Below are 41,093 nucleotides of genomic sequence, written 5' to 3' on the forward strand. Positions count from 1 at the left end.
CCTGACGCACCTTGCCTACCCGGACGGATCCGGAAGACCCGCTGCATCACCCTTCCGAGCGATCGGAACTATTCCCTTCGGGAGCCGGGCTGCCACCGAGCAGCCGGAACCACACCCGTATAGCACCTGTCGATCGGCAGTCGTTTCCGCCCTGGATCGCGTGTACTGCGCGGCACCACCGGGAGCAGCGGCTCGATCCGCTGCCACAGATCGTCCGAGACGATCCACGGCGGCAACTAGGTTCCCGCCTCACCTGGCAAATCGCTCTTGTACCATGATCTGTCTCAAGTCTGCGCCACGGCCTGTCCCGGCAGGAGTGTCATTTCTTCCGGTACTGCCGCACCATGTGCTCGTGAACGAGCAACTCGTGGCGGCGCTCGCTGAGGCCGAGGAACCGTTCCGGACGCTCGTGGACGACTCAGGCTGGGTGCACGCGTCTGTGGAGGGGCTGGTGCTCGATCTCGGTCGGTGGTGGGACGCCGGCTCCGATCTTCGGCTGGATCAGCAGAGCGCGTACAGCGTCGCCGCGAGCGAGGCCGCCCGGACCGAGGGCGGCGTGTACGTCGAGGGGTACCTCTGGCGCGACGGCCAGGCGGCGCCCGCGGCGTGGTGCGGGGTCGGCGAGAAGGTCGTGTACGGGCCACGCGCCGACGCCTATCTCGGCGTGCCGCTCTCACCCCGTTTCTGCCGGCGGGTGCAGCAGCGCAACGGCACGGCGCCGGTGCTGATGAGTCGGCACCCGAACCTGTTGCCGCTGCTCACCCGCGGGCTGCCGCCGGGCGCGGTGCTGGCCGGCGGCCGCCTGGGACCGCGCCACCGGTGAAGACGACCGGCCGGCAGTCCGGCACGCAGGCCTCGGCCGCGGCCCGTTGCCGGGCAGGGTCGTAACGCTGGAGCCGCCGCGCCCGAAGGTACGAATGCCGGTCCGGGACCCCTCGTCCCAACGAACTCTTCCCGGACCGGCACTCACCAGCGGCGGCCGCGCCGAACTGCGTCACGCACCTCGGCCCGCACTTCTCGCCGACCTGCGCGATCAGCCCGCCGCCAGGACCATGACGGCCATGACAGATCGGATTCTGGGCGCGCTCGCAGACTTCCACGACATGGACGGCCAGGCCCGCAACCTCGCGGACCTGGTGCTGGAGCACCTCGGCCCGACGGCCGTCGACCACGACGTCGAGGCGATCTCCCGCGACTACCTGGACGCGGTGAACACCCGCCTGAGCGACACCGGCCTGAGCGTCGACGAGAACGGCGACGTGCTCGCGGACGGGTTCGTCGACGACGATCCGCGCGAGCTCATCGACGACGCGCTGTTCAGGGCGGACCTCCAGTCGATCTGCGAGCGGCACCGGCGCTGATCACGACGTCGGCGGCGAGGCCTTCGCTGCGGGCGGCGGGTCGGCGTGTTGCACACCGCGACGTTCCGGCAACGTACAGGCATGACCACTGCTGAACCCGCGCCTCCGTCTCGCCGGCGCCCCACCCTGGACAAGCCGCGCCCGGCCAGCCCGCAGCCGGGACCCGACGAGCAGCTGCCGTGGGCCGTGCCGGTGCTCGGCCTGGTGGCTCTGGTGATCATCGCCGGCGGGGCGTTGTGGGCGACGCTGGACTGGCTTGAGCGCATCGCCGCGGTGAAGGTGGATCCGAGCACAGCGATCAACGGCAAGGACTATGTCACCGCCAAGCTCGACGCCGTGAAAATCGCGTTGAGCGTCGTGGCCGGCGGCGGCGCGCTGTTCGCGCTGTACCTCGCGGTGCGCCGCCAGCGCACCGCGGAGCGGGACCTGCGCGCGCGGCTGGACGCCCAGACTCATACCGAAGACGACGCACGGGCCCGTCGCGTGACCGAGCTCTTCACCAAAGCCGCCGACCAGCTCGGTTCCGACAAGGCACCGGTGCGGCTGGCCGCCCTGTACGCCTTGGAACGGCTCGGTCAGGACAACCGCGACCAACGCGCCACGATCGCCAGCCTGTGGTGCGCCTACCTGCGCATGCCGTACGCCCCAGCACCGGCGGCCCTCACCCCACAGCCTGCGGTCACTCACCCGGCGGGAGGAGTGCCCCGGCCGCTGCTGCGTGGCCCGCGTCGACGCGCCGGAATTCACCGCCCCGACCCCTCGGCACAGCCCGACCCGATGGCCGTGGACGTCGAGGCGCTGCTGGAACGCGACGTGCGCCTGTCCGTGCAACGCCTGCTCGCGAAACACCTCCTCACACGCCCGGATGGCCAGCACGTCCTCGACTATTGGCCAGAGATCCCCGGCCTCGACCTCACCGAAGCAACCCTGATCAACTTTGACCTGAGCCACTGTTCCGTGCCCTCCATCAGCATGGATGGTGCCACCTTCACCGGCACCACCCTGTTCGCCGGAACGACCTTTACCCACAACGCCTCGTTCGTCGGCGCGACCTTCACCCGCGGCGCCTTGTTCGCGGACGCGACCTTCACCCGCGACGCCACGTTCACCGGCGCGACCTTCGCCCACGACACCTCGTTCGGCTCCGCGACCTTCGCCCGCGACGCCTTGTTCGGCTCCGCGACCTTCGCCCAGGACGCGTTGTTCGGCGGCGCGACCTTCGCCGGTAGTGCCCGGTTCAGCCGCGTGACCTTCACCGGCGGCGCCGAGTTCAGCACCGCGACTTTTACCAGGACCGCCTGGTTCAGCCACACGACCTTCGCCCGCGACGCCCGGTTCTCTGGCGCCATCTTCACTGGGGACGTCGAATTCGGCGGCGCGATGTTTACCGGCGTCGCCGCGTTCGCAGGAGCGACGTTTACCGGCACCACCCGGTTCAGCCGCGTGACTTTCACCCGCGTCACCTCGTTCATCGGCGCGACCTTCAGCGGCACCACGTGGTTCGCCAAAGCGACCTTCACCGGCGACACCACGTTCGCCAGTGCGACCTTCGCCATCGACACCTGGTTCAACCACGCCGTGTTCGCCTCAACAGCCAGATGTCTATCGGCTCGGGTCCGGCTGCCTATGGAGCGCCCGCCCCAACAACTTCCGCCCCAAGGCGGCGCCTGGCCACAAGGCTGGGCATGTGTCGCTGCCGAACCGGCGGATGAGGACGCCCAGTGGGGGTGGCTGCTTCCGGTGCCGGTGGTCTTGAGCCAGGTCACGGACCTGTCGTGAGTCCAAGCGGCTCTATCCGGTCGGCGAGCACGCTGACCGCACCGCCGGCGCGCTCGACGACGCCACGCGCGAGCAGCGCGGAGCTACGTTTGGCGATCTGGCCGTAGCGGTTCCAGGCGCCGGCGCTGACGATGACGTTGAGCATGCCGGTCTCGTCCTCGAGGTTGAGGAACGTGGTGCCGCCCGCACTCGGCGGGCGTTGGCGGTGGGTGAGCGCGCCGCCGACGAGGACGCGGGTGCCGTGCGCAACGTGGGCCAGCGCCGAGATCGGCAGGGCGTCGAGGGTGGCAAGGTGGTGGCGGACGAGTTCGATGGGGTGGGTGTTGGGGCTGATGCCGGTGGCCCACAGGTCCGCGCACACCAGGTCCCAGGTGCTCATGCCCGGCAGCGCCGGCGCCGTGTCGCCGATGGTGGTGGTGTTGGGGAGCTGGTTGGCGTGTTCGCGGGCGGGCAGGGCGACGTTCCACAGCGCGGTGCGCCGGTCGCCACCGGCGAGCTCGGCGAGCGCGCCGGCGGTCGCAAGGGCTTCCAGTTGGGGTTCGGTGAGGCGGGTGCGGCGGCCGAGGTCGGCGAGGTCGCGGAAGGGGCCGTGGGCGAGCCGGTCGTCGACGACCTGCTGGGCGACGTCGGCGCCGAGACCGCGGACGCCGGCGAGGCCGAGCCGGACCGCGCGGCCGCCGGCGCTGCCGGCGTGGGGTTCGAGGATGGGGTGGGCGAGGCTGCGGGTGATGTCGGGGCCGAGGGTGATGACGCCGTGGCGGCGGCCGTCGGCGACCAGCGACTCCGGGCTGTAGAAGCCCATCGGCTGTGCCCGTAGCAAGCCGGCGAGGAACGCGGCGGGGTAGTAGAACTTCAAGTACGCGCTGCTGAACACGTGGTGCGCGAACGACAGTGAGTGGCTCATATGCGACATCACTTGAGTTCGTGGGTCTTCGTGCGGAAGCGGAGGGGCCGTTTCCGTCTGGACCAGGGCGTACAGCGAGTTCCACGATGGAGCACCCCGCTGTGATCGTTTTTCAGGATCTCTGAAAAGATCACTTTCAATCTGAGGTTCCTCGGGCTGGGTGAAGGTGAGGTGTCGGTTGGTGCTGGCTGTGGTGCGCAATCTGCGTGAGCGTCGTACCGCGCTGTCGGCGGAGGAGCTGCTCGACTTCGAGACCGACGTGATGGCCGGGTTCGTGCTGGCACGGGCGTCGGCGGGGCTGGCGGACGGCACGATCCGCAACGACGTGTCGAACCTGGAGCAGGTACGCGCCTGGTTCGACCAGCCGTTGTGGGAGATGCAGCCGACCGACGCCGACAAGTACTTCGGCCAGGTCATCCGCCATGCCGCCAAGGGCACACGGCTGGCCCGCGCACAGTCGATGCTCACCTACTTCGCGTTCCTCGAGCTACGGCACAAGGCGGAGATCCACCAGCTCACCGGCCGGGTGGTCGAGTGCCCGGTCGACGAGATGAACCGGCCGCGCGGCAACAAGCAAGCCGCGCTGCGCATCCCGCCGACCGCGGCCGAACTGGGTGTGTTGTTCAGCGGGTGGCGCGGCGAGCTGATCACCTGCCGCAAGTACGCGCCGATGGCACGTAACTACACCGCGGCGAAGCTGATGTCGCTGGTCGGCTTGCGGGTCAACGAGGTCCGCTGCCTAGACCTGGATGACGTGAAGTGGCACCTGGGCCGGTTCGGCAAGCTGCACGTGCGGCTGGGCAAGGGAACTCGTGGCAGCGGCCCGCGCGAGCGGATGGTGCCGCTGATCAACGGCGCCGACGTGCTGCTGCGCTGGTTCATCGAGGACGTGTGGGGCCTGTTCGACGACGACCACACCCGGCCCGGCGCCCCGTTGTTCCCCTCGGAGCGGCACAACCGCGACGGCACCGCCTGCCGCGTCGGCGACGACGCGCTGCGCGCCGGCCTGGCCGCTGCGACGGCGGCGCACCTGCCGGGCTGGGCGGACAAGCTCACGCCGCACGTGCTGCGGCACTTCTGCGCCAGCGATCTGTACTTGTCCGGTGTGGACCTGTTATCGATCCAGGAGATTCTCGGGCATGCCTGGGTGGCTACGACGATGAAGTACATCCATATCCACCGCACTCGCATCGAGGACGCCGTGCTCGCTGGGCAGCAGCGCGCTGCCCAGCGGCTGGAAGGACTAGTGCCATGAAGTGGAACCTGCGGCTGGCCGCCGCTCAGCGCGGCATCTGGAAGGCCAGCGAGTTGCAGCGGATGCTGGCCGAACGCGGTCTGGTGATCTCGGTGGGCAAGATGTCGGGCCTGTGGTCGGGCAACCCGGTCAGCATCAAACTGTCCGATCTGGACGCGCTGTGCGCGGTGCTCGACTGCGGGATCGAGGACATCATGAGTCCTGAGCCGGGGACGTTCGCCTTGCCCGGCACGCAAGCCGAATCGCAGGCGGCCACCGGCGGAGTACGCCCGGAGGTCACGCCCAAGCGCCGAGACGGTCGATCGCTGCCCCCGGCATGAGCACCTGGTCCGACGATCGCCCGGTCGGCACGTGCAACGGATGCCTGGCCTGGGGACATCTCTTCGCGCGGCGATTCTGCGTCGCCTGTTACCTGCATGACAGCAAGTCCCCGCGTGGACGCTGCCGCGGCTGCCGTCGTATGTCCGCGCTCAAGCAGCGACGCTGCCGGCTGTGCTGGGACCACGCGCGCACTCAGGCGCATCTGTCCGGCAACCGGAACATCACCGCAGTGCACCTGATCGCCGAAGTTCATGCCCCGCAACTGTTTCTCGCCAACTTCATCTCGATGATGCGGCGGCCAGGCTGCTCAAGCCGCTCGCGCACCAGCACACACGGACGCGCCGTGCGGGATGCGTTGCCACCGGCCGAGCAGTCACCCGACGCGCCACCCTCACCAGCGGATGGGCAACTCTGCCTGTTCCGGATCTGCGAGCTCGGCGCGGTCGTCTACGACGATGACCGGCACCAACCCACTGCCAGTCATCAAGCGCTGACCACGGCCCTGGACCTTCTCCCGCACCTGAGCGAGATCAACGGCTGGAGCACGACCTCTGCTGCCAACACCCGCCGCGCCTTGGCGATCATGCTCGCCGGCTACGCCGAGGGCGACCGTCTCACCCACACACGACTGCTCGCCGCGCTGCGCAGGCCAGACCGGCGCCTGTCCACCGAACGAACTGTCCAGGTCCTCGAGCGGATGGGCATCTACGTCGATGACCGGCGTCATCGCGTTGACGCGAACCTGGAGGCCAAGCTGCGCGGCCTCACACCGGAATCGCTGCCGAGACCACACGCTGGATTCGCGAGCTCGTTGACGGCGGGCCGCGTCGGGCTCCGCGCAGCAAACAGACCGCTCTGCGCTACCTGCATGCGGTTCGCCCCGCACTGCTGGAATGGTCACAACGCTACGACAGCCTGCGCGAAGTCACCCGTGACGATGCCCTGTCCCACATCGAGCTCTACTCCGGCAACTCGCGCCAGCAACTGACAGTCGCACTGCGCTCCGTGTTCAGCATGGCCAAGAAAGCCGGTGCTATCTTCCGTGATCCCACCAGCCGCATCCGTGTCGGCGCAGCCGTCGCCGGCACCCTGCAACCGCTGCCCGACGCGGAGATCCGGCAAACCGTCGCAGCGGCAGTCCGACCAGCCGACCCGCTGATCATTGCGCTGGCCACCATTCACGCCGCCCGCGGCCACACCATCCGCACGGCCCTGCTGGACGATGTCGACCTGGGGAACCGAAGAATCACCCTCGGCGGCCGGGTCCAACCTCTCGATGAGTTGACCCATCGAGCGCTGCTCAGCTGGCTCGACTATCGCCGCACCACCTGGACCACGACGCCCAACCCGCACCTGCTCATCAACATCCGCACTGCCTCCACCACCGCGCAGGTCAGCCACTCCTGGCTCAGCGACGCCATCCGCGGGCTGCCCGCCAACCTGGAGCGACTACGCATGGAACGACACCTCGAAGAGGCGATCACCCACCGCGCCGACCCTCTCCACCTCGCAGCGGTGTTTGGCGTCGACGAGAAAACCGCGCTGCGCTACGCCAGGCACCGCACCCAATCAGCCGGCTGCCCAGCGGCCGCTCACGCCGGTGAACCGCACGTCATCGCCCGACCTGGGCATCGTGACGGCCGGCATCCAGTCAGCCGATAGGAGAAGTCCTCGAGATCAGCGGGACGTGCGGATGGATTCGGTGTCGAATTGGTTCCACCGCCAAGCGATGCTGGGGATGGGCGGCGGTGTGAGGTTCAAGCCGGGCAGGGGCCGGTCGGTCACGGCGAGTGCTTGGGCGATCATGGCGTAGCAGGGATTGTTGTCGTGCCAGGTGAGGACGTTGCGATGCCGTTGCCGGCGTCGCCGAGGACCCGCGCCAGTGCCGGACTGGCGTGACGCAGGAGTTGCTGGCGCAAAGCGACGACGAGCAGCATCGTGCGGTTCCACAACTCGATCGCCTCGACGGCCGCCTGTTGCGGTGCGCACAGTGCAGGTGCTGCATCAGCACAGTGATCAGGTTGGTGTGCTGGGCGCCGGTCCCGTCAAGTGTCTGCAACGGGTTCAAGGATTTGTCGTATTACTTCAGGTATTCTTTGGGGAAGTGGTGCCGGATCCACTTTTCGGCCCACTGAAATTCTTTGTCGTTATTGATATGCATGGAGTAGGCCAGGGTTTCATCGGGCATATAGGCAGCGAGTGTACGACTGCCCGGTGTCCAATCCTGGGGTATTCTCCCGCCTGGAAATTGTGCCTTCCAGTGTTCTTCTACGCTGGAGCGGCTGCTCCCGTCGAGATGAGATAATTTTTCCAGATTGCAGTAGTACTGCTGACACCAGGTGTCACGGGCGACTTCGTACCTGCTGCGTTCAAGCGTGGTAAAGGCCGGATCCTTCATCAGTCCACCCAGTCGTCGACCCCATTCCGGGCGAGTGTGGGGGGAGCTTTCGGGAAAAAGCGTGGTGAAGGTGATGCGACTGTCACTGGGCAAGCACAGGGCACCTTCAAAACGCTCCTGATAGGCCTTGCGCGTGTACGCGGTGAAGTCCGCGTTCTTGTAGTTCAACAGACGTTCCCGGTCATGTTGCAGACGTGAGACGTCCAGGATCTGGTGGGCCCTATTGGGAGCGAGCATCAGTGCGAGCCCTCCGAGGGTACGGCCCACGTCGGCGACGAAACGCTGCTGGCTGCCCGCATCCGGCGGCAGCGTCCACCTGAAGGCTCCGAGGTGGTAGTCGGAAACGGCAGAGTTTGCGAGTAGCTCGTCCACGAGGACTTTGCGCACCTCGTCGAGAAGCTTTTTCGTGTCGACCAGGCGCAGCGTTCGATCGAGGTGTTGGCGGTCCGGCTCGGTCAACGAGATTTTTTCGCAGTAGTGGTCTACGACCTGTTTCAGTTCCCGGTCGTCCGCCCAGGTCATGTCGAGGACCCCGTCACCGCGGCGGTCAGCAACAACGCCAGTTGCTGGGCGATGTTCCGGTTCTCCTGCGCGACCTCACCCTCCCATCGGTACGGGATGGTTCCTTCGCGGTCGTTGCACAGGGCCGACAGGGTGCCGCTGAAGGTGTGCATGGTGCGGTCGAACCTCGCCTGACCCCACAGGTAGAAGCCGGTGTTCCGGCACGCTGCCGTGGCGACCGAGCGCAGGTCGAAGTCCAGCACCAGAGTGCCGCGCTCGTCGTGGAACTCGGACCAGGCGGTGATCTCCTCTGTCTCCAGCCGGACCTCGGTTTGCGCGCCGTCGGGGCCGTTGGTGAAGCTGATCGCAAGCAGGAGTCCAGGGACGAGTTCGTCACTTCCCCTATGGCCGGCGCGGCTGGTTGTGTACCGGACCGCCTCCGGTTGCGGCGGTGTCACGAGCCCGCCGTCCCCAACAGCGTCTTGGTGTCGGATTTGTGTGCGTCCTGCTTCGGATCGGGCAGTGCATCCACGAAAGGCTTTCCGTGGTTCTTCATGAAGTCGTCCATCGGATTCCGCGGCGTGGTGGTGAACCACTGAATAATCGCCATGACGATACCGGCGATGGCCAGGACGAACCCGATGATCGGCAGCGCCAATCCTGCCACGAACAGTGAGGCGATCGCCACGACGGCACCGAGGAAGGCGACGGCGAAGTTGAGCGAAGCCCAAAGCGTGTCTATCGGACGGCCGTTCTTGATGGCGTCCAGGAGGTCGACGAACGCCACGACGGTGAGAGCCACGGCCACTGCGGCGCCGAGGATCTTCATCACGCCCGACAGCACACTCTTGGCGAAGAGCACCTCGAACATCGTACCCTTGCCGACCTGCTTCAGCAGCGGCTCAAGGGCCTTGGCCGCAGGAGTGATCCAGTCCTTGGCTTTGGTGATCTGAGCCGCCAGCGCTCCGATTCCTTCCAGCGCCTCGATTTTACCGAACCACCCGGAAAGCTTGCTGAGCACCCCGAGTTTGCGTGCGATGTGCGCGGTACCCTTGTAGGCGTCCTTGACGGCCTTGAAAGCTTGGAGCCCCAATTCGGTGGCACTGATCACCGCTTTGGCGCGTTCCTGGGTAGTCATGGACTTCCAGTCAGCCTTGGTGAGCGCTGTCACCGTCTGGTAGACGCTTCCTACCCACAGCAGCGGGAAACTCAGTTTGCCGGCCATGGCCAGCTTCGGGTACTTCTTGCCGATCGTGTTCGCCCAGCTGCCCTCGACCGCCTTGGCCTGGTCGAACCTGTTGGCGACGTTGCCGTGGGAGACGATGAGCTGCGCGATGTCGCCGACGACAGCCATCTCGTTCTTGGCCAAGAACTCGAGTGCCGCTTTCGCTTCGATGGCGGACATCGTGTCGAGTTGGATGGTACCGTCCTTGATCTTTTCCAGGTACACTTTGAGCGCGTTCGGCAACCAGTCCTTCACCAGGTTGATGTCACCACTGCGCGCATCGGCACTGGTCTTTCCCACCAGCACGGCGGTGACACGCTCGTAGTAAGTCTTGGCCGTTGCGCCCGTCGGATCCAGCGTCGCGAGCAGCAGTCCGTTCTTCTTGATCACCCGCAAAGCGGCATCCCTGGCGGTTTGGATGTGGTAGCTGTTGAACAGCTGGGTAAAATTCGTGCCGGTCGTCAACCGCTGCAACGCCTTCTGCGCCCAGGCATTGCCGTCATCGGCGATGTAGTCTTGCAGCTTTGGCCTGACGGCGAGATACGCCTCCCGGTACAGACCTTGGTGCTGGATGTTGAACTCCGGCTTCTGCGCGATACCCGCGCTGAAGTAGTTGTCCAGCTTCAACGCCTGCTGCTGCGAAAGTTTCACCGTGCAGCCGGAGTGCTGGTTGAACGATTTCGTGAGATAAGCGCAGCCGAACTCGCGGTAGAAGGCTTCACCTTTCTTGGCGAGCGCCTCCTGCTCCGTGTTCAAGGTCGGCGCCGAGGTCAGCAGGAAGTCCTTGAGCCACCCCTTTTCGGGTTCCTGCCGGCCCATCGCCCACTTCATGTTGCGCATCAACTTGTCGTTGATCAGTTCGCTGACGACGTCCTTGCCGCCGTCGATGGCGTCGGGCGGCGTGAGGGTCACCAGGTTCTCGACCGCCAGCCCTGAGTAGACGCCCATTTGCACGTCGTCGTCCACTTGCGTGGTCAGGGCGGACAGGACGACCTGCGGAACGCCGCGGATCGGCAGGTTGTCGGCGCGCTGCTCGGGCACTCGGCGTGGTGTGGCCTCCCACAGCCACACCTTGTCCGTTGCGGCAGCAGTGCCACAGGTGGCCCGCACTGCTCCGACACCCTTGCCGTACTGCTCCGCGATCGGGAACTTCAACTCGGCCTCGCGGTAGAAGCCCGGGTCGCTCTCGATCAGCGCTGAGCACTCCTCGGAGCTGGTCGAGATCGTCACGACGAAATTGTTGCCTTCGATCGACTGTGTCGAGTTCGACAGCTCCTGGAACTCCCCCTTGGCGTCGGTCAACTCGATCTTGGCGTAGATCGTGCCGGAATCGTCGTAGTCACTGCTCAGGCGCAGGACCCTGCCCGTGGTCCACTGGTCGGCCGGCACGGTCTTGGGGTCGGTGCCCTTGGCGTGTGGCGAGACGGTGATCCTGGTGTCGTACACGGCCGGCGGCGGCAGCGTGCCGTGCACGCTGAGCCGCACGGCGTCGTCCGCGCTCGTACCGATGCTGATGTCGCCGCTCACGGTCAACCCGTCGTCCAGGAACCGCAGGACACCCGCGCTGAAATGCCCCTCGAACTCCTGCGTCCAGGTCACGAAGTCCTTGTCCCAGCAGGCGGTGCTGATCGGCACCTCGCCGAGGTACAGCTCGCTGCCGCGCAGCGCGAGCTGCTCCATGCCGGGAATCCTGCGGTAGTCATCGCCGTTGTCGGTGTCGGCGAGCAGGTGGTAGACGGTATCGATTCCGCCGATCGGGCGCAGCGCGGCGGTGTCGCCCGCAGACTGGGTGGTGGTGGTGGTCATGTCGGACCTCTGTCTCCCCGGTCGGCGTCGACCGGTATGGGCTGGACTGGTGCGTGTGGGGGATTATCAGCAGGTGCTGCTGTTCCAAGTCAGTTCGCGGTAACCGTCGCCAACCCAGTAGCTACCCGACCACCGGTAGCACTTGATGAAGTCCTGCGAGCCCGGTGACCGGGCGACCTTGAGGGAAATGTCGACGACTTGCCACTTGTCGTTCCAGAAACCGGCGTCGTAGTGGATCCGCACGCGGTCCCAGGCGGCGTCCTCGGTGGCGTCACATGATCCCTGGCGGTAGGAACTCTCTCCCGATCGCCCGTTCTGGATCTCGGATCCCGACCACTGCCCGGTTTTGAAGGTCTCGTCGTTGCCGGCCTTGCCCAGTCCCACCCAGTCCACGAGGTTGCCTCCGGCGCCAGAGTCCGTGCCGGTTCGGATCCACCACTTCCCGTAGCAAATGTCGGCCTGATCCATCGATGGAACATCGACGGCAGCGGAGGCGGAAGCAGGGACCGCCGGCACGCACCCGAAGACGGCGGCGACCATGAGAGCACTGATTCTTCGCATGAAATCCACTTTCTCCGGGCCAGCGCCCATCCGCTAGAGCCATCACACGACCGCACGACGAGATACCGCTTACGCGTGATTGCCATCGCTGCCGAGGTCACGCGGATCACGCGTTGTCGATCACCGCCGATACCGAAGAAGATTCACTAACCAGCCGCTACCACCGCAATTCCCGTGCAAGTGCCAGGATGTGTAGAATTATTCGCAATCCGAAACCTTTACCCCTGGTCGATACCCTGTTTCACCCCGTTAGTGAACATGGGACCAACCGCACACGGACCGCTAGATCAATCGGGTTCTTCGGCTCTTCAGCGGGGGATCACGAGCGCGACGATGTGTCGTCGCTGCAGACGGTCACCGTGCGGGCGACACGGACATGCCCTGCCATTGGATCTGTCCGGATCGCGGCCTGTCCTTCGCGGCGAAGGCCAACGACATGGCCACCACGCCGCCCTGCCCGATTGCTCCGCCCAGCGGCGATCGCAGTGGCAGGTGGAACACAACAGGTTCACTGTCACCCCCGTCGCTGACGTGCCCGCGCAAGGTTCGCCAGGACGGGACACACTCCTCGCCACCGCGATCGAAGACGGTAATGTGAGTTGCCATCGAACCCACGGGTCGAGCCCTTGTCCTCACTGGAACGGCCCCTCGGGTTCCCTGCAAAGAACCTTCACTCTCGCTGAACTCACGGGAGTCGCGGGAAGCCGTAGCCGGAGAAGGCCTTGACCTGGGTGTAGATCTTGTCGGCGACCGGGCCGCGGATTCCGTTGCGTGCCATGCCTTCGTAGAACCGGGCGCGTAGTTGCTCCATTTTGGACTCGCTGCGTTTGGAGCCCATCGCGCGGCGCAGTTCGTCGGCTTCGGCGGGGGTGAACCCGGCGACGTCGATGGCGATCTGCATGACCTGTTCCTGGAACAGCGGCACGCCGAGCGTGCGGTCCAGGGCGTTCGCGAGCAGCGGGTGGTCGTGCTTCCAGGCGGCGCCGTTGCGGCGGGCGATGTAGGGGTGCACGGAGCCGCCCTGGATCGGGCCCGGCCGGATCAGCCCGACCTGCACGGCCAGGTCCCAGAAGGTGCGGGGCCGCACGCGGGGTAGCGCGCCCATCTGCGCGCGGCTCTCCACCTGGAACACCCCGACGGTGCCGCCGGCGCAGAGCATGTCGTAGACGGCCGGGTCGTCGAGGTCGAGGTGGGCCAGGTCGACCTGCACGCCGTGGTGCTCGGCGACCAGGTCGACGGTGTAGTGGATGGCGGAGAGCATGCCCAGGCCGAGCAGGTCGAACTTGACCAGGCCGATCGTGGAGCAGTCGTCCTTGTCCCATTGCAGCACGGTCCGGCCCGGCATGCGGGCCTGCTCGACCGGCACGATCTGCGAGACCGGCCGGTCGGCGATGACCATGCCGCCGGAGTGGATGCCCAGGTGCCGCGGGAAGCCTTCGATCTGCCCGGCGAGCTCGAGCACGGCCTGCGGGATGTCGGGGTGGGACTCGGCGCCGAGCGGGGTCCAGGCGTCGATCTGCTTGGACCAGGCGTTCTGCTGGCCGGGGGAGTGCCCGAGGGCGCGGGCCATGTCACGCACCGCGGAGCGGGCGCGGTAGGTGATGACGTTGGCGACCTGCGCGGCGTGGTGGCGGCCGTGCTTGTCGTAGACGTACTGGATGACCTCCTCGCGGCGGTCGGACTCGATGTCGATGTCGATGTCAGGAGGCCCGTCGCCCCGCGCCGGGCTGAGGAACCGCTCGAACAGCAGGGCCCAGCGCACGGGGTCGACGTTGGTGATGGCGAGGGCGTAGCAGACCGCGGAGTTCGCGGCCGAGCCGCGGCCCTGGCAGTGGATGCCGCGCTCGTGGCAGAGCCGGACGAGGTCGTGCACCACGAGGAAGTAGCCGGAGAACCCGAGCTGCTCGATGATCGCCAGCTCGTGGTCGATCTGCGCCCAGGCCGCCGGGTTGGTCTCGCGCGGCCCGTAGCGGTCTTCGGCGCCGCGGTAGGTGAGCTCGCGCAGCCAGCTGGCTTCGGTGTGGCCGGGCGGCACGTCGAACGGCGGCAGCGACGGCGCCACCAGCGCCAGGTCGAACGTGCACTCCATGCCGAGCGCGGCGGCGTTGGGGACCGCGGCCGGGTACCGGCGGAACCGGTGGCGCATCTCCGCGCCGCTGCGCAGAAACGCCGCCGGCGCCGGAGGCAGCCAGCCGGCCATCTCATCCAACGACGACCGCGCCCGCACCGCCGCCATCGCCGCGGCCAGCCGCCCCCGCGCTGGAGTGGCGTAGTGCACCTGGTTGCTCGCCACCACCGGAACGCGGGCGCGTTCGGCCATCGCGACCAGCACGTCGTTGCGGCGGCTCTCACCGGGCAGGCCGTGGTCGACGAGCTCCACCGCGACGTGTGCGCGGCCGTAGACGTCGATCAGGCCGAGCAGCGCCTCCCACTCGCCGGCCGTGTCGCCGGCGTCGAGCGCGCGGCGGACCGCGCCCTTGCGGCAGCCGGTCAGCACCAGCACCTGGCCGGCGAGCTCGTCGGCGACCCCGGCCAGGTCGTAGACCGGCCGGCCCTTCTCGGCCCCGTCGCGCAGGCAGGCTGCGCTGATCACCCGGCACAGCGCCCGGTAGCCGTCCAGGCCGCGGGCCAGCGCCAGCAGGTGCGTGCCCGCCGGATCCGGCACCCCGGCCTGCGGCGCGGCCAGCCCGAGGCTGAGCTCGGCGCCGTAGAGGGTGTGCACGCCCAGCTCGCGCGCGGTCTCGGCCAAGCGCACCACGCCGTACATGCCGTCGTGGTCGGTCAGCGCGATCGCGTCCAGCTCCAGCCGTACTGCCTGCTCGACCAGCTCCTCCGGCGAGGACGCCCCGTCCAGCCACGAGTAGCTTGAGTGCACGTGCAGCTCGGCGTACGGCACGCGCCGCGAGGGCAGCTCACGGGCGATCGGGCGGTCACGCAGATCCTGCGGCGGCACGTAGCCGCCGCGCGTGCGCGACCACGCGGCCGTGCCCTCGGCCAGCTCGGTATGCCGGCGCATCGCGTCGGACGAGTCCGGGGTGGACGTCATGCGGGCAGGCCTCCCACGAAGCAGCACGAAGCGCTGAGGGGAAGTCAGCCGCGACTCGACCAAACGGTCGAACGCGTGTGCGATTCTGCGTGAGCAGCGGCGGCGCGTCAAACGCACGGCTGCTTGCGGCGAGGCGCCCTCTCCGTCACATGAGCGAGCTAGTCGTCACCGTTCAGGTCATGGCGCCGCGTAGAGGAGAGCGTCCCGGTGCTCTTCGAGGTACGACATGCGGTGATACAACTGGGATTTCGAAGTGTGTGCGAGCTCTACACTCGGTCCTCGTCACTTCAACGTGTGGTGGTTGTCCGATGAAGGAAGGCTTCAGTCAGGCCGCGTACAATGCGGCTTACCGCCAGCTCGCCGACGCGTTCTACAACGGTGACATCAGCCAGACAGCAGAAGCGATCGTCGATGAGCTCCAGGATCGACAACGACAACATGGAATGAGCTACCTTCTGCGGCTGGCTCAGTCGTTCGACGGTCGAAGCGACCTTGTTCGTGCGATCGTGCTCGCTGGACTCGATGGGTCGGCAGCGGCGTTCGGCGCGGTTGACCCAGCGGTGGCCGCAGCGGCGAAGGAGCTGCTGCGATGTGAGGTGCAGCAGGCGGAAGCATAGCTAGCCTCCAGCCGCTGATCCTCAGAGCTGATGGTGCAGTCGGCGCTGTCGCCGCTGCCGAGGCGGTCTTCACCGGCGCCACAGTGATGACGGGAGCTGCGGCGGAATCCGCCGAGCCGTGTGGCCGACAGGATGGACGGTGGACAATCAGCGCCAGGGGGCTGCGGTACCTCGCTCGATCCAGCTCGTGAGGGCTGCAACCCTGCGTGTGCAGGAAGACGCTTCACTGTTCGCGTTACTCCTCGAAACTTCAGGCCTCGGTGTAGGCGTTCTGGCGGACGGTGCCTTCGGTGGGCCGGTCGGGGTGGCCTTCGGGCAGCCAGCGCAGCCGTTCGTTGTGCTGGGCGCGCAGCGGGTCGGGCGGGAGGAAACCGGCCGGGAACGGCACGCCGTGGTGCCCTGCGGTGATCACGGCCCGGTAGACCCGTTTGCCCTGGTGGTGTGGCGACTGCTCGGTGTACCCGACGATCTGCTCGCCGTGGCGGACCGTGACCTCGCCGGTCGCCTCGGGGGCGGCCGGGGTGCCGCGCACCACGGTCAGCCCCATGCCCGGCCAGTCGGCGGCGGACCCGCCGAGAAGCGCGTCGAGCTCGGCCGCGCTGAGGATGGTGTTCGTCATGGGGGCAGCCTGCCAGGCGGTACCGACAATTCCAGCCGGTGCCGCCGCGGGTAGATCGATCACGGGCGGCCGCCGCCGAACTCCACGTCTTCGGGCTGGATCAGCGGGTAGCCGTGCTGCCGCAGCGCGGCCAGGACGGCCTCGACCTCTTTCTCCCGCCGCTCGAGGATGTCGTCTTCGCGGTTCCACTCGACTCGCGCTTCGATGACAGCGCGTTCGGCGGGGATGTTGACCCACCCGTTCCACCGTTCGGTGTCCAGCCCGGCATCCTGGGCCTCCCGCACGGCCACCACCACGTTGACCTGGGCTTCGAAAAAGCGCGCGGCGGCGGCCTTCGTCTCGGTGTAGGCCTCGTTCGCCCGGCGGTTGGCGTCTTGGAGATCGGAGAGGCGGCGCGTGAGTGCCGGTTCTTCGGTGAGGTGGGTCCAGCTGCTCAGTCCGAGGGCCTTGCCCAGCGCGACCGCCTCGCTGATCTTGACCGGCCGTTGGCCACGCTCGATCTTCCAGATGGTGGCCTGGGTGAACCCGAAGCCGCGCTCGCTCATGCGCTGGGCCAGCTCGTCCTGGCTCACCCCGCGCTGCTCGCGGAACTGCCGCAGGTTGACCGCGACGTTGCGATCGATGTCCGGCCCTTCCGGGGGCACGTCGCTCATGGCTTCACTCCAAAACAGTGTTAGTCGGCAATCCAAATCGTAGTCTACTCTCTAAAGGAGTCGCCCCCCACGTCATTTTGGAGTCGGAAGCATGGAGACCGCCACGAACGCCCAGTGCGCACTCGAGAAGACCGTGCAGGATCTGCGTGAACAGCTCGACCACAACACCCGGACTCTGGCCTTCCTTCCCCCCGGCTCGGTCACCTACGACCGGCTCGTCGACCGCGTCGAGCACCAGACCGCCCAGCTCCTCGCCTACGAGGATCGGCTCGACAGGCAGCGGCGCGCCGCCGAGCGCGCGGCGCTGCAACGCCACCGGCGCCAGCAGCAGAACGAGACCCTGCTCGGCGGTGGCCTGTTCATCGCCATCGGCGCCGTCATCACCTACACGGGCTGGGGAACCTGGTGGCTCGTCCTGGCCGTCCTCTTCATCGCAGCCGGGCTGCTCGCCCTGGTCGCCGACGACGTCTGACCACATGTGGGACACGTCGAGCCGGGCCGGCGGCGACCACATGCACATCCGGTCCACAAGCTTGTGCCGCGGCGACCGGATACCGACCACCGAAGCAGCCGCGGCGCGATGATCAAGTCTGCGGCCCAGCGGTATCGTTGTCGCGTTGTGTTCCCCGCTGGCGCGGGGGTGTTGCTGCAGCGCCGGTCCTCGCGGACTGGCGAGGATCGCTTTCCGCTGCCGGCCCAGTCGGCTCGCAGGGTGGCTGCGGCACGCCCTGACCTGCTGAGCGAAGAGGACACCATGCCCGACACACCCGCCACCGACGTGATCGGCCGCGTTGACGCGCTGCTCAAGGAAAGCCGCCGCCGCTACCCCGACGCACTCGCCACCGCCGGCCGCTTGCGCGAATCCCAGCACGGGCGGCAGCTGTCGTGGCCGTCGTGGTGCTGGCCGCCGATGGCCGGCTTCCACGCCTACCTCACCGGCAAGGGCGTGTTCCCGGCGCTCGAGCTCGGCCGGGTCACCGCGCTCACGCTGTGGCGGCTCGGCCGCGGCGTGTACGTGCCCGACACAGAGGTCGCCGACAACGCCGCCGGCACCCTGCACGCCACGACCTCCGGCGGTGCCGCGGCGTGGGATCGCGCTGTGCTGCTGCGAGTGCAGGACTGGGCGCGGCTTCCCGAGTGGTGCTGCTATCTGAGCTTTCCCAGCGGATTCGAGCGCCGCGAGGACGTCGACGCGGTGCTCGCGCCGGCCGGGGTGTTCGTACACCTGGAGCACGACCACAACACCGGCAGGCCCGAACTGCGCCTGCTGCTCGACATCGACGGCACCTGGGACAACCTGATTCCCATCCCGGTCTACCTCGACCGGCCGACTCTCGGCGCGGCGCTCGCCGACGCCGGAGCCGTCACCCAGGCAGTCCAAGCCGGGCACATCGGCGCCGACGTCCGTTCCCTGGCCGGACCGACGCGCACCGACGCCGTGAGTGGCTTGATCGCCTGGAACGTCCTGCCGCTGGCCTTGAGCCTGATCGACCCCGACGCCCGGTTTGCCGGCCCCACCTCACCCGGAACCGTGCCGGCACCGGCCCAGCGCCACGCGGGCGGATTGTGGAAGCCCGCGCCGGCGACAACGCAGTGGAACATCACCTACCGCTCGCCCGGCCCGCATCTGAAGCTGGTCCCCACGATGTAGCTGCCCGCACGACGAGGATCGCGGTCACGCGGCATGTCCCGACGCTGCCCGCGGCGGCCTCGCAACGCGCCGAGCTCGGGGCACCTCCGCATCAGCAACACGGACGGCGTCGAGCACCCATCCGGTGGCGGCCGCTGCTCGCTATCGCGGTGCCCGCGCACCGGGCGGTACGGTGTGCCCATGTCCGAGCAGGATCCCGAACCGTCGACGGTGGTGTGGCGCGAACTGCCGAACTGGCATGCGCGCAGCATGGCCGCGGGCTTTCAGGCCCTGCGGGATCTCTTCGGCGGCGAGCCTTCCGAGCGCGCCCGCGCGGTCGTGCAACGAGAGTTGTACCGCGAGCAGGTCGAGATCCCCCCACGCGCGGCGGGCTGACAAGGTTGGACGGAGTCGAAGGCTGGGTGCTCGACACCTCGGCCGTGGAATGGTTCGCGGCCGGCAAGGATTACGCGCACGCCGTGGTTTTCGAGTCGATGCGGCACATCACGCCCCTGCTCGTCCCCTCCACCGTTCTGGCCCTGGCCTACGCGCGGATTCCCGAGCCCGCCCACCACGCGATCGACGTCCTCATGGGCTTGCCGATCGTCGACCTCCACGACATCGACAAAACCACGGCCAAGAGCATCGGCGCCCTGCTGGCCGCGCCCATCGACAAGGACGAGGCCCACGGGCTCGCCGCGATGGCGGCCGCGCACACCGTCGTCGCCGCCCGCGTGCGGGACTGGGCGGTCATCAGCGACAGCACCGCGCACCTGCACGCGTTCGAGGGCACGAAGGTCGACGTCAAGCTGCTCCGCGACGACTTCTGATCCCGCAGTTCCCCCGATCCGGCAGCTACGGCGTGACAAGCCAGGCCTCGGTCAGGTCATCTCACCGGCGTGAGCAGACAGCGCAACACCCGGCACGGCGATCCTTGTTTCGGTCACACGGCGCGGGCGACGAGAAGGCCGCGCTGCACCACCTCGCCAAGGGCGCGCCCATCGCGGTGAGCACCGGCGATGACCGTCGCCTCGGCAGCCGGACGGGGTTGAGCCGGAACTGGTGGTGCAGCGGCGGATCACAGGCGTCGTCCGACGCCGGCGTACAGGCCGTCCTGCCCGGTGTCGTGCACGTCGGCCAGCCCGCCGCCGGGCCGCCAGCTTGAGGTCGTCACCAGGCCCGGCTCGACGAGCTCGTAGCCGGTGAACAGCTGCAGCACCTCCTCGCGCGTGCGCGGGAAAACGTTGTCGCGGGAGGACTTCATCGTGCGGATGATCTGCTCGCCGCGGATGGCGGTGAAGTCGTCGGTGAGGTGGGTGAGAGCGAGGTAGCTGCCGGGTGCCAGCGCGTCGCGGTAGCGGGCGAACAGGCCCGCGGGGTCGGCGCCGGGAGGGATGTAGTGGCCGATGGTGATGGCCAGCAGTCCGACCGGCTGGCCGAAGTCGAGCAGCCGGCGGGTCGGCTCGGCGTCGAGCACGTCGTCGGGGCGGGTGATGTCGGCGTCGACGATGTCGGCGTTGTCGTTGTCGGCCAACAGCAGCTCGCTGTGCGCGACGGCGACCGGTTCGTAGTCGACGTAGACCACCCGTGCATCCGGCACGGCGTCCTGGGCGATCTCGTGGACGTTGCCCACGGTCGGGATGCCCGAGCCCAGGTCGAGGAACTGGCGCACCCCCGCGTCGAGCATGAACAGCACCGCCCGGCGCAGGAACGCCCGATTCTGCTGGGCGATGCGTTGCACCCCCGGCTGCACGGCTTTGATCCTTTCCGCCAGCTCACGGTCGGCGGCGAAGTTGTGGCCCCCGCCGAGCAGGAAGTCGTAGGCCCTGGCGGCGCTGGCGATGTTCGGATCCACCCCAGCGAGCAGCAGCTTCTCCGCTGCCTCGTCCCGGGAGGTCACCGGCCCTCTCCGGAAGTGAAGACGCCGGGCCGGGTGAGGTGATCGAACTCCGATGAGGTGTGCACGCGACTGACCTAGCCCCTCGACGCCAGCCGGTCAACTGGGCCTCGATGGTGTCACCCGATCGCGCCAGTGCCAGGGGGCACCGGGGGACCGGTACATGACGGCGCCGGCCCCTGCGCGGCAGCACCGCACGTCGGTGTCCCGGGCAGCTCGAAGCCCTCGCCCCTGCCGGCGCGCTGATCTGCTTCGGCCGTCCCCGTCGCGGCGTCGTCGTGCGCAGGTGCTGGTTGACGATGCGCTGATCGGGCGGGCGCGCGACTACGAGATGGCGCGCCATCTCACCGAGCGGTCGCCACTGCGCAGTGACCGGATGCGGACCCGTAGCTGGTCTGCGGCCGCGGGTTTGCCGGGTGCGAGCCGCAGGTAGGACGACAGTGAGTGCAGTTCGGTGATGTCGCGCAGTACCGTCCACCCCGGCCAGGCGGTGAGGTCGTAGCCGTGGGCGGTGAGAAGGCGTTCACGCTCGGCTTGTGGGGTGTGGAAGTGGTCGGGCAGCGCGCCGACGAGGTCGAGCTCTCGAGGGCCCAGGCACACCTCGTCGAAGTCGATCAGGCGCCACCCGTCGTCGAAGGCCACGTTTTCGGTGTGCGCGTCGGCGTGGACGAGCCCGGTGCCCAGCGGGAAGTCCATGCCGTCGAATCGTGAGGTCAGCTCGTCCGCCCGGTGTGTAAGCCAGGCGCGGTCGTCGTGGGAGAGCACCGGCGCTGTGCGTTGCGCGTCCGTGTCGATCGCGTCCCGCAGGCGGGTCAGCGGCTGATACCGGCGCACGGGGACCGGGGGTGCCGGTAGTGCGTGCAGCGCGCGCAGCAGGTTGGCGAGGTCGGCGATCGCGGGGTCTCTCGGCGGTGGCCGGAACGGCCAGAACGTGGCCACCGCGGTGTCGAGCAGGACCGGCTGCGCCCCCGGCGGCAGGGGCGAGCGCGACGGAGCCCGGCTGGTCGGCGAGCCATCGGGTCACCGCGATGACGGTGTGCGCCCGGTCCTGGCGCAGTGGCGTGGCCGGCGCGAGCCGGGCCACGAGGTTTTCGTGCGGCAGCAGGTACACGGCGTTGGACCGGGCGTGCAGCAGACGGGCGTCGACGCCGAACTCGGCGCACGCCCGGCGCAGGTCCGCAACGCCGGGCAGCGTCGTGTCCGCCCCGGCCGGGGTCATGCGGCCACCGTCACGTTGTCGATGCGGCGGCACAGGTCGGCGACCTCGGGTGTGTGCGCGAAGGCCGCCGCGGTCCGGCAGAGGTCCTTGAGCCTGGCGTAGGCGCGCTGCGATGACAGTCTGGTGATGGCGGTGATCGCCTTGTCGCCGGTGGCGACGGCGGCGTCGAGGTCGCCGGCGAGGAGGTACGAGCCGGCCAGGCCGGGCAGGTTGACGGGGCTGGACCGGGCGTAGTCGGATCCGTAGCCGTCGATGGCCGCGCGCAGGTGCTCGATCGCGTGCTCGGCGAAGCGCTGGTGCGGCCGGGCCTGCCGGAACTGGCTGCGGGACAGCAGGAACAGGCCGTGTCCCTGCTGGGCTGCGATCTCGGCGGGGGACGACGTGCGCTGCCCAGGGGGAGCGGTCGCGGCGTCGATGTCGGGATAGCTCTGCTATGCCTGATCCAGAGCTCGGCCGCGCCGAGGACGGTGTACGTCATGGGGGCAGCCTGCCAGGCAGTATCGACAATTCCAGCCGGTGCCGCCGCGGGCAGGCCGATCACGGGCGGCCGCCGCCGAACTCCACGTCTTCGGGCTGGATCAGCGGGTAGCGTGCCGCCGCAGCCTGTCGGGTTCGAGGATGAGCACGCTCTTGTGATCCACCCGTAGCCAACCGCGCCGGGTGAACACCGACAGCGCCTTGTTCACCGCATCGAGGGTGGCGCCGATGTGATCGGCCAGTTCCTCCGGGGTCAAATCGTGCTGGACCCGCAGCACCCCGTCTTCTGTGTGGCCGAACTGGGCCGCCAGCTGGAGCAGCGACTTGGCCACACGGCTGGGCACATCAGTGAGGACCAGGTCTGTCAGCGTGGAGTACGTCCGCCGTACCTGCCGGGCCAGCGAACTCAGCATGTGCTCAGCGAACTCGGGGCGGGTGCTGATCCGCTCGCGCACTGCGGCGCGGTGGATGCTGACGGCCCGTACCTCGGTCAGCGCGGTCGCGGTCGCTGCCTGCGGGCCGGGATCGAACAGCGACAGCTCGCCGAACATGTCGGACGGCCCGAGGATCGTCAGCAGGATCTCCCTGTCGTGTGCGCGTGCGTACAGATCGAGCTTCACCTTGCCGGATCGGATGATGTAGAGCCGGTCGCCCCACCTGTCGTGCCCGAAGATCACGTGGCGGCGCGGAAAACTGACCTCCTGTCCGTGGGAGGCAGCGAGGTCGGCAAGGCCCAGGATGTTCTCCCAAGCAGGGTGAGCATGGTCATCCGGTTCCACGTGAGGCACTCGCAATTGCAGGCTTGATCACCAGGTCATTGAGCCGATCACTTGATCGGCGCCGGGTTTTCGATGCGGGATCAGGGCCGGGGAGTCGTGTTCGCCACCTGTGCTCGTGGCGGTTTCCACGGCCTGCCGCCGCAGCCCCGAGCCGCTGCCAGCTGACGTGCCTGCTCAAGAGCACGCTCGGTCACGACGGGGTCCATGCCGAGTGCGCCGGCCAGTTTGCCTACCTCGTCTTCCGTGGGTGGTCGCCGTGTGCCGTTCTCGATGTACTCGATCCTCTTGCGGCCGATGCCCGTGCGGCGTCCTGCCTCGACCCGGGTCATCCCGGCCTTGTCGCGGTGTTGCCGGATTACGGCGCAGAGCTCCTCAAGGGCCTGCTGAGTCTCCGGGTCACGCCTGACACGGGACGCCGGGGTCTCGATCGTGTCGCTGGCGTCCTGCAACTGGCTCATCAAGGTCCGGAGCCGTTCGGTCGCGGTGCGATCCATGCGCAGCGCATCAGCGAGGTGGTACAGGTCGGCTTGCTGGGCCCACAGTGTGCCGTTTTCGATCTTGGCAACCTTGGACTGGCTGATCCCCGCGCGGCGTCCTGCCTCGGCGCCGCTGATCTTGGCTTTCAGGCGGCACTCGCGGAGGTGACCGCCGAGCTCGTCGAGGATGCGTTGGATGTCAGGTGGACGGGCCATTGGTTCGTCTGGTCCATGTCGACTCGAAAACTCGTGCTGATCACGCCGCATCCGTGGTGGCGGCAGAACATGTGTGCGTATCCGAGTGCCCCGTAGGTGGTTCGGCGCGCCGCCGAGCGAGCGTCGACGACGCGCCGAACCATGACCACCCTGAACTCAGGGTGGTCATGGGCGCGTGACGTGGCTTCGCCGCGTGCCGGGTACTTCTAGCCGACGCGCGTCAGTTCCCGCTGCATCGGCGCGGTGGTGGTGATCTTGATGCTCGGGTGCGGGATCGGGCCACCCTGTGCGGCGGTGAGCGGAAGGTCGTGAGCGATCTCGCCCCTGCGCACCGCGTTGATCCACGAGGAGATCGGGGCGATGCTGGTGCTCACGTCGGGGCTTTCACCGCAGTCGACGTTGGCACCGCGGCTGATCACCCCCACGACCAGGTCCCGGCCAGGCTTCTCCTCGACGACCGGTCCGCCGGAGTCGCCGTTGCACGCGCCCTTGCCGGGACCGTTGCTGCGGCGAGGGTTGTTGGTGCACATGTCGGTGCTGGAGATCTCCGCGCTGGCACAGGCCTGCTGCTGCAGGACCGTGGTGCGCAACTGGTACGCCGTCGTGGGTGAGGCCGCCGACGAGTTGGAGGTCCGGCCGAATCCGACGAGCGAGACTTTCGAGCCCGGCCGCGGCTCGGTGGTGGCCACGGTGGCGCCCCGGACCTGGACCGGGGTGGCCAGCCGGATCATCGCGGCGTCGCCGGCGCCCTTCTTCTCGACCGGGGCCTCGCCGCCGGGAATCCACTCCCAGCCGGGGAAGACGACGATCTCCGTGACCGGCACCGGGGCCACCTGCGTGCGGTCGAGCGAGCCCGCCCGCACCTGGTAGGCCTTGGCCTGCACCGGAATCCAGACCGGCGAGCCGTTGATCCGCTCGCTGAACAACGCGGCTTTCGCCTGCGCGATGCCCGTCGGCAGGTTCGTAACGCAGTGCGCGGCCAGCAGGCCCCACTGCACCCAGCCCGGCCGCTTCTCGTCCTCGAGCATGGTCGCGGTGCAGGTCAGGTGGTCGTCACGGTAGTAGTCCTGCGCGTCGTACTCGACAGCCACGAGCCCGTCGGTGAGCCGGGTCGCCTGCCCACCGCCGACGACCTGGGTATCGACATCACCCGAGGGCGCCGGCGTCGTGACCGAGACCTCACCGGTGGGCGAGGTCGCGGCGACCTGACCAGTAGCCGCCGGGGCGACTCCGATCATGAGCATGATCGCTGCGAACACCGCGATGAAACCACGCCGAATGTTGGTTTCCAAGACGGAACTTTCCTCCTATCGGTTGCGCTGTAAACAATCCGGAGTCCCATGCGGTCATCCGGAGCTTCATGAGCGAGCGCGTGCCGCTGTCGCGCAGACACGTTCTCGCTGACCTGTAACGGGTTCTCGGCTGACCACCAGCGGTCCTGTGTAGCCGGTCGACTGCGGTGCGGGCGTCGGCGCGGCGCGCTTGCCTGCCAGTCGCACCCTGCGCCAGGACCGGTCTTTCCGGTCCGGATCCCATCCGCCGCAACGCCAACCTGACGCGAACTCGCAGACGACGCAGTGCGGGTCGGTGTCGTGTCTGGTGACGCAGGGAAGGGAGGTCTGCGCCACCACACATCACCACCGCAGGCGCCCGCAACGGTGACCGCCGGCTCCAGCGCGACGTCGCATCGCGCCGGGCAGCAGCACAGGATTCGTCACGGGCGGGTCCATTCATGACTGAGGATGAGGTGGGGGTCTGGTCACGTGGGTCGCGGTATTCCCAGGCCGCCGCGCGTTCGGCGAGTGCCTCGTCCAAAGGCTCAGGTCTCCTTGTTGGTGGGACCTAGCCCGCTACGACCTCGTCAACGGCACACGCGTTCGAGGTGTCCAGCGGAGGTGAGCGAGTTCGTCGCACAGGCTGGCGTGGCGAGCCGGCGGTGCGAGGAAGTCTGAGAACGAGCGTCTGCGACGCCGGTCGTTGCGGCGGGGACGATCAAGACCAGTGGTGTCACGGTCGGACGGGTGACCGGCGCAATGTCGGATGCCGCGGTAGCGAGGATGGGCAGCACGGCGACCGGTGTGGCCAGCGCGAGGCCTGCGGCGGCAGCAAGTCCTCTGGTGAGGGCGTTCATGCGGTGGGGGTCCTTCGTTGATGCCCACCCTGCGGGGGTGGGAGGGTGTGATGCTCGAGCTGAGTCGGCGCGCGCTGTCGATCACCTGGCATCCGCCACACGTGGCCGCTGAGTGCGAGCGCGCCGGCGGGGCGTCAGGTGCCGGATCGACGTGGCGGCCGGAGCGACTTGACGTGGCCATGCGTGCATTCGACGTAGCCGCAGCGGATCCGGTAGACGGCGCACCAGTGCTCGCCGGGGTGGTTGTGGGAGAACTGGACGGGTGGTCGTGGCTGGGCGTGTGGGTGTGGGGCCGCGATTGTGGCGGTGGTCATAGGGCGCCGCCTGAGGCCGTGTTCGTTGCGGCCGGGCCGGTGTGGGTGTGTTTCCAGCCGCGGTGACGCCACCACCGGTTGTCCAGCAGCGAGCCGACGACGACGAACGCCACAAGCGCCAGCAACGCGTTGACGTTAAGGTCTGCCATCAGGTTGTAGGCGATGTGGCCCAGGACGATGCCGGGCAGGCTTCGGGTGTGGCGCCAGCACAGCACGGTCAGGTAGACGGGGATGACCAGGACGAGTGCCCGCAATCCGTAGTGCAGGTGGTAGGAGAGATGGACCGCGACCACCAAGACAGCGCCGATACCGGACCCGACCCACGTCCGGCCGCCGCGACGGCGGACGTGCTCGAGGATGACGCATATCAGGACGGTCGCGATGACCTCCTCGCAGAACCCTGAGCCGATCGACCTCAGTGTTTCCAGCCAGCCTGGCCATACCGCTTGGGCACCGGTCCACGGCTGCAGCGACGGCCAGGCCAGTTCCGCAGCCCGAACCACGATGAACCCGATGATGGCGGCCGGGCAGACGAGCCGGAGGTAGTAGCCGAAGGCGGCGATGTGGTCGCGTGGTGTCGTGCGCTCGTCCAGGCCCATCGCCTGTCGCCCGCCGATGCTGTGCAGGCAGACGAGCACGAGCACGGCGAGCAGCATGAGGAACACCACGCGCTTGGCTTCGCCGATCGGGGTCACGTCAAAACGCAGCAGCGTCGGCGGTAGCGGCAGATGCAGACCGGTGCTGTCGTTGAAGAGGCTGAAGGACCGGTTCCACACTTCGCTGAAGAACAGCGTGGCGGGGATCCCCGCCATCATGACCCAGGCGCTGCGCTGCCGGGTCCATGTGATCGGTGCGGGGTGGGCCGGCGTGGCGGTGCCGGGGTAGAGCAGGCCGGTGACGCCGCGCTTCCAGGGCGGCTCAGCGGTGGCGGGCGGTGTGCGGGAGTCGCTGCTCACGTGGATATCTCGTCTCGCATGGGTGTGGTGGTGATGGTGGGTGAGTGGACCGGGTGGCGGCGCGATGCGGCACGAGGGGGATCGCGCCGCCACCCGGCTGCCGCGACCGCTGCCGCACCAAGCGCGGGTGCGCTGGTGTGTCGTCGGTGCACGGCGACCGCCTCGACTTACCGGGGGTGTCGGGCGGTCCGATCGGGTGGCTAGGTCGAGCCCTTGGCGGGCGCCTGGGCCATGCCGACCGCAGCAGCGGGGGCGGCGGCGAGCATGACCGCGGCGGCGACGGCCACGACGATGGCCGTCCGGTACCAGGACGTGACTGTCACAGCGGCTGAATCCAGTTCGTTTTTCGGTGCCGCGCCGAGGACGGGGGGGTGGGCGGCGCGTGTGGTCAGGTCGGTGAGGTGGTCGTCTCGGGGCACCGGCACCGGCACCGGCACCGGCACCGGCACCGGCACCGGCGCCGGCACCGCGCGGGGCCCGTGACGTGTCCGGTCCTGTGTGGCCGGTGGCGGGTGGTGGCGCAGCAAGGAGGCGTGCGGTGCTGCGCCACCACCCAGGCCACCGCGCAGACCTCGCGGATCGAAAACGCGTGGTCGCGCGGTGGCACCCCCAGACTCGGCTCCGATTGCCGCCGGGCCGAGGTCGGTGGCCGCGGTGTCGCACACGGCGGCGGGTCGCTCGAGTCATCGCCTGGCTTCGGTTGCGCTGGTGATGGCGTGCGACGCCACAGCGGATGGCCGTTCTCATCCGCCTGCTCCAGCTGCGAACGGGGTGGTGCGCACGTCCGGCGTGAGGTGCTCTCCGAACAAGCCCACCAGTTTCGTGACTTCGTAGCCGACCACACCGAGGTCGGCGTCCGGGCCGGCGAGTACACCGATGCTGCTGCCGTCTGCGACGGAGTTGACCAGCAGGAAGCCTCGTTCCATCTCCACGACGCATTGGCGGGTGGTGCCTGCGTCGAAGCACTTCGCCGCGCCTTGGGCCAGGCTCACCAGACCGGAGATCACCGCGGCCAGCTGGTCAGCACGATCCTTCGGCAGGCGCCGTGATCGCGCCACGAGCAGGCCGTCCGCGCTCAGGACGATGGCGTGCGAGACCCGCGCTGTGCGGGTGACGAAGTCGTCCAGTGGCCAGTTCCAGCCTGCGGCTGCCGTGGTCATGTCTGCTGTGGTCATCGGTCGGTCACCTCGGTGGTGGCGATGGGGGGCGTCGGCGTGCCGGCTTCGTCGCGCGCTCGCTGCACGCCGCGCTGAAGGCTCCCCAGGTGCCGCCGTGTCCGCTCGGGGTCGGCCGTAGGCGTGACTGCGGAGTCCGGCGCGGCTGGTGAACCAGGTACGAGGCGGGCTTTGGGAGTGCGTTTGGGCAAGCCGCTGCCCGGCTGCTCGTCGAGCGTGGCGCCGGCCAGAATGGCGTTCGCCGCATCCCATCCGGGGTCTCCCGGCGCGCTCCAGCTGGTGACAGTCGCGGCACGGAGTCCCCTGCGTAGCTCGTAGAGCGCAGCAGGCCCGGCGCCACTACCGCGGGAACGCGTGGAGGCGGCATCGGCCGCTGTCGTCCTCATACCATCGGGACCGGCCGGTTTCGGAACAGCGCCCTGGTCGGGGGTGAACCACTCGGACAACTCCGCAATCGGCTCGAGCCGCTCGGTGGTGGCGTCAGAGTCGGCTGCATGGCCGTCGACTGGTGAGGCTGGGCTGTCGGTGACGTGTCCTGACACGCTCCGCCGAGCCGGTGGAGTCGGCCTGGGCAGCTGTGTGGTGTGTGCTTCGTCCCCGGGCTGGGCGTGCCCCTCGTGGTCAGAGGGCTGGACGAGCTCTGCCTCGCCGGCAGCCGCGACGAGCTGTGGCTGTGGATTGGCGGTTGCGTGCAGGGCGGGTAGTACGGGCGGCTGTGCGTCGGCGAGCAAGGTGACCGGCACGGCGACTCGCGCGGTGATGCCTCCGTCGAGGGTGCCGCCGGCCCGCAGTGAGACGGGGATGCCGTGTCGCTGCGCAAGGCGGGCGACCACGTGCAGTCCCATGCGTTCGGCTGCCTTGACGTCCAGGTCGGGAGGCGCGGCCAGAAACTGGTTGTATTGCCGGATAAGGTCCTCGGGCATGCCCATACCGGTGTCGTGAACCTCGATGACGAGGTGGCGTCGGCGGCGGTCGAGGTCACCGCGCAGGGTGACCTTCGTCGGCGGCTCGGACATGACGGTGGCGTTGTCGAGCAGTTCCGCCAGCAGGTGCACGAGGTCCTTGGCGACGTGTCCGAGGACCGCCACCTCGGCCTTCGCCTCGGTGTCCACGCGGGTGTACTGCTCGATCTCGGAGACCGCGGCGTAGAGCACCTCGTGTAGCGCGACCGGGCGAGCCAGCCGTGTGCCCAGTCCTGCGCCGGAGAGCACCAGGAGATTCTCCGAGTTGCGGCGCATGCGGGTCGCCAGATGATCCAGCTCGAACAGCCGCGCGAGCCGGTCGGGATCCTGTTCGTCGCGCTCCAGCACGTCGATCCCGGCGAGCAGATGTTCGAGGAGGGTCTGCGAACGCCGGGCAAGGCTGACGAGCACCGCGTTGACGTTGTCACGCAGGTGAGCGCGCTGGGCGGCGAGGTGCACGGCCGCGAAGAGGACCGTCTCGAAAGCGCGCGCCAGCTGACCGGTCTCTTCGCGGGAGTGGATCGGTACCGTCAGGATCTCGTCGTCGACCACATCAAAGGGATCCCGGTGGTCAAGGATGCGTTCGATCGCTTCGGGCAGGTCGTGCTTGGCCACGCGCAGAGCGGTGTGCCGCAGGACCCTCAGCGGCCGAAGAATGGTGCGGGCCATCAGCACGGCCACCGCGAACGCGATCAGCAGCACCGCGACGATTCCCGCGCTGACTTCCCACGTCGTCTGCCGAGCTGAGGTGGCCAGAGCATTGGTTGTGGCTCCCGCGCCGGCAGCGACCTCGTTGCGGACTGCGGTGATGCGGCCGGCCGTGGCCGCCCCGGTGCGCGCAGCAGCGGCGGCATCCACGCTGATCGGCCGGTTCGCGCCGGACTGGACGAGCGCCAGCTGAACCAGCCGGCTGCGTTCGTCCACCTCGGCACCACTGACCACGTCCTGGTACCGCTGCCGCAACTGCGGTCCCGCGGCAGCGGTGAACTCGCCGATCGCGGCGTCGAACCGGGACTGAGCCGCCCGCAGCAGGTTGGCTTGCTGCGGCGGAAGATCACGGCTGTAGGCGGCGGCGACCAGGATCGCGTTCTGCGTGCTCAGGTGTTCCTGCGCGGCGCCAAGAGCCTGCAGCGCCGCCACATCGGAGCCGACCGGCAGTGTGCTGACGCTGTCGGCCGTGCTGCGGCCCATCCACACGAGCCCGTCCAGGATCTGGCCGTAGCGCGCAAGCGCGGAGACATCCGGATACCGCGTCTGCTGCACCGTCCGACGCAGCCCGTCCAGCCCGTCCAACTCGGTCAACGCCTTGTCCGCGCTGGCCGCCACGGCCGTGTTCAGCTGCTCCGGCGCACGAACGGCTGCACGCAAGGCGGCATGCGCAGCATCAACCCGCTGCACCGCCTCGACCAGCGAGGCGCTGTCCTTGCGGCCACTGTGAATAAAGCCCATGACGGCACTGCGCTCGGCCTGCAGCGCGTCGGTCACTTCCCAGCCACGGGCGCACACCTCAAGAGCGTGTTGTGCTCTGACGAGATCGCCGTAGGTGCTCTCCTGCGCCACGATCCGGTTGCCGGCCAGCCAGAACACGGCGAGGGCCAGCGGCACCATCACCACAACGAGCTTGGTGCGTACGCGCCAGTTCGCCATCGTCGGCGGCCGCCAGGGAAACACCATGGTCAGCGGACCTCGTCGCGGGCTGGCACAGCCTGAATGTGCGCGAACTGGTCACGCCAGCCGTGCCGACGTGATTCCAGCCAGCCGCCTGACCTCACCTGGTGCTCCACAGAGCCGGACGGTGCACCTTCGTACGCTGAGATTGTTTCTTTCATGCCGCAGTGTGATCCCTACTGGCTCGACGCCATACGAGCGGCACATTCCACGCTCGTAATCCCTGTCGTTGATGGCACGAAGGATCTTGGGCCGACACAGGCAAAAAAGAAAGGCTTTGAATGGGGACACTTTATGGGGGCATTTATGGATGCCCCCTCGCCAGAGGCATCGTCATTGACGGTGGCGTGCCGTAATGGGACAGCATGACTCGAGGAGCTGTATGCACCCTGGTACAGGGACCTGACCCGCGCAGCTACGGAGGTCGGGTGTGGTGCCGGGCTCGAAGCGTCACCGTTGCCGCTGGGCCACCCAAACAAGGACGACCGCTCCTATCGGAGGGGGCACTGCCAACGGACGCAACACCGCTATTCGGCGCAGACTCGTGCCCAGCGACGGCATCGATGACGTCATCGTTTATCCAGCACGAGGCACGATGGACGGCGGCTTGCGCACGACGCCCAGGCCGACGTCCGCATACAACTCTGTAGCCCGGCGAGGCCGGTCCGTTTCGTTCGATCGCGATGAGGGGCCAGATGTGACTCGGTCCGAGGGCCGGTCAGGGGATATTGGTCCAGCCGGACCATGGGCGGGGACCGAGATCGCCGCGAAGGCAGGCGAGCCGGTGCCTGGCCTGATGCTGCTGGCGGGGATCTTCGGCGGCTATCTGGACAGCGAACAGGGCCAGACGGAGCTCACGGATATCGCGTAGCACCGGATAGCCCTGCCAGCCGGTCACGTCGAGCCCGTACGTGCAGCAGAATTCCTGGTATTGCCGTTCGGGCAGGGTGCCGGTGGTCGCGTGACTGATGGCGGTGTGCAGCAGATCCCACTCGGGTGGTCCGACGGCGACCTGCTCGAGGTCCAGCACGAGCAGGGAGCCGTCCTGGGTTCGTGCGATGTTCCCCGGCCAGGCGTCGCCGTGCACCACGCACTGCGGCCGGCCGGCGGGCAGAGCCGTGTACCGGGCCATCAGCTCGGCCAGGTGGCTGCGGAGGAAATCGCGGTCGCCGTCAGCTGTGCCGCTCGCGTTCTCGATGACGTCCGCGAGTCCTTCGAACGGGTCGAGCCTCGGCAGCTCGAATTCGGGAACGGGCAGCGTGTGCAGCGCGCGCAGGACGGTGGCGAGTTCGACACGGTTGGCGTTGTCGTGCGGCGGCAGCTCGTGCCAGAAGGTCACCGCATGTCCCCGGACCATGATCGGCTGGTCGATGTCGTCGATCGGCCGTACCGCAGGCACCCCCATGCTGGCCAGCCAGTGGGCGACGTCGATCTCCTTACGGGCGACCGCGTACCGGTCGACGCGGGCGATGCGGGCGATCACCGCCCTGTCTAGCCGGTAGATCGCGTTGTGGCCCAACCGGATGAGATGCGCATCGTTGCCGCTGGCTCCCGCATGGGCGGCCGCGGCCAGCACGACAGGGCGCAAGGTGTCCGCATTCACTGGGCCAAGACTAGTGCGCCGTTTTCTAGCGCGCCGATCATCTAACGCGCCAATCCATTCGCGGCGACGGGCACCAGCGTACGGATCCGTCCGTGCAGTTCGGCCACGTCAGGGTTACCGGTGCGACGCCCCGCGAGCCTGCCCAGATCCAGCATGGTGCCATCGATACGGGCCGACCGGATGGATGCAGCGTCCTTAACGGCCGAGATGCCCATAGCGGCGCCCTCCTGGAGCTCGCCGGTGGCCAGTAACATGCCCGCCAGCCGCAGCCGACAGAAGGTGCGCGCCCTGACGTACTGCTCCGGATGAAGAGTGATGGCGGTGGTCAACCGCTTCGCGGCCTCGACGCCGCCGACACCGTGCCCAGCCAGGTCCGACAAGGCGTGTCCGGTTTCGCCGTGGTGCTCGGCCTCGTCGTAGTATGCGGCGTAGCCGACGGCACCCGTGGCAGCACCGAAAGCATCATCAGCTTTGGCTACCGCCTCGACGGTTTCCCGGACCAGACCCAACTTGGCCAGCGCCCGCGCGTAGACGGCGAACACCACCGCCCGCTCAGTCGGCGTGAGCCGATCCAAGCGCACCATGGCGAACTCGATGTGAGTGCGGGCCGTCTCGGCGTCCCCCTGCCAGAACGCCTGACGCGCCATCAAGGTGTAGATGCTGGCGCGCAGGCTCCAGTCCTCAACCTCCTGCGCGCAGTCCTTGCTGAACATGAACAGCTTCGTGGCGTCGTCGTACTCCTTGGCGTCAAATTTCATGAACGCCGCTATCTGCGCCAGACGTCCCACCGCTGAGTACAAGTCCCTGCGGTACTTGCTCGGGCAGGGGACATCGAGCAAACGCGCGGCAAAGTGGACCCGGTCGAGCGCAACCTGGCGCAGCACACCGCCGCCGTGGCTGGCGTCCCAGAGCCGGAACAAGTCGGTGGCCTCACGAATCTCCCTGATGTCACCAGGGCTGACCACAGCGGGCAGATCCACCGTCGGCAGACGTTGTGCCGTGGCCGGGACATGCAGCGTGTCACCAACATAGGTTGGGGTGTGACGGACACCGCTCACCATGACGACACTGTCTGCGGCGGCGTCGGGAGCTCTGCGCTGACTGCGGGGAGCGAACCCAAGGTCGGCGTCACGCTCGACCCGCAGAACGGCACGCAGCGCCTCACGGCGCACGGCGTGCGGCCATCGTACGGCCTGACGCTCCAACCGGGCCAGATCCCTCGGCCCGAGCAGATGGGCGCGGCCGCCTTCCGGGTGGTGCTCTTGGATGTACTGGTTGACGAGTGCGGTGACCTCGGCTGCACTCATCACCTCGCCAGGCTTCACCTCCGAGGGCAGCCGCATGCGTGCGGCCCGAAGGGGCAACTCGGGCATTGTCCGGCTCTTTCGTATGCGTGTATTCAAGCGGTTACATAAGGTAGCGCGTTAGGGGGCACGCGCAAGGGGGCAGATAAAAATGCCCCCGAAAAATGCCCCTCCGCTCGGGCTTCCGCAGCTGCCTTTGACTTCGGGATGATCACGGCCTGTCATTCGCCGTTGTTTCGAGGGGTTGGTTCGCCGTGCCCGGTTCACTGCGTTTTCGTGGCCATCGTCGCAGGCTGGCCGGGGCGCTAGCCGCGGCGTTCATGATGCTGAGCGTGAGCTCCTGCGGCCTGCTGAACGGGACGCCCGGCTCGGACTCGCATTCCGCGTCGCAGGGTGATCTGGAGAAGAGCCGGATCACGATCGGCATTCTGGCCACAGTGGACAACGCGCCGGTCCGGCTGGCCGAGAAGCGGGGCTTCTTCGCGCAGGAGGGGCTCGGCGTCGAGGTGAAGGTGTACGGGTCGGGTCCGGAGGCGTTGACCGCGGTCGGTGGCGGCTCGCTGGACATCTGCCTGATCAATTACGTCAGCTTCTTCCACGCGGCGGCGAACCGGTCGGTGGACGGCCGGATCGTGTTCGACGCCTACCAGGGCACGCAGGACTCGCTGGTGCTCGTGGCCAAGCCCGAATCGAACATCCGCGAGCCCAAGGACTTGGCGGGCAAGAAGGTCTCCGTGCACGCCAGCGGCAACATCAACGAGCTGTTGGTGCGGGAGTTGCTGCGCAACAATGGCCTGGAGCCCGGTGCGGCGGCGTACGTGCCGGTGAAGTTTCCCGACATCCAGGCCGCGCTGGGCAGTGGCCAGATCCAGGCCGGCGTGCTCGTGGAGCCTTACATTTCGCGCGCCGCGCAGGAGCTCGGTGCCAAACCGGTTCTGCCGCTGATCACCGGGCCGACCGCGGACATGCCGCTGAGCGGCTACGTCGCACAGACGCAGTTCACCCAGGACAACCCGAAGACGGTCGCGGCGTTCCAGCGCGCGATGAAGAAGGCGAACCAGCTCGCCGACACCGATCGGCGTGCGCTCGCCGAGGTGCTGCCGGATCTGACGAAGGTGCCCGCGGAGTCGGTGCCGTCGCTGTCGCTGGGCCGGTTCCCGACCTCGCTCGACCCGGCCCGGCTGCAGCGCGTCATCGCCCTCATGCGCGCGAACGGAGCGATGCCGGGCAAGGACTTGAGTGCCGACCAGCTCATCGTGCCGACCGCAGGCTAGGACCCGATGACCGCTGCTACCGCGCTGCGCGCCGTGACCGGCCTGGCCGGTGTGCTGGCCGCGTGGGAGGCCTTGAGCAGGTCAGGCCTGGTCGACCGTGCCTTCGTTCCCCCGCCCAGCACGGTGACGCTCGCGCTGGGCGATCTGGTGACCGACCGGGAGTTCCTGCGCCACGCGGTGTCCACCGGCCTGTCCTGGATGATCGCCGTCTTGGCCGCGGCGGTGCTCGGCGTGACGCTCGGCCTGCTGCTGGGGTACCTGCCGGTGCTGCGGTGGGTGCTGCAGCCGCTGGTGGAGGTGCTGCGGCCGCTGCCCAGCGTCGCGCTGATCCCGCTGGTGATCGTGCTGCTGGGCAGTGACGCCCAGACCAAGATCAGCCTGGCGGTGTTCGCGGCGACCTGGCCGATCCTGATCAGCACGCTGCACGCACTCGACGAGATCGAACCGCGCCTGGTGGACATCACCCGGATCTTCCACATCCCGCGCCGGCAGCGGCTGCTGTGGCACGTGCTGCCCAGCATCGCGCCGGTCGTGCTGACCGGGATCCGGCTGTCGGCTGCGATCGCGCTGATCGTGCTGGTCGGAACCGAGTTCCTGGCCGGCGGCGGCGTCGGGATCGGCCAGGCCGCCTACCTGTGGGGCTCCTCGGCCGGGCGCATGGACCTCGTGCTCGCCGTGACCGTCCTGGCCGCCACCGCGAACTGCGCGGTCGACCTCGCGCTGAGCGCCGCGCAGCAGCGGTGGATGCCCTGGGCGTCGCGAGGTGCCACCGCATGAGGCTTCCCGACCGCGCGCGGTGGCTCTCCGCGTTGCGCCCGGTGGCCCTGGCCGCGGGCTGGATCGCGGTGTGGCAGCTCGTCACCACCGCCGCCGGACACCCCTACTTTCCCGGCCCGGTGCGCATCGCCGAGGCGGCCGGGCAGCTGTGGCTGTCCGGCCCGCCCTCGCGGCTGTGGCTGGGCGACACGGTCACCGCCGACATCGTGCCGAGCCTGGCCCGGATGCTCGGCGGCTGGGCCGGCGCGGGACTGCTCGGCGTGGCCTTGGGGTTGTGGCTGGGCCGCTGCCCGAGGGCGTTCGCCTACGCGCGTGTGCCGATCGCTCTCGCCCGCGCGGTGCCGCAGCCGCTGCTCGTGCCCGTCTTCCTGGTCATCCTCGGCCTGACCACCACCATGGAGGTGGTCACGATCATCACCGGAGTGATCTGGCCGGTGCTGCTCAACACCCTCGACGGCGCCCGCGCCATCACCCCCGAGCTCACCGACACCATGCGCGCCTTCCGGCTGAGCCGGGCGCGGTGGGTGCTCTGGATCGTCATCCCCGCCGCCGCACCACGGATCTTCGCCGGCCTGAGGATCAGCCTGGCCATCGCGCTGATCCTCATGGTCATCTCCGAGCTCGTGGGCAGCACCAGCGGCATCGGCTACCAGCTCAACCTCTCCCGCAGCACCTTCGCGCTGCCGCAGATGTGGGCGTGGATCTGCCTGATCGGCGCGCTGGGCTACACCCTGCACCTGCTGCTGCAGCGCACCCAGCGCCACCTGCTCGCCTGGCAGCACCACGACACCGAGCGCCGAGGACCGGCACGATGACCATCCCTGCGCTGACCGTGACCGACGTCGGCCACACCTACGACGCCCAGCCGACGCTGGAGGATGTCTCCTTCACCGTCGCCGAGGGGGAGATGCTGTGCGTGGTCGGCCCGTCCGGCTGCGGCAAGACCACCCTGCTGCGCATCCTCGCCGGTCTGCAGCCCCCGACCCGCGGCCGCGTCGAGGTCGCCGGCCAGCCGGTCACCGACCTCGACCGCGGCATCGCCGTCGTGCTGCAGGACTACCACCGCTCACTGCCGCCCTGGCTACGCGTCGCCGACACCGTCGCCCTGCCCCTGCTCGACACCGGACTGGACAAAACCGAACGCACGCAACGGGTCCGCGACGCACTCACCTCGGTAGGCCTGTCCGATGTGGACCGCAAGCGGCCGGCGCAGCTCTCCGGCGGCATGCAGCAGCGGGTGGCGCTGGCCCGCGCGCTCGCGACCCGGCCCGCCATCCTGCTGCTGGACGAGCCGTTCGCCTCCGTCGACGCCCAGACCCGCTTCGAACTCGAAGACCTGCTGCTGCGCGTCCGCCACCAGCACGCCGTCACCACCGTACTGGTCACCCACGACCTCGACGAAGCCGCATACCTCGGCGACCGCGTACTGACCCTCTCCCGCGGCCCCGCCACCACCGTCCACAGCACCCTCACCGTGGACCTGCCCGCACCACGCCACCAAATCCGCACCCGCGAGTCCGCCGCCTTCGTCGCCCTGCGCGCCGAGCTCGCCGCCGATCTCACCGCGACGCTGGCACCCGCAGGCGCCTCGGCTGACCCCCACGAATCCAGGAGTACACCCGTGCCGACCGTCCGCGACGCCGTCCACGACTTCCTGCGCGCCCAGGACATGACCACCGTGTTCGGCAATCCCGGCTCGACCGAACTCGGCTTCCTCGCACCGTGGCCGATCGACTTCCGGTACGTGCTCGCCCTCGAGGAAGGCGCCGCCACGGCGATGGCGGACGGCTACGCGCAGATCACCAGCGGCCCGGTGCTGGTCAACCTGCACTCCGCCGCCGGCATCGGCAACGCCATGGGTGCCATCATCACCGCCCACCACAACCGGACGCCGCTCGTCGTGCTCGCGGGCCAGCAAGCCCGCGCGATGCTGCCGCACGACCCGTTCCTGGCCAACCTCGACCCCACCGGCCTCGGCGGCACCTACTTCAAGCAGGCCTGCCAGCCTGCTCGCGCGCAGGACGTGCCCGAGACCCTCGCGCGCGCCGTGCAGATCGCGACCCAGCCACCCTGCGGGCCGGTGCTGCTGTCCGTGCCGGCCGATGACTGGGCCGCGCCCGCCTCACCGGTAGGCGACCGGCCACGGCCAGCGCCCTGCGGCCCGGACCCGACAGCGGTGCGGGAACTCGTCGACGTGCTCGGGCGCAGCTCGCGCACCGCGTTCGTCGTCGGCGCGGCCGCGGACCAGGAGGGCGCCGTCCCGGCACTGGTCACGCTCGTCGACCGGCTGGGCCCCGACGTGTGGGCAGCACCGCTGTCGCACCGCTGCAGCTTCCCCGAGAATCACCCACGCTTCGCCGGACACCTCGCCGCATCCGAAGGGCCGCTGACCGCCGCGCTGACCGGCTACGACGCGATCGTCGTGCTCGGCGCGCCCGCGTTCACCTACCACGTGCCCACGCAGGCACAACACGCGCTGTCGAGGCTCTTCGTGGTCAGCGACGACCCCCAAATCCTGGCCCGCACCCCTGCTGACGCCATCGGCATCCACACCAGCCTCGCGCTCGGTATCGACAGCCTGATCACCGCGACCGCGTCCTGGACACCCGTGCCGCCACCGCCCCAGCGCACACCCACGCCAGCACCACCGCAAAGCGAGACGATCACCGCCGCACAGGTACTCGCCACGCTCGCCGAACTCCTGCCCGCCGACGCCGTGGTGGTCGAGGAAATCCCCAGCCACCGCACCGAGCTGCACCGGCATCTGCCGATCACGCACACCGACGCCGGATTCCTGACCACCGGCGGCGGCGTACTGGGCTACAGCGTCCCGGCCGCCGTCGGCGCCGCGCTGGCCGCACCCACCCGCCGCATCGTGGCCCTGGTCGGCGACGGCTCCCTGATGTACCGGCCCCAAGCGCTGTGGACCGCAGCCCAGCAGCACACACCGATCACCATCATCGTGCTGGACAACAGCGGGTACGGCGCCCTGCACGCCATGGCGGCCGACGCAGGCGCACACGGCGTTCCCGGCCTCGACATCAACGGCCTCGACTTCGTCGGGCTCGCGCAGAGCATGGGCTGCCACGCCTTCAGCGTGACGGCCCCGGCCGCGCTGCGTGACGCGTTGACGGACGCGCTTCACGCCACCGCGCCCACACTGGTCCACATCTACGTGGAACCCAGTCACCAGCCACTCCGCAACCCACCGCCACGACCGGCATCGCCTGCGCAGCCCGGTGCAGCGCGCGGCGGGGAGACGAGCTGTTGACCGATCACCACGGACGAACCTCGCAGAATCCGAACGCACGCCCGGCCACCGCGTCACGTTTCGCGATCCCCGTCAGACAGGCGGCGAACCTTGCCTACGAGTTTGACCACCGGCTGACCGTGCGCCACGCGCCACTGCTGTCCGGGCAATGGCTCGTGCTGGCCCAGTGCACGTGCCGAGCTGTCACATCCGACACGGTGCAGGGCCTTGTCGACGACGAACGCGTCCTGCGCCGGCTCGCGTGCCGGAACCAGGCTGTACGAGTCGAGCGCAGCTTCTTCAACGCGCAAAGGCCAGACACCGCCCTCATCGAGCGGTTGAGCGGCGAGCCGCAGGTCATTCGGCCGCACGGCCGGGCGTGGACAGATTTCCACGAACAAACCGACCCGCGCATGGTCACCTTCGATGCACGGCTGCACCGGCTGCCCAGCACTCACCAGATGCTGGCGGCGGGGGTGGCGCTCACCAGCGGTGGGTGGGTCCGCGTAAGCCGTGTCAGGGGCGCCGACCACCATGAAAGAGTTGCGCAAGTTCAGGCTGTGGTCGCGGCGCTGGCGATGTTCCCACACAGCTCCGGCGTCACCCTGCTGTGCCCATCAGGGACCGTGGCCAGCGTCGTGCGCGCTGCACAGCAGCGCTACAAAGCCAGCCAGTACAGGTGGATGCCCGCGCCGCTCTCCACCTCACTCGCGTCCTATGTGGACAGACGCGAGGTGCGCGTCGTGGAACGGCCGCGAGCGTCGACCGCGCTGATGCGCACCGCGACCACGCTGGTCGACGACTGCGGTGAGGAGAACTGGGACGCCGCTACGTCACCACTGCTGGATTGGGTGCAAACCGCGGGAATACCGGTGACAAACCGCGAATGCACCGTACCGCGCCCTGTCGAAAAACGCAGGCCACGCCGCGGACGCTTCCGTTAGCGCCGATTGGAAGTGAAGTACTCAACCCGATGTTGGCCGCCGCTGGCCGATGTCTAGCTGATCAGTCGCAATGACCCCGCCACCTCATGACCCGAAGAGAGCTACATGAGTATGCAAGCCCGTGACTGCTGACCGTGTCGATGGTCGCCCCACCCGCGCGACGGGCACCTGCGTCCTCACCTGTCGCGTCCAAGACACGGGCACCGTCGGGGGACGGCTGCCCGGTGGTGCACGACGGCAAGCGGCGTCGAGGATCGGGAACCTCGGCTAAGCCCTGCCGTCGTGTGGCGTCGACCTGACGCCGGCGGGACGTGCCCAGTCCGCTCCTGCTGGGCACGTCCCGCTCACCGAAATTTCGGCCGGTGAGGGCGCCGTGCGGAAGGCGGGCGTGAGCCACACACCGCGAACAACAGAGCTGCCGAAGCACTCGCGCGAAGCGCTATAGACGACCTCGGATGAAGGATTATCGCCCGCGCAGGCACACCGCAGGAGGCAGCCACGCTGACAACCTCCACCAATCCGCCGAACTGCACGAACAACCAAGGCCACCATGTGTAAGTCCGGTCGTCTTCCTCACCTGAGAGCAGCAGAGAACCACGCCATGGGGTTTCTCCAGGGGCCGACCAGCGTTCGGATTGTTCCAGGTTTGGGTCTGCTGCACGAGTAGGTGACAGTTGTAGTCACGCAGCCTGGCTGGCTGGCGTGGTCATGATTGCTTCGTATTCGACGGGGGTCAACCGGCCGAGGCCGGTTTGGCGTCGTCGGCGGTGGTAGGTGCGCTCGATCCAGGTGACGATCGCGATCCGCAGTTCCTCGCGAGTGTTCCAGGTACGCCGGTCGAGAACGTTGTTCTGCAGCAACGCGAAGAAGCTCTCCATCGCGGCGTTGTCGCCCGCCGCGCCGACCCGGCCCATCGACCCGGTCAAGCCGTGACGAGCGAGCGCGCGGACGAACTTTCTTGATCGGAATTGCGATCCGCGGTCGGTGTGGACCAC

37 protein-coding genes and 1 pseudogene are annotated in these 41,093 nt (G+C 68.4%); 18 read left to right on the top strand and 20 right to left on the bottom strand.

Annotation, left to right across the window (positions count from 1 at the left end; translation table 11 throughout):
• The first annotated feature begins 352 nt into the window (after positions 1–352).
• The 3 genes from BMW88_RS37820 to BMW88_RS37830 all read left to right on the top strand — a co-directional run bounded on the left by BMW88_RS37820 (position 353) and on the right by BMW88_RS37830 (position 3,140).
• Positions 353–823, top strand: coding sequence for a hypothetical protein (locus BMW88_RS37820; RefSeq protein ID WP_143116448.1), 471 nt, complete (start codon positions 353–355; stop codon positions 821–823).
• A gap of 238 nt (positions 824–1,061) precedes the next feature.
• A complete protein-coding gene (locus tag BMW88_RS37825; protein ID WP_089961013.1) occupies positions 1,062–1,361 on the top strand; it encodes a hypothetical protein in 300 nt (99 codons plus the stop codon).
• 81 nt (positions 1,362–1,442) lie between these two features.
• Positions 1,443–3,140, top strand: a complete 1,698-nt coding sequence (locus tag BMW88_RS37830) for a pentapeptide repeat-containing protein (RefSeq protein ID WP_143116449.1) — start codon at positions 1,443–1,445, stop codon at positions 3,138–3,140.
• On the opposite strand, the gene BMW88_RS37835 is transcribed toward BMW88_RS37830, so the two are convergent.
• On the bottom strand, positions 3,124–4,044 hold the full coding sequence (locus tag BMW88_RS37835) for a helix-hairpin-helix domain-containing protein (RefSeq protein WP_245778333.1): 921 nt from the start codon (positions 4,042–4,044) through the stop codon (positions 3,124–3,126). The two genes, BMW88_RS37830 and BMW88_RS37835, sit on opposite strands and share 17 nt — an antisense overlap.
• 181 nt (positions 4,045–4,225) lie before the next feature.
• Here BMW88_RS37835 and BMW88_RS37840 point away from each other — a divergent pair, with 181 nt between their 5' ends.
• Genes BMW88_RS37840 through BMW88_RS41450 form a run of 4 tightly spaced genes read left to right on the top strand, consistent with a single transcriptional unit; the run spans position 4,226 to position 7,282 of the window.
• Positions 4,226–5,299: a tyrosine-type recombinase/integrase gene (locus BMW88_RS37840; protein WP_245778334.1), complete on the top strand. Its 1,074-nt coding sequence runs from the start codon at positions 4,226–4,228 to the stop codon at positions 5,297–5,299.
• On the top strand, positions 5,296–5,619 hold the full coding sequence (locus BMW88_RS37845; RefSeq protein WP_089961025.1) for a helix-turn-helix domain-containing protein: 324 nt from the start codon (positions 5,296–5,298) through the stop codon (positions 5,617–5,619). The genes BMW88_RS37840 and BMW88_RS37845 overlap by 4 nt, the downstream gene beginning before the upstream one ends.
• On the top strand, positions 5,616–6,608 hold the full coding sequence (locus tag BMW88_RS41445; protein ID WP_143116450.1) for a hypothetical protein: 993 nt from the start codon (positions 5,616–5,618) through the stop codon (positions 6,606–6,608). Before BMW88_RS37845 ends, BMW88_RS41445 begins: the two co-directional genes overlap by 4 nt.
• A gap of 26 nt (positions 6,609–6,634) precedes the next feature.
• Entirely contained in the window at positions 6,635–7,282 is a 648-nt protein-coding gene (locus BMW88_RS41450) for a hypothetical protein (RefSeq protein ID WP_143116451.1), read from the top strand.
• A gap of 418 nt (positions 7,283–7,700) precedes the next feature.
• On the opposite strand, the gene BMW88_RS37860 is transcribed toward BMW88_RS41450, so the two are convergent.
• The 5 genes and pseudogenes from BMW88_RS37860 to BMW88_RS37880 form a co-directional block, all read right to left on the bottom strand.
• Entirely contained in the window at positions 7,701–8,540 is an 840-nt protein-coding gene (locus BMW88_RS37860; RefSeq protein WP_089961034.1) for a hypothetical protein, read from the bottom strand.
• A complete protein-coding gene (locus BMW88_RS37865) occupies positions 8,537–8,977 on the bottom strand; it encodes a hypothetical protein (protein ID WP_089961039.1) in 441 nt (146 codons plus the stop codon). The genes BMW88_RS37860 and BMW88_RS37865 overlap by 4 nt, the downstream gene beginning before the upstream one ends.
• On the bottom strand, positions 8,974–11,550 hold the full coding sequence (locus BMW88_RS37870) for a hypothetical protein (RefSeq protein ID WP_089961043.1): 2,577 nt from the start codon (positions 11,548–11,550) through the stop codon (positions 8,974–8,976). The genes BMW88_RS37865 and BMW88_RS37870 overlap by 4 nt, the downstream gene beginning before the upstream one ends.
• Before the next feature lie 66 nt (positions 11,551–11,616).
• Positions 11,617–12,090, bottom strand: a complete 474-nt coding sequence (locus tag BMW88_RS37875) for a hypothetical protein (RefSeq protein WP_143116452.1) — start codon at positions 12,088–12,090, stop codon at positions 11,617–11,619.
• Positions 12,091–12,808: 718 nt separating this feature from the next.
• Positions 12,809–15,127, bottom strand: a pseudogene (locus BMW88_RS37880) (error-prone DNA polymerase); the annotation flags it as partial.
• 338 nt (positions 15,128–15,465) lie between these two features.
• Here BMW88_RS37880 and BMW88_RS37885 point away from each other — a divergent pair.
• Positions 15,466–15,774 carry a hypothetical protein gene (locus BMW88_RS37885; RefSeq protein WP_089961055.1) on the top strand — a complete coding sequence of 103 codons (309 nt, stop codon included), beginning with the start codon at positions 15,466–15,468 and terminating at the stop codon, positions 15,772–15,774.
• A gap of 250 nt (positions 15,775–16,024) precedes the next feature.
• On the opposite strand, the gene BMW88_RS37890 is transcribed toward BMW88_RS37885, so the two are convergent.
• Together BMW88_RS37890 and BMW88_RS37895 are read right to left on the bottom strand one after the other, a co-directional pair.
• Positions 16,025–16,393, bottom strand: coding sequence for a hypothetical protein (locus tag BMW88_RS37890; protein WP_089961058.1), 369 nt, complete (start codon positions 16,391–16,393; stop codon positions 16,025–16,027).
• Positions 16,394–16,452: 59 nt separating this feature from the next.
• The gene (locus BMW88_RS37895) at positions 16,453–17,046 is read right to left on the bottom strand and encodes a helix-turn-helix domain-containing protein (protein ID WP_089961061.1); all 594 of its coding nucleotides are present in this window, start codon (positions 17,044–17,046) and stop codon (positions 16,453–16,455) included.
• A 91-nt stretch (positions 17,047–17,137) separates the two neighbouring features.
• On the opposite strand from BMW88_RS37895, the gene BMW88_RS37900 reads away from it, so the two are divergent.
• From BMW88_RS37900 to BMW88_RS37915, 4 genes are all read left to right on the top strand, one after another.
• The gene (locus tag BMW88_RS37900) at positions 17,138–17,518 is read left to right on the top strand and encodes a hypothetical protein (RefSeq protein WP_089961066.1); all 381 of its coding nucleotides are present in this window, start codon (positions 17,138–17,140) and stop codon (positions 17,516–17,518) included.
• A 168-nt stretch (positions 17,519–17,686) separates the two neighbouring features.
• Complete coding sequence (locus BMW88_RS37905; RefSeq protein WP_143116453.1) at positions 17,687–18,697, top strand: AcrVA2 family anti-CRISPR protein; 1,011 nt, start codon at positions 17,687–17,689, stop codon at positions 18,695–18,697.
• A gap of 180 nt (positions 18,698–18,877) precedes the next feature.
• On the top strand, positions 18,878–19,072 hold the full coding sequence (locus tag BMW88_RS37910) for a hypothetical protein (protein WP_089961072.1): 195 nt from the start codon (positions 18,878–18,880) through the stop codon (positions 19,070–19,072).
• Between the two features lie 5 nt (positions 19,073–19,077).
• Complete coding sequence (locus BMW88_RS37915) at positions 19,078–19,506, top strand: hypothetical protein (protein WP_089961073.1); 429 nt, start codon at positions 19,078–19,080, stop codon at positions 19,504–19,506.
• A 248-nt stretch (positions 19,507–19,754) separates the two neighbouring features.
• On the opposite strand, the gene BMW88_RS37920 is transcribed toward BMW88_RS37915, so the two are convergent.
• Together BMW88_RS37920 and BMW88_RS37925 are read right to left on the bottom strand one after the other, a co-directional pair.
• Positions 19,755–20,576 (bottom strand): SAM-dependent methyltransferase, encoded by an 822-nt coding sequence (locus BMW88_RS37920; protein WP_245778335.1) that lies wholly within the window; start codon positions 20,574–20,576, stop codon positions 19,755–19,757.
• A 321-nt stretch (positions 20,577–20,897) separates the two neighbouring features.
• Positions 20,898–21,512, bottom strand: a complete 615-nt coding sequence (locus BMW88_RS37925; RefSeq protein ID WP_218148375.1) for an aminoglycoside phosphotransferase family protein — start codon at positions 21,510–21,512, stop codon at positions 20,898–20,900.
• A 4-nt stretch (positions 21,513–21,516) separates the two neighbouring features.
• Between BMW88_RS37925 and BMW88_RS43025 the strand changes: the two genes are divergently transcribed.
• A complete protein-coding gene (locus BMW88_RS43025) occupies positions 21,517–21,894 on the top strand; it encodes a hypothetical protein (protein WP_218148376.1) in 378 nt (125 codons plus the stop codon).
• 476 nt (positions 21,895–22,370) lie between these two features.
• Here BMW88_RS43025 and BMW88_RS37930 read toward each other — a convergent pair whose 3' ends face one another.
• The 9 genes from BMW88_RS37930 to BMW88_RS37970 form a co-directional block, all read right to left on the bottom strand.
• Entirely contained in the window at positions 22,371–23,048 is a 678-nt protein-coding gene (locus BMW88_RS37930) for a Crp/Fnr family transcriptional regulator (protein ID WP_089961076.1), read from the bottom strand.
• Between the two features lie 80 nt (positions 23,049–23,128).
• Complete coding sequence (locus BMW88_RS37935; RefSeq protein WP_089961079.1) at positions 23,129–23,740, bottom strand: helix-turn-helix domain-containing protein; 612 nt, start codon at positions 23,738–23,740, stop codon at positions 23,129–23,131.
• A 206-nt stretch (positions 23,741–23,946) separates the two neighbouring features.
• Positions 23,947–25,032 (bottom strand): S1 family peptidase, encoded by a 1,086-nt coding sequence (locus tag BMW88_RS37940; RefSeq protein WP_143116454.1) that lies wholly within the window; start codon positions 25,030–25,032, stop codon positions 23,947–23,949.
• 1,149 nt (positions 25,033–26,181) lie between these two features.
• Positions 26,182–27,141 carry a CPBP family glutamic-type intramembrane protease gene (locus BMW88_RS37945; protein ID WP_089961085.1) on the bottom strand — a complete coding sequence of 320 codons (960 nt, stop codon included), beginning with the start codon at positions 27,139–27,141 and terminating at the stop codon, positions 26,182–26,184.
• 200 nt (positions 27,142–27,341) lie between these two features.
• Positions 27,342–27,464, bottom strand: a complete 123-nt coding sequence (locus BMW88_RS44200) for a hypothetical protein (RefSeq protein WP_281249509.1) — start codon at positions 27,462–27,464, stop codon at positions 27,342–27,344.
• A 420-nt stretch (positions 27,465–27,884) separates the two neighbouring features.
• The gene (locus tag BMW88_RS37955) at positions 27,885–28,316 is read right to left on the bottom strand and encodes a roadblock/LC7 domain-containing protein (RefSeq protein ID WP_245778336.1); all 432 of its coding nucleotides are present in this window, start codon (positions 28,314–28,316) and stop codon (positions 27,885–27,887) included.
• The gene (locus tag BMW88_RS37960; protein ID WP_089961097.1) at positions 28,313–30,952 is read right to left on the bottom strand and encodes a sensor histidine kinase; all 2,640 of its coding nucleotides are present in this window, start codon (positions 30,950–30,952) and stop codon (positions 28,313–28,315) included. The genes BMW88_RS37955 and BMW88_RS37960 overlap by 4 nt, the downstream gene beginning before the upstream one ends.
• Positions 30,953–31,664: 712 nt before the next feature.
• On the bottom strand, positions 31,665–32,549 hold the full coding sequence (locus BMW88_RS37965) for a phosphotransferase enzyme family protein (protein WP_089961101.1): 885 nt from the start codon (positions 32,547–32,549) through the stop codon (positions 31,665–31,667).
• Positions 32,550–32,590: 41 nt separating this feature from the next.
• The gene (locus tag BMW88_RS37970; protein WP_089961105.1) at positions 32,591–33,922 is read right to left on the bottom strand and encodes an NsdA family TPR-like regulatory protein; all 1,332 of its coding nucleotides are present in this window, start codon (positions 33,920–33,922) and stop codon (positions 32,591–32,593) included.
• 263 nt (positions 33,923–34,185) lie between these two features.
• On the opposite strand from BMW88_RS37970, the gene BMW88_RS37975 reads away from it, so the two are divergent.
• From BMW88_RS37975 to BMW88_RS37995, 5 genes are read left to right on the top strand one after another with little or no spacing between them, the layout of a single operon-like run.
• On the top strand, positions 34,186–35,127 hold the full coding sequence (locus BMW88_RS37975) for an ABC transporter substrate-binding protein (protein WP_177221618.1): 942 nt from the start codon (positions 34,186–34,188) through the stop codon (positions 35,125–35,127).
• A 6-nt stretch (positions 35,128–35,133) separates the two neighbouring features.
• Entirely contained in the window at positions 35,134–35,904 is a 771-nt protein-coding gene (locus tag BMW88_RS37980; RefSeq protein ID WP_089961112.1) for an ABC transporter permease, read from the top strand.
• Positions 35,901–36,719 (top strand): ABC transporter permease, encoded by an 819-nt coding sequence (locus BMW88_RS37985; protein WP_089961114.1) that lies wholly within the window; start codon positions 35,901–35,903, stop codon positions 36,717–36,719. The genes BMW88_RS37980 and BMW88_RS37985 overlap by 4 nt, the downstream gene beginning before the upstream one ends.
• Positions 36,716–39,175 (top strand): benzoylformate decarboxylase, encoded by a 2,460-nt coding sequence (gene mdlC, locus BMW88_RS44385; RefSeq protein ID WP_089961117.1) that lies wholly within the window; start codon positions 36,716–36,718, stop codon positions 39,173–39,175. The genes BMW88_RS37985 and mdlC overlap by 4 nt, the downstream gene beginning before the upstream one ends.
• On the top strand, positions 39,172–40,098 hold the full coding sequence (locus BMW88_RS37995) for a hypothetical protein (protein WP_143116455.1): 927 nt from the start codon (positions 39,172–39,174) through the stop codon (positions 40,096–40,098). The genes mdlC and BMW88_RS37995 overlap by 4 nt, the downstream gene beginning before the upstream one ends.
• Before the next feature lie 680 nt (positions 40,099–40,778).
• Here BMW88_RS37995 and BMW88_RS38000 read toward each other — a convergent pair.
• Positions 40,779–41,093, bottom strand: a 315-nt coding sequence (locus tag BMW88_RS38000) for an integrase core domain-containing protein (RefSeq protein ID WP_143116456.1), incomplete at its 5' end; no start/stop codon positions are given.

It is taken from the genome of Lentzea xinjiangensis (assembly GCF_900110955.1).
Lineage (GTDB): Bacteria > Actinomycetota > Actinomycetes > Mycobacteriales > Pseudonocardiaceae > Lentzea > Lentzea xinjiangensis.

Bases quoted from the DNA above. Each gene is read 5' to 3' on its own strand.
- BMW88_RS37825 (WP_089961013.1), top strand. From the start codon at position 1,062: ATGACAGATCGGATTCTGGGCGCGCTCGCAGACTTCCACGACATGGAC.
- BMW88_RS37830 (WP_143116449.1), top strand. From the start codon at position 1,443: ATGACCACTGCTGAACCCGCGCCTCCGTCTCGCCGGCGCCCCACCCTG.
- BMW88_RS37835 (WP_245778333.1), bottom strand. From the start codon at position 4,044: ATGAGCCACTCACTGTCGTTCGCGCACCACGTGTTCAGCAGCGCGTAC.
- BMW88_RS37845 (WP_089961025.1), top strand. From the start codon at position 5,296: ATGAAGTGGAACCTGCGGCTGGCCGCCGCTCAGCGCGGCATCTGGAAG.
- BMW88_RS41445 (WP_143116450.1), top strand. From the start codon at position 5,616: ATGAGCACCTGGTCCGACGATCGCCCGGTCGGCACGTGCAACGGATGC.
- BMW88_RS41450 (WP_143116451.1), top strand. From the start codon at position 6,635: ATGGCCAAGAAAGCCGGTGCTATCTTCCGTGATCCCACCAGCCGCATC.
- BMW88_RS37860 (WP_089961034.1), bottom strand. From the start codon at position 8,540: ATGACCTGGGCGGACGACCGGGAACTGAAACAGGTCGTAGACCACTAC.
- BMW88_RS37870 (WP_089961043.1), bottom strand. From the start codon at position 11,550: ATGACCACCACCACCACCCAGTCTGCGGGCGACACCGCCGCGCTGCGC.
- BMW88_RS37875 (WP_143116452.1), bottom strand. From the start codon at position 12,090: ATGGTCGCCGCCGTCTTCGGGTGCGTGCCGGCGGTCCCTGCTTCCGCC.
- BMW88_RS37885 (WP_089961055.1), top strand. From the start codon at position 15,466: ATGAAGGAAGGCTTCAGTCAGGCCGCGTACAATGCGGCTTACCGCCAG.
- BMW88_RS37890 (WP_089961058.1), bottom strand. From the start codon at position 16,393: ATGACGAACACCATCCTCAGCGCGGCCGAGCTCGACGCGCTTCTCGGC.
- BMW88_RS37895 (WP_089961061.1), bottom strand. From the start codon at position 17,046: ATGAGCGACGTGCCCCCGGAAGGGCCGGACATCGATCGCAACGTCGCG.
- BMW88_RS37900 (WP_089961066.1), top strand. From the start codon at position 17,138: ATGGAGACCGCCACGAACGCCCAGTGCGCACTCGAGAAGACCGTGCAG.
- BMW88_RS37910 (WP_089961072.1), top strand. From the start codon at position 18,878: ATGTCCGAGCAGGATCCCGAACCGTCGACGGTGGTGTGGCGCGAACTG.
- BMW88_RS37935 (WP_089961079.1), bottom strand. From the start codon at position 23,740: ATGGCCCGTCCACCTGACATCCAACGCATCCTCGACGAGCTCGGCGGT.
- BMW88_RS37955 (WP_245778336.1), bottom strand. From the start codon at position 28,316: ATGACCACAGCAGACATGACCACGGCAGCCGCAGGCTGGAACTGGCCA.
- BMW88_RS37960 (WP_089961097.1), bottom strand. From the start codon at position 30,952: ATGGTGTTTCCCTGGCGGCCGCCGACGATGGCGAACTGGCGCGTACGC.
- BMW88_RS37970 (WP_089961105.1), bottom strand. From the start codon at position 33,922: ATGCCCGAGTTGCCCCTTCGGGCCGCACGCATGCGGCTGCCCTCGGAG.
- BMW88_RS37980 (WP_089961112.1), top strand. From the start codon at position 35,134: ATGACCGCTGCTACCGCGCTGCGCGCCGTGACCGGCCTGGCCGGTGTG.
- BMW88_RS37985 (WP_089961114.1), top strand. From the start codon at position 35,901: ATGAGGCTTCCCGACCGCGCGCGGTGGCTCTCCGCGTTGCGCCCGGTG.
- mdlC (WP_089961117.1), top strand. From the start codon at position 36,716: ATGACCATCCCTGCGCTGACCGTGACCGACGTCGGCCACACCTACGAC.